The 57,174-nt window shown below is 61.2% G+C and carries 49 protein-coding genes and 1 other RNA gene (2 of these 50 cut by a window edge); 18 read left to right on the forward strand and 32 right to left on the reverse strand.

The genetic code is table 11. From position 1 onward, the window contains the following. Window positions 1-637 carry the final stretch of a sensor domain-containing diguanylate cyclase gene (locus QNH97_RS08895; protein ID WP_283556491.1) on the forward strand. 1,748 nt of this gene lie to the left of the window's left edge, so only the last 637 of its 2,385 coding nucleotides appear in the window; its start codon lies beyond the left edge, outside the window; its stop codon occupies window positions 635-637. Window positions 638-761: 124 nt separating this feature from the next. On the opposite strand, the gene dacB is transcribed toward QNH97_RS08895, so the two are convergent. Then, window positions 762-2,228 carry a D-alanyl-D-alanine carboxypeptidase/D-alanyl-D-alanine endopeptidase gene (gene dacB, locus QNH97_RS08900; protein ID WP_283556492.1) on the reverse strand — a complete coding sequence of 489 codons (1,467 nt, stop codon included), beginning with the start codon at window positions 2,226-2,228 and terminating at the stop codon, window positions 762-764. 233 nt (window positions 2,229-2,461) lie between these two features. Here dacB and QNH97_RS08905 point away from each other — a divergent pair, with 233 nt between their 5' ends. Continuing rightward, the gene (locus QNH97_RS08905; RefSeq protein WP_072407906.1) at window positions 2,462-2,806 is read left to right on the forward strand and encodes a YggL family protein; all 345 of its coding nucleotides are present in this window, start codon (window positions 2,462-2,464) and stop codon (window positions 2,804-2,806) included. 158 nt (window positions 2,807-2,964) lie between these two features. Here QNH97_RS08905 and QNH97_RS08910 read toward each other — a convergent pair whose 3' ends face one another. Then, on the reverse strand, window positions 2,965-4,155 hold the full coding sequence (locus tag QNH97_RS08910; protein WP_283556493.1) for a benzoate/H(+) symporter BenE family transporter: 1,191 nt from the start codon (window positions 4,153-4,155) through the stop codon (window positions 2,965-2,967). Window positions 4,156-4,411: 256 nt separating this feature from the next. On the opposite strand from QNH97_RS08910, the gene QNH97_RS08915 reads away from it, so the two are divergent. Further along, window positions 4,412-5,176, forward strand: coding sequence for a GntR family transcriptional regulator (locus QNH97_RS08915; protein WP_025212697.1), 765 nt, complete (start codon window positions 4,412-4,414; stop codon window positions 5,174-5,176). 129 nt (window positions 5,177-5,305) lie between these two features. On the opposite strand, the gene guaD is transcribed toward QNH97_RS08915, so the two are convergent. From guaD to xdhA, 4 genes are all read right to left on the reverse strand, one after another. Continuing rightward, complete coding sequence (guaD, locus tag QNH97_RS08920; protein WP_283556494.1) at window positions 5,306-6,610, reverse strand: guanine deaminase; 1,305 nt, start codon at window positions 6,608-6,610, stop codon at window positions 5,306-5,308. 19 nt (window positions 6,611-6,629) lie between these two features. Next, on the reverse strand, window positions 6,630-7,472 hold the full coding sequence (gene xdhC, locus QNH97_RS08925; protein WP_283556495.1) for a xanthine dehydrogenase accessory protein XdhC: 843 nt from the start codon (window positions 7,470-7,472) through the stop codon (window positions 6,630-6,632). Between the two features lie 123 nt (window positions 7,473-7,595). Further along, entirely contained in the window at window positions 7,596-9,995 is a 2,400-nt protein-coding gene (gene xdhB, locus QNH97_RS08930; RefSeq protein WP_283556496.1) for a xanthine dehydrogenase molybdopterin binding subunit, read from the reverse strand. Then, window positions 9,988-11,442: a xanthine dehydrogenase small subunit gene (gene xdhA / locus QNH97_RS08935; protein WP_283556497.1), complete on the reverse strand. Its 1,455-nt coding sequence runs from the start codon at window positions 11,440-11,442 to the stop codon at window positions 9,988-9,990. Before xdhA ends, xdhB begins: the two co-directional genes overlap by 8 nt. A gap of 371 nt (window positions 11,443-11,813) precedes the next feature. Between xdhA and QNH97_RS08940 the strand changes: the two genes are divergently transcribed. From QNH97_RS08940 to ffs, 7 genes are all read left to right on the forward strand, one after another. Further along, window positions 11,814-12,473: a GntR family transcriptional regulator gene (locus QNH97_RS08940; RefSeq protein ID WP_283556498.1), complete on the forward strand. Its 660-nt coding sequence runs from the start codon at window positions 11,814-11,816 to the stop codon at window positions 12,471-12,473. Window positions 12,474-12,475: 2 nt separating this feature from the next. Beyond that, window positions 12,476-15,964 carry a chromosome segregation protein SMC gene (gene smc / locus QNH97_RS08945; protein ID WP_283556499.1) on the forward strand — a complete coding sequence of 1,163 codons (3,489 nt, stop codon included), beginning with the start codon at window positions 12,476-12,478 and terminating at the stop codon, window positions 15,962-15,964. A 258-nt stretch (window positions 15,965-16,222) separates the two neighbouring features. Further along, on the forward strand, window positions 16,223-17,068 hold the full coding sequence (gene zipA, locus QNH97_RS08950; RefSeq protein ID WP_283556500.1) for a cell division protein ZipA: 846 nt from the start codon (window positions 16,223-16,225) through the stop codon (window positions 17,066-17,068). Between the two features lie 134 nt (window positions 17,069-17,202). Beyond that, a complete protein-coding gene (ligA, locus tag QNH97_RS08955) occupies window positions 17,203-19,560 on the forward strand; it encodes an NAD-dependent DNA ligase LigA (protein WP_283556501.1) in 2,358 nt (785 codons plus the stop codon). A 233-nt stretch (window positions 19,561-19,793) separates the two neighbouring features. Further along, on the forward strand, window positions 19,794-20,954 hold the full coding sequence (locus tag QNH97_RS08960) for a zinc-binding metallopeptidase family protein (RefSeq protein ID WP_283556502.1): 1,161 nt from the start codon (window positions 19,794-19,796) through the stop codon (window positions 20,952-20,954). 165 nt (window positions 20,955-21,119) lie between these two features. Beyond that, complete coding sequence (locus QNH97_RS08965) at window positions 21,120-21,473, forward strand: SRPBCC family protein (protein ID WP_283556503.1); 354 nt, start codon at window positions 21,120-21,122, stop codon at window positions 21,471-21,473. 364 nt (window positions 21,474-21,837) lie between these two features. Next, window positions 21,838-21,934: signal recognition particle sRNA small type (gene ffs, locus QNH97_RS08970), an RNA gene on the forward strand. A 184-nt stretch (window positions 21,935-22,118) separates the two neighbouring features. Here the strand turns inward: ffs and QNH97_RS08975 are convergent. Both QNH97_RS08975 and QNH97_RS08980 read right to left on the reverse strand, forming a co-directional pair. Continuing rightward, a complete protein-coding gene (locus QNH97_RS08975) occupies window positions 22,119-22,625 on the reverse strand; it encodes a DUF4823 domain-containing protein (protein WP_283556504.1) in 507 nt (168 codons plus the stop codon). Window positions 22,626-22,866: 241 nt separating this feature from the next. Then, the gene (locus QNH97_RS08980) at window positions 22,867-23,181 is read right to left on the reverse strand and encodes a helix-turn-helix domain-containing protein (protein WP_283556505.1); all 315 of its coding nucleotides are present in this window, start codon (window positions 23,179-23,181) and stop codon (window positions 22,867-22,869) included. A 339-nt stretch (window positions 23,182-23,520) separates the two neighbouring features. Between QNH97_RS08980 and QNH97_RS08985 the strand changes: the two genes are divergently transcribed. Continuing rightward, window positions 23,521-25,263: a putative bifunctional diguanylate cyclase/phosphodiesterase gene (locus tag QNH97_RS08985; protein ID WP_283556506.1), complete on the forward strand. Its 1,743-nt coding sequence runs from the start codon at window positions 23,521-23,523 to the stop codon at window positions 25,261-25,263. Here the strand turns inward: QNH97_RS08985 and QNH97_RS08990 are convergent. Beyond that, window positions 25,215-25,982, reverse strand: coding sequence for a substrate-binding periplasmic protein (locus QNH97_RS08990; protein ID WP_283556507.1), 768 nt, complete (start codon window positions 25,980-25,982; stop codon window positions 25,215-25,217). The genes QNH97_RS08985 and QNH97_RS08990 overlap by 49 nt on opposite strands. 143 nt (window positions 25,983-26,125) lie before the next feature. Between QNH97_RS08990 and dnaX the strand changes: the two genes are divergently transcribed. The 4 genes from dnaX (at window position 26,126) to recR (ending at window position 30,589) form a co-directional block, all read left to right on the forward strand. Beyond that, window positions 26,126-28,195, forward strand: coding sequence for a DNA polymerase III subunit gamma/tau (dnaX, locus tag QNH97_RS08995; protein ID WP_283556508.1), 2,070 nt, complete (start codon window positions 26,126-26,128; stop codon window positions 28,193-28,195). Window positions 28,196-28,259: 64 nt separating this feature from the next. Beyond that, a complete protein-coding gene (locus tag QNH97_RS09000) occupies window positions 28,260-28,598 on the forward strand; it encodes a YbaB/EbfC family nucleoid-associated protein (RefSeq protein ID WP_283556509.1) in 339 nt (112 codons plus the stop codon). A gap of 287 nt (window positions 28,599-28,885) precedes the next feature. Next, window positions 28,886-29,920, forward strand: a complete 1,035-nt coding sequence (gene curA / locus QNH97_RS09005) for an NADPH-dependent curcumin/dihydrocurcumin reductase (protein ID WP_283556510.1) — start codon at window positions 28,886-28,888, stop codon at window positions 29,918-29,920. A gap of 66 nt (window positions 29,921-29,986) precedes the next feature. Further along, entirely contained in the window at window positions 29,987-30,589 is a 603-nt protein-coding gene (gene recR / locus QNH97_RS09010; RefSeq protein WP_025212714.1) for a recombination mediator RecR, read from the forward strand. A 125-nt stretch (window positions 30,590-30,714) separates the two neighbouring features. On the opposite strand, the gene QNH97_RS09015 is transcribed toward recR, so the two are convergent. From QNH97_RS09015 to ccoN (QNH97_RS09105), 19 genes are all read right to left on the reverse strand, one after another. Next, window positions 30,715-31,263 (reverse strand): adenine phosphoribosyltransferase, encoded by a 549-nt coding sequence (locus QNH97_RS09015; protein WP_041020481.1) that lies wholly within the window; start codon window positions 31,261-31,263, stop codon window positions 30,715-30,717. A 76-nt stretch (window positions 31,264-31,339) separates the two neighbouring features. Beyond that, the gene (fnr, locus tag QNH97_RS09020; RefSeq protein WP_283556511.1) at window positions 31,340-32,074 is read right to left on the reverse strand and encodes a fumarate/nitrate reduction transcriptional regulator Fnr; all 735 of its coding nucleotides are present in this window, start codon (window positions 32,072-32,074) and stop codon (window positions 31,340-31,342) included. Between the two features lie 94 nt (window positions 32,075-32,168). Continuing rightward, window positions 32,169-33,551, reverse strand: a complete 1,383-nt coding sequence (gene hemN / locus QNH97_RS09025; protein WP_283556512.1) for an oxygen-independent coproporphyrinogen III oxidase — start codon at window positions 33,549-33,551, stop codon at window positions 32,169-32,171. A 314-nt stretch (window positions 33,552-33,865) separates the two neighbouring features. Next, a complete protein-coding gene (locus QNH97_RS09030; RefSeq protein ID WP_283556513.1) occupies window positions 33,866-34,549 on the reverse strand; it encodes a sulfite exporter TauE/SafE family protein in 684 nt (227 codons plus the stop codon). After that, entirely contained in the window at window positions 34,542-34,760 is a 219-nt protein-coding gene (gene ccoS, locus QNH97_RS09035) for a cbb3-type cytochrome oxidase assembly protein CcoS (protein ID WP_283556514.1), read from the reverse strand. The genes QNH97_RS09030 and ccoS overlap by 8 nt, the downstream gene beginning before the upstream one ends. Before the next feature lie 24 nt (window positions 34,761-34,784). Continuing rightward, window positions 34,785-37,235 (reverse strand): heavy metal translocating P-type ATPase, encoded by a 2,451-nt coding sequence (locus tag QNH97_RS09040; protein WP_283556515.1) that lies wholly within the window; start codon window positions 37,233-37,235, stop codon window positions 34,785-34,787. A gap of 185 nt (window positions 37,236-37,420) precedes the next feature. Beyond that, window positions 37,421-37,960 (reverse strand): FixH family protein, encoded by a 540-nt coding sequence (locus QNH97_RS09045; RefSeq protein ID WP_283556516.1) that lies wholly within the window; start codon window positions 37,958-37,960, stop codon window positions 37,421-37,423. 11 nt (window positions 37,961-37,971) lie between these two features. Next, the gene (ccoG, locus tag QNH97_RS09050; protein WP_283556517.1) at window positions 37,972-39,387 is read right to left on the reverse strand and encodes a cytochrome c oxidase accessory protein CcoG; all 1,416 of its coding nucleotides are present in this window, start codon (window positions 39,385-39,387) and stop codon (window positions 37,972-37,974) included. A gap of 255 nt (window positions 39,388-39,642) precedes the next feature. Continuing rightward, on the reverse strand, window positions 39,643-40,641 hold the full coding sequence (locus QNH97_RS09055) for a metallophosphoesterase family protein (protein ID WP_283556518.1): 999 nt from the start codon (window positions 40,639-40,641) through the stop codon (window positions 39,643-39,645). Between the two features lie 285 nt (window positions 40,642-40,926). Next, window positions 40,927-41,337, reverse strand: coding sequence for a type II toxin-antitoxin system VapC family toxin (locus tag QNH97_RS09060; protein ID WP_283556519.1), 411 nt, complete (start codon window positions 41,335-41,337; stop codon window positions 40,927-40,929). Next, window positions 41,337-41,591, reverse strand: a complete 255-nt coding sequence (locus tag QNH97_RS09065; protein WP_283556520.1) for a type II toxin-antitoxin system Phd/YefM family antitoxin — start codon at window positions 41,589-41,591, stop codon at window positions 41,337-41,339. The genes QNH97_RS09060 and QNH97_RS09065 overlap by 1 nt, the downstream gene beginning before the upstream one ends. A 149-nt stretch (window positions 41,592-41,740) precedes the next feature. Continuing rightward, window positions 41,741-42,724: a cytochrome-c oxidase, cbb3-type subunit III gene (gene ccoP / locus QNH97_RS09070; RefSeq protein WP_283556521.1), complete on the reverse strand. Its 984-nt coding sequence runs from the start codon at window positions 42,722-42,724 to the stop codon at window positions 41,741-41,743. After that, complete coding sequence (locus QNH97_RS09075; protein ID WP_003175465.1) at window positions 42,721-42,906, reverse strand: CcoQ/FixQ family Cbb3-type cytochrome c oxidase assembly chaperone; 186 nt, start codon at window positions 42,904-42,906, stop codon at window positions 42,721-42,723. Before QNH97_RS09075 ends, ccoP (QNH97_RS09070) begins: the two co-directional genes overlap by 4 nt. Window positions 42,907-42,911: 5 nt before the next feature. Continuing rightward, the gene (gene ccoO / locus QNH97_RS09080; protein ID WP_018925301.1) at window positions 42,912-43,520 is read right to left on the reverse strand and encodes a cytochrome-c oxidase, cbb3-type subunit II; all 609 of its coding nucleotides are present in this window, start codon (window positions 43,518-43,520) and stop codon (window positions 42,912-42,914) included. Next, complete coding sequence (gene ccoN / locus QNH97_RS09085; RefSeq protein WP_283556522.1) at window positions 43,520-44,962, reverse strand: cytochrome-c oxidase, cbb3-type subunit I; 1,443 nt, start codon at window positions 44,960-44,962, stop codon at window positions 43,520-43,522. Before ccoN (QNH97_RS09085) ends, ccoO (QNH97_RS09080) begins: the two co-directional genes overlap by 1 nt. A 482-nt stretch (window positions 44,963-45,444) precedes the next feature. After that, the gene (gene ccoP / locus QNH97_RS09090) at window positions 45,445-46,398 is read right to left on the reverse strand and encodes a cytochrome-c oxidase, cbb3-type subunit III (RefSeq protein WP_283556523.1); all 954 of its coding nucleotides are present in this window, start codon (window positions 46,396-46,398) and stop codon (window positions 45,445-45,447) included. Then, window positions 46,395-46,598, reverse strand: coding sequence for a cbb3-type cytochrome oxidase subunit 3 (locus tag QNH97_RS09095; protein WP_283556524.1), 204 nt, complete (start codon window positions 46,596-46,598; stop codon window positions 46,395-46,397). Before QNH97_RS09095 ends, ccoP (QNH97_RS09090) begins: the two co-directional genes overlap by 4 nt. 3 nt (window positions 46,599-46,601) lie before the next feature. Beyond that, window positions 46,602-47,210, reverse strand: a complete 609-nt coding sequence (gene ccoO, locus QNH97_RS09100) for a cytochrome-c oxidase, cbb3-type subunit II (protein WP_283556525.1) — start codon at window positions 47,208-47,210, stop codon at window positions 46,602-46,604. A gap of 10 nt (window positions 47,211-47,220) precedes the next feature. Further along, entirely contained in the window at window positions 47,221-48,645 is a 1,425-nt protein-coding gene (gene ccoN, locus QNH97_RS09105; protein ID WP_283556526.1) for a cytochrome-c oxidase, cbb3-type subunit I, read from the reverse strand. A 96-nt stretch (window positions 48,646-48,741) separates the two neighbouring features. On the opposite strand from ccoN (QNH97_RS09105), the gene QNH97_RS09110 reads away from it, so the two are divergent. Then, window positions 48,742-49,428: an alpha/beta family hydrolase gene (locus QNH97_RS09110; protein WP_283556527.1), complete on the forward strand. Its 687-nt coding sequence runs from the start codon at window positions 48,742-48,744 to the stop codon at window positions 49,426-49,428. A 178-nt stretch (window positions 49,429-49,606) separates the two neighbouring features. Here QNH97_RS09110 and QNH97_RS09115 read toward each other — a convergent pair whose 3' ends face one another. The 3 genes from QNH97_RS09115 to acnA form a co-directional block, all read right to left on the reverse strand. Beyond that, window positions 49,607-51,172 carry a methyl-accepting chemotaxis protein gene (locus QNH97_RS09115; protein WP_283556528.1) on the reverse strand — a complete coding sequence of 522 codons (1,566 nt, stop codon included), beginning with the start codon at window positions 51,170-51,172 and terminating at the stop codon, window positions 49,607-49,609. 113 nt (window positions 51,173-51,285) lie between these two features. Further along, window positions 51,286-52,074 carry a CPBP family intramembrane glutamic endopeptidase gene (locus tag QNH97_RS09120; RefSeq protein WP_283556529.1) on the reverse strand — a complete coding sequence of 263 codons (789 nt, stop codon included), beginning with the start codon at window positions 52,072-52,074 and terminating at the stop codon, window positions 51,286-51,288. A 124-nt stretch (window positions 52,075-52,198) separates the two neighbouring features. Next, window positions 52,199-54,940 carry an aconitate hydratase AcnA gene (gene acnA, locus QNH97_RS09125; RefSeq protein WP_283556530.1) on the reverse strand — a complete coding sequence of 914 codons (2,742 nt, stop codon included), beginning with the start codon at window positions 54,938-54,940 and terminating at the stop codon, window positions 52,199-52,201. A 172-nt stretch (window positions 54,941-55,112) separates the two neighbouring features. Here acnA and rlmM point away from each other — a divergent pair, with 172 nt between their 5' ends. Continuing rightward, a complete protein-coding gene (gene rlmM / locus QNH97_RS09130; RefSeq protein WP_283556531.1) occupies window positions 55,113-56,186 on the forward strand; it encodes a 23S rRNA (cytidine(2498)-2'-O)-methyltransferase RlmM in 1,074 nt (357 codons plus the stop codon). A gap of 185 nt (window positions 56,187-56,371) precedes the next feature. Then, window positions 56,372-56,623, forward strand: a complete 252-nt coding sequence (tusA, locus tag QNH97_RS09135) for a sulfurtransferase TusA (RefSeq protein ID WP_283556532.1) — start codon at window positions 56,372-56,374, stop codon at window positions 56,621-56,623. Here tusA and QNH97_RS09140 read toward each other — a convergent pair. Then, window positions 56,620-57,174: the 3' end of an MATE family efflux transporter gene (locus QNH97_RS09140; RefSeq protein ID WP_283556533.1), read on the reverse strand. Its footprint extends 843 nt past the window's final position; only the last 555 of its 1,398 coding nucleotides appear in the window; its start codon lies beyond the right edge, outside the window — the gene reads right to left on this strand; it ends in the stop codon at window positions 56,620-56,622. The two genes, tusA and QNH97_RS09140, sit on opposite strands and share 4 nt — an antisense overlap.

Below are 57,174 nucleotides of genomic sequence, written 5' to 3' on the forward strand. Positions count from 1 at the left end.
CGAGGAGTACCGTGTGCAACTCCCCCTGCGTGGCCTGCGGTGGGTGCGCGGCGAGGCGACGCCAGAGGAATTGCCTGGCGGCGGGGTTCTGTGGCACGGCTATATCTCGGATATCTCCGATCTCAAGCGGGTAGAGGAAGAACTGCGCGCCTTGTCAGTGACCGACGCCTTGACCGGGATCCGCAACCGGCGCTATTTCCAGGAGCGCCTGAGCACGGAAATGGCCCGGGTCGAACGCGGCTCTGGCGAGTTGGCGGTCATCATGCTCGATATCGATCACTTCAAGCGTATCAACGATCAGCACGGCCATGCGGTGGGCGACCTCGTATTGCAGGCGGTTTGCCAGCGCATCGCCCAGCGATTGAGGCGGACCGACGTGTTCTGCCGGCTGGGCGGGGAAGAGTTCGTGGTGCTGTGCCCAGACACCGACGGTACCAGCGCCTATGCCTTGGCCGTTGAATTGTGGGAAGGCCTGCGCGGTGCGCCGATCGATGACGTGGGCATCGTCACCGCCAGTTTCGGTATCGCCAGCTGGCGTGTCGGGGAGGGTGCGGATGCGTTGCTGTTGCGGGCTGACTCGGGCGTGTACGCCGCCAAGCAGGCCGGGCGGGATCGGGTCGATTCGCAGCCGGGTTAAAGGCTTCACGCTAACCCATGTGGGAGCGAGCCTGCTCGCGATAGCGGTAGTTCAGTCGATGAAGAGGCTGAATGCTACGACGCTATCGCGAGCAGGCTCGCTCCCACACTGGATTTGTCCTGGGTCAGAGCACCGAAGCCGTCTGCGGCAGTTTCGGCTGGCGGTACAGATCCAGCAGCACCTGATCCAATACCGACGAAGCGCCCCATGGCTTTGGATCGTTGAGAATCGCCACCACCGCCCAGGTGTTGCCATTGATGTCACGGCTGTAGCCGGCGATGGCGCGCACGGTGTTCAAGGTGCCGGTCTTGACGTGGGCTTCACCGGCCATGGCGGTGGTCTTGAGGCGTTTGCGCATGGTGCCATCGGTGCCGGCAATCGGCATCGAACTGATGAACTCTGCCGAATACGGGCTACGCCAGGCGGCTTGCAGCATCGCAGCCATCTCCCGGGCGCTGACGCGTTCGGCGCGGGATAGGCCGGAACCGTTCTCCATCACCAAGTGGGGCGCGGTAATGCCTTTCTTGGCCAGCCACTGGCGCACCACCCGCTGCGCAGCCTTGGCGTCGTCGCCGTCGGCCTCGTTGCGAAACCGCGCGCCGAGGCTCAGGAACAACTGCTGGGCCATGGTGTTGTTACTGTATTTGTTGATGTCGCGGATGATCTCCGCCAGGTCCGGCGAGAACGCCCGGGCCAGCACCTTGGCGCTGCTCGGGGTCGGGGCCAGGCGGTCCTTGCCCTGGATGCTGCCGCCCAGTTCCTTCCAGATCGCCCGCACCGCACCAGCGGTGTAGGTGGCGTGGTCCAGCAGCGACAGGTAGGTCTGGGAGCTGCAACCGTCACCGAGCTGGCCGCCGACGGTCACGGTCACGCTGCCGTCCGCCTGGGGCACCGGGTTGTAGCGGACGCCGCCGGTGCATTGCTTGGAATTGACTGCCTTGACCTGGTTTTCGATGCGAATGCTGGCAATCGGCGGTTCCACCGACACCAGCACCCGGCCGCCGTCATTGCGGGCGACGAAGCGCAGGGCCTTGAGGTTGACCAGCAGCGAGTCGGGCTTGACCAGGAAGGGTTTGTTTTCGTCGTTGCCGTCATCGTTGAACTCGGGCAGTTGCGGCTGGATGAAAAAACTGCGGTCCAGCACCAGATCGCCGGTAATCTGCTGCACGCCGTTGGCTCGCAGATCACGCATCAGCAGCCAGAGCTTTTCCATGTTCAGCTTGGGATCGCCGCCGCCCTTGAGGTACAGGTTGCCGTTGAGAATGCCGCCACTGAGGGTGCCGTCGGTGTAGAACTCGGTTTTCCACTGGTGATTGGGGCCGAGCATTTCCAGGGCCGCATAGGTGGTCACCAGTTTCATGGTAGAAGCCGGGTTCACCGAGACGTCGGCGTTGTACAGGGTCGGGGTACCAGGACCGTTGAGTGGGATCATCACCAGGGACAAGGCATCATTTTGCAGCTTGCTGGCCTTGAGGGCCTTCTGCACGTTGGGCGACAGGGCGGTGTTGATGGTGGCAGCGCTGGTGGTGGCAGGGAGGGCCAAGGGAAGCAGAAGGCTGGCCAGAAGCAGTGGACGCAAAGATTTGATCATGTGAAATAAAACCCTACGGGCGAGGGGTGAAAAGACGAGGGCATGAAAATGAACGCCCTCAACGGTCATGAAAGTGTCGGCATTATGCCCCAAGGTGCAACGGCGTGTGCCGTGCCTGAGCCCTTCCAGGCGCTATTTTTTACCGACGGTAGGTCGACACACCCGATCAGTCGGGCAATCGACGCGCCAAACTGGTAAAGTGCCGGCCGTTATTACTTATGAGGATTGTTTCAATGGCGACTAACCGTTCCCAGCGTCTGCGCAAAAAACTGTGCGTGGATGAATTTCAAGAGCTGGGTTTCGAACTGAACCTGGACTTCAAAGAAGATCTGGCCGATGAGGCTATTGACGCTTTCCTCGACGCTTTCCTGAAAGAAGCCATGGAAGCCAATGGCCTGGGCTATGTTGGCGGCGATGACTACGGTCTGGTTTGCCTGCAGAAGCGTGGCTCGGTGACCGAAGAGCAGCGTGCTGCCGTTGAGGCCTGGCTCAAGGCGCGTCCTGAGCTGACCAGCGTTGAAGTCAGCCCGCTGATGGACGTCTGGTACCCGGAAAAGCCGATTAATCCGGTCGCTTGATGTTCCGAAACCGGCAGCCCTTACGGGTGCCGGTTTTTTTGTGCCTGTCTGTTGGGTATTGAGTGACCTTCAGGACGCTTTCGCGAGCAGGCTCGCTCCCACAGGGGATTTGAGTTGTGCACATTCCCTCTGTGGGAGCGAGCCTGCTCGCGATGCTTTCAAGCTTTACGCCAGTTCAGAATCACCAGGGTCAACACTCCCGCCACAATCCCCCAAAATGCCGAACCGATGGAAAACAGCGTCAGCCCCGATGCCGTGACCATGAAGGTGATCAGCGCCGCTTCCCGCTCCCGGGCTTCGCTCATGGCGATGCTCAAGCCATTGATGATCGACCCGAACAGTGCCAGCGCCGCAATGGACAGCACCAGCTCCTTGGGTAGTGCCGCGAACAATGCCGCCAACGTGGCGCCGAATACCCCGGCGATCCCGTAGAAAATCCCGCACCAGACTGCTGCCGTGTAGCGCTTGTTGCGATCTTCATGGGCGTGCGGCCCGGTGCAGATGGCGGCGCTGATGGCTGCCAGGTTGATGCCATGGGAACCGAACGGGGCCAGCAGCAGCGAGGCGAGGCCGGTGCTGGTGATCAACGGCGAGGCCGGCACGTTATAACCGTCGGCCCGGAGCACGGCGATGCCGGGCATGTTTTGTGAGGTCATCGCCACCACGAACAGCGGAATGCCGATGCTGATGGTGGCCGCCAGGGAAAAGTGCGGGGTGGTCCAGACCGGCGTCGCGACTTCCAGAGCGAAGCTGCTGAAGTCCAGCAGCCCCAGCAAGCCGGACAGCGCCGTGCCGATCAGCAGCGCCGCCAGCACTGCATAGCGTGGCGACAAGCGTTTGACGATCAGGTAGGTGAAAAACATCCCCAGCACCAGGCCGGTGCGATGTTGGGCGGCGACGAAAATCTCGCTGCCGATCTTGAACAGGATCCCGGCCAGCAACGCCGCCGCCAGCGAGGCCGGAATGCGCTTGACCAGACGCTCGAAACTGCCGGTCAGGCCGCAGATCGTCACCAGCACCGCGCAGGTGATGTAGGCGCCGATGGCTTCGCCGTAACTGACCCCGCCCAGGCTGGTGATCAGCAACGCCGCGCCGGGTGTCGACCAGGCGATGGTGATCGGCGTGCGATAACGCAACGACAGGCCAATGGAACACACCGCCATGCCGATGGAAATCGCCCAGATCCACGACGAAATCTGTCCGGCGCTCAACCCCGCTGCCTGCCCGGCCTGGAACATCAGCACCAGGGAACTGGTGTAGCCGGTCATCATGGCAATGAAACCGGCGACGATGGCCGAGGGCGACGTGTCGGCGAGTGGGCGAAGTGGCGTGGTCGTGACTTCGGTCATGGCAGGTGATGATCCTTGTTATAAATTGGTAGAGCCTGGAGCAGCCATGGGGCCTGGCCATGGGTTTGGGTTTTAAGCCTAAACTCAACCCAGCTGCCGATTGCAATACAGCCATGCCCGCAAACAGCCGTACAGTCGTGTTGCCATCAGAGGTTGTGTACAATCGCCGTGTTGTTTACGCGATACTTGCCAGCGACCCGCTGTGCCGTATTACAGTCACGGTCAATTCGCCGCAGTTCTCCCGACCCGAGTGCCCATGAACGAACAGTTGCAGCCCCTCAAGAAACAACCGCGAGCAGGCAAAGCCGGCCGCAGCGGAACCCAGGACGATATTGTCTATGCGCATATCTTCGAGGCTATCCTCGAACAGCGCCTGGCGCCCGGCACCAAGTTGAGCGAAGAGGCACTGGGGGAGATTTTCGGGGTCAGCCGCACGATCATTCGCCGGGCATTGTCACGCCTGGCCCATGAAGGGGTGGTGTTGCTGCGGCCCAACCGCGGCGCCGTGGTGGCCAGCCCAAGTGTCGAAGAGGCGCGCCAGGTGTTCCTGGCTCGGCGCCTGGTGGAGCGGGCGATCACGGAGCTGGCGGTGCAGCACGCCACGGCCGAACAACTGGCTGAACTGCGGCAAATGGTCAGCGACGAGCGCGACAGTTTTTCTCGCGGTGACCGCGGCGCCGGTATCCGCTTGTCGGGCGAGTTCCACCTCAAGCTGGCCGAAGCGGCAAAAAACGCCCCGCTGATCAGCTTCCAGCGCAGCCTTGTATCCCAGACCTCGCTGATCATCGCCCAATATGAAAGCGGCAACCGTTCCCACTGCTCCTATGATGAACATACCCAGTTGATCGACGCCATCGAGGCGCGCGATGCCAAGCTGGCGGTGGACCTGATGATGCACCACATGGACCACATCGACAGCAAGCTCAACCTCGATGAAGAAAGCGCGTCGGATGATTTGCATGCGGTGTTTTCGCATCTGTTGCAGAGCAAGAAACCTGGGCGCTCGACGGCCAAGCTCTGATCGAGTGCAGTCAGCGGCACCGAGTCGGCTTCATCGCGAGCAAGCTCGCTCCCACATTGGATTTGGGGTGTTCACATACCCTGTGGGAGCGAGCTTGCTCGCGATAGCAATCCAACAGCCAATAAAAGTCTACCGCTGATGCACCAACCGACCCGCCGCATAAGTCTGCGCCACCGTCCGGTCATCCCCCAGCGTCATCAACACAAACAACCGCTCGGCAATGTCCCTGGCCTGCTTGAGGCGATAGCCCAGCAGCGGCGTGGCGTTGTAGTCCAGCACCAGAAAGTCTGCATCCGTGCCCGGTTGCAAAGTCCCGATCCGCTCTTCCAGGCGCAATGCCCGGGCGCCGCCGAGGGTGGCCAGGTACAGCGATTTGAACGGGCTCAGTCGCGCACCCTGTAGCTGCATCACCTTGTAGGCTTCGTTCAGGGTTTGCAGGAGCGAAAAGCTGGTGCCGCCGCCCACATCCGTGCCCAAGCCTACGTTCACTTTGTGTTTTTCGGCCATCGGCAGGTTGAACAGGCCGCTGCCGAGGAAAAAGTTCGAGGTCGGGCAGAACGCGATGGCTGAACCCGTCTCGGCCAGGCGTGCGCACTCGTCGTCGCACAAATGCACGCCGTGGGCGAACACCGAACGCTCGCCGAGCAGTTGATAATGGTCATAGACGTCCAGATAGCCTTTGCGCTCGGGAAACAGCGCCTTGACCCACTGCACTTCCTGCAGGTTTTCACTGATGTGGGTTTGCATGTACAAGTCGGGATATTCCCCCAGCAACTGACCGGCAAGGGCCAATTGCTCCGGGGTGCTGGTGGGGGCGAAGCGTGGGGTTACGGCGTAATGCAGGCGGCCCTTGCCGTGCCAGCGCTCGATCAGTGCCTTGCTCTCGGTGTAGCTGGATTCGGCGGTGTCGACCAGATAGTCCGGGGCATTGCGGTCCATCATCACTTTGCCGGCGATCATCCGCAGGTCGAGCTGCTGGGCCACTTCGAAAAACGAATTCACCGATTGCGGGTGCACACTGCCAAACACCAGCGCCGTGGTGGTGCCGTTGCGCAGCAGTTCCTTGACGAAAATATCGGCCACGGCGTCGGCGTGGGCCTTGTCGGCGAACTGGCTTTCGCAGGGGAAGGTGTAGGTGTTGAGCCAGTCCAGCAATTGCTCGCCATAGGCGCCCACCATGCCGGTCTGCGGCAGGTGGATGTGCGTGTCGATGAAGCCGGGGGTGATCAGTGCATCCGGGTAATGGCAGATTTCGATATCCGCCGCCAGGGTTGGCAGCAGATCGTGGGCGTGGCCGATGTCGCTGATCTGGCCGTTTTCCACCACCAGCAGACCGTCTTCGAAATATTCATAGGATGCCTCGATGCCGACCTCGGCGGGGTCGGCGAGGCTATGGAGCAGGGCGGCGCGGTAGGCTTTGCGTGTCAGGGGCATGGGTATTCTCAACGATTGTTCAACGGTTCGCCTGGCTGCGGCGCGAGACCGGCAGGAGCTTGGCAATCGGTTCGGCGCGGGCGGTGTGCTGGCCGAAATCCGCGTTATAGGTGGCGATGATTTCGCCGGCGATGGAGATGGCGATTTCCACAGGCAACTTGCCTTTGACTTCGCCGATGCCCATCGGGCAGCGCATGCGTTGCAAAGTGCTGCTGTCGATGCCGCGATCCCGCAGGCGATGTTCGAACTTGACCCGTTTGGTCTTCGAGCCGATCAGGCCGAAGTAAGCGAAGTCGTTACGCTTGAGGATCGCGGCGCTCAATTCCAGGTCGAGCTGGTGGTTGTGGGTCATGACGATGCAATAGCTGCCGGCGGGCAACTCGTCGACTTCATCCAGTGGGTCTTCGGTCACGATCTTGCGTACGCCGTGGGGCAGGTGCTCGGGGAACTCTGCTTCTCGCGAATCGATCCAGCGCACCTTGCAGGGCAGGCTCGCCAGCAACGGTACCAACGCGCGACCGACATGGCCGGCACCGAACACGGCGATTTGCGCCTGCACCTGCCCCATGGGTTCGAACAGCAGCACGGTCACGCCGCCGCAGCACTGGCCCAGGCTGGCGCCAAGGCTGAAGCGCTCCAGATGCGTGCCTTGCTGGCCGCTGGCGAGCATGTGCCGGGCGATCTCCATGGCCTTGTATTCCAGGTGCCCGCCACCGATGGTGTCGAAAATCTGGCTGGCGCTGATGACCATCTTCGAACCGGCGTTGCGCGGGGTGGAGCCGAGTTCTTCGATGATCGTTACCAGCACGCAGGGTTCGCCGCGGGTTTGCAGCTCGGCGAGGGCGCTGATCCAGTTGTACATATTCACCTCGACATCTGTGTTGTCTGTTCCGGCCTCATCGCGAGCAAGCTCGCTCCCACATAGGATCGGTGTTCACAAATCCCCTGTGGGAGCGAGCTTGCTCGCGATTGGCCGCGCCGCGGTCTAGAGCGAAGCCACTTCGACTTCAGCTTCCTCAGCCTTGACCGCCTTCAACCCCCGCATCTGCTCACACCCCCACAACACCCGCTCCGGTGTCGCCGGCGCATCGATTTTCGGTTGGTGCTGGTAATCCCCCAGGCTCGCCACGGCGTCCTTGATGGCGCACCACGCGGCGATGCCGAGCATGAACGGTGGCTCGCCCACCGCTTTGGAATGGAACACCGTGTCTTCAGGGTTCTTGCGGTTCTCCACCAGTTTGACCCGCAGGTCTAGCGGCATGTCGGCCACGGCCGGGATCTTGTAGCTGGCCGGGCCATTGGTCATCAGCTTGCCTTTGTCGTTCCACACCAGCTCTTCCATGGTCAGCCAACCCATGCCCTGGATGAAGCCGCCCTCGACCTGACCCATGTCGATGGCCGGGTTCAGCGAAGCGCCGACGTCGTGGAGGATGTCGGTGCGCAGCATCTTGTACTCGCCCGTGAGGGTGTCGACGATCACTTCGGCACAGGCCGCGCCAAAGGCGTAGTAGTAGAAGGGACGGCCACGGGCCTGGCTGCGGTCGTAATAGATTTTCGGGGTTTTGTAGAAACCGGTGCTCGACAACGAGACCTGGGCGAAATACGCCTGCTGCACCAGTGCCTCGAACGACAGGATGTGATCGCGCACCCGCACATGGCCGTTGTGGAATTCCACGTCTTCTTCGCTGACCTTGAACTGCCGCGCGGCGAACTCCACCAGGCGCTGCTTGATGGTCTCGGCAGCATTCTGCGCCGCCTTACCGTTCAGGTCGGCACCGCTGGAGGCTGCGGTGGGTGACGTGTTCGGCACCTTGTCGGTGTTGGTCGCGGTGATCTGCACCCGGTCCATTTCCACTTGGAATACCTCGGCCACCACTTGGGCGACCTTGGTGTTCAGGCCCTGGCCCATTTCGGTGCCGCCATGGTTCAGGTGGATGCTGCCGTCGGTGTAGATGTGGATCAAGGCTCCTGCCTGGTTGAGGAAACTGGCAGTGAATGAAATACCGAACTTCACCGGCGTCAGCGCCAGGCCTTTTTTCAGGATCGGGCTATTGGCGTTGTAGCGACGGATCGCTTCGCGGCGTTCGGCGTATTGGCTGCTTTGCTCAAGTTCGGCGGTCATTTCCTCGAGCATGTTGTGCTCGACGGTCTGGTAGTAGTGGGTGACGTTGCGTTCGGTCTTACCGTAGTAGTTGGCCTTGCGCACCGCCAGCGGATCGAGCCCCAGGTGCCGGGCGATGGCATCCATCACCTCTTCGATGGCGACCATGCCTTGCGGCCCGCCGAAGCCACGGTAGGCGGTGTTCGAGGCGGTGTTGGTCTTGCAGCGGTGGCCGTTGATGGTCGCATCGCCCAGGTAATAGGCGTTGTCGGCATGGAACATCGCCCGGTCGACAATCGAGGCCGACAGGTCCGGCGAGCAACCGCAGTTGCCCGCCAGGTCCAGGGCGATGCCGTGCAAGCGTCCGCTGCTGTCAAAGCCCACGTCGTATTCGATATAGAAGGGGTGGCGCTTGCCGGTCATCAGCATGTCTTCGACCCGGGGCAGGCGCATCTTGGTTGGCTGGCCGGTGAGGTGCGCGATCACGGCGCACAGGCACGCCGGGCTGGCGGCCTGGGTTTCCTTGCCGCCGAATCCGCCGCCCATGCGGCGCATGTCCACCACGACCTTGTTCATCGACACACCCAGCACTTCGGCCACCAGTTTCTGCACTTCGGTGGGGTTCTGGGTGGAGCAGTAGACGATCATGCCGCCGTCCTCGGTGGGCATCACCGAGGAGATCTGGGTTTCCAGGTAAAAGTGTTCCTGGCCGCCGATGTGCAGCGAACCCTGGATGCGATGCTCGGCGCTCGCCAGGGCCGTGGCCGAGTCACCGCGCTGGTGGGTGTGGCTGTCGAGCACGAAATGGCGCTTGCGCAAGGCCTCGACAACATCCAGTACCGGCTCCAGGTCTTCGTATTCGACGATGGCTGCCATCGCAGCCTGGCGGGCGGTGTCCAGGTCCCTGGCGGCGACGGCCAGCACCGGTTGGCCGACGAACTGCACGTCATCGATGGCTAGCAGCGGATCGCCGGGCAGCAGCGGACCGATGTCTTTTAGGCCCGGGATGTCGGCATGGGTGATGGCGATGCGCACGCCTTCGAAGGCGTAGCAGGGCGCAGTGTCGATGCGGATGATCCGGGCGTGGGCGCGGTCCGAGAGTCGGGCGTAAACGTGCAACTGGTTGGGGAATTCCAAACGGTCATCGATGTACTGGGCTTCGCCGGACACGTGCTTGGCGGCGCTGTCATGCTTGACGCTGCGGCCCACGCCGGTGGTCAGGTCGCGGGCGAACAGCTCGGCCAGTTCGGCTTGAGTCTTCTCTACGGCGTGATGGTTAGACATAAGCGGTCACCCGAGTCTCGATGTGCGGCGTTTGCAGTTCGATGAAGTACTTGCGCAACAGGTTGCGAGCGCTGAGCAGGCGGTATTCCTTGCTGGCGCGGAAGTCCGACAGCGGTGTGAAGTCCTCGGCCAGGGCCGCGCAGGCACGTTCGAGGCTGCTGTCGTTCCACGGCGCACCGATCAGGACGGCTTCGCAATGTTTGGCGCGTTTGGGCGTCGCGGCCATGCCGCCGAAGGCGATCCGGGCATCGCGGACCACGCCGTTGTCGATCCGCAGGTTGAACGCGGCGCACACGGCGGAAATGTCATCGTCCAGGCGCTTGGACACCTTGTAGGCGCGGAACGCCTGCTCGGCACTGGCCCGGGGCACGATGATCTTCTCAATGAACTCGCTTTCCTGGCGGGCGGTGACGCGGTAATCGATGAAATAGTCTTCCAGCGCCAGGGTGCGGCGGGTCTGGCCCTTGCACAGCACGATCTGCGCGCCGAGGGCAATCAGCAGCGGCGGCGAGTCGCCAATCGGCGAGGCGTTGCCGATGTTGCCGCCCAAGGTGCCCTGGTTGCGGATCTGCAGCGAGGCAAAACGCTGCAACAGTTCGCCGAAGTCCGGGTACTCAGCCTTCAAGGCTTCGTAGCAATCGGAGAGGGCGGTGGCGGCGCCGATTTCCAGGCGATCATCGAAGCGTTCGATGCGCTTGAGTTCCGCCACGTTGCCCACGTAGATCATCACCGGCAGGGTGCGGTGAAACTGGGTGACTTCCAAGGCCAGGTCGGTGCCGCCGGCCAACAGGCGCGCCTGGGGATAAGCATCGTACAGGTCGGCCAGGTCGGCCACGGTCAGTGGCACCAGGCAGCGCTTGTCACCGCTGTTGAGCTCGCCGGTTTCCGTGGGGGCGATGGCTTTGAGGCGAGCGATGGTATCGGCCTCGCGGGCGTCGAACTGGTCCGACTGCTTACCGCAGCAGGCCTGCTCGGCGGCGGCCAGGATCGGTCGGTAGCCGGTGCAGCGGCAGAGGTTGCCGGCCAGGGCTTCGTGGGCCTTGTGCGCGTCGGGTTGCTCGCTGTTCTTTTGCAAGGCAAACAATGACATGACGAAGCCGGGTGTACAGAAGCCGCATTGCGAACCGTGGCAATCGACCATTGCCTGCTGGACGCTGTGCAACTGGCCCTGGTGCTTGAGGTCTTCGACGCTGATCAGTTGTTTTCCGTGCAGGGCCGAGACGAACGTCAGGCACGAATTGAGACTGCGATAGCGCATGCGTTCACGGCCGCTTTCGTCCGTATGCAGTTCGCCCACCACCACGGTGCATGCGCCACAGTCGCCGCTGGCGCAGCCTTCTTTGGTACCGGATTTACCGACATGCTCGCGTAAATAGTTGAGCACGGTCAGGTTCGGGTCCAGGGCGTGCTCGCTACGGAGTTCCTGGTTGAGTAAAAACTGGATCACGGAAGGCCTCGCAGACTCATTATTGTTGTATCGACTTGGGCCGAATTTATCAGTTCTGACTTTTCGGTCAATGATTTTCTGACTTAAAGGTCAGGAAAATTCGTTTTGTCGATCAACTGCCCGTGTTGGGTCAGTATGGACCCATTGGGGGAGCGAGCTTGTTCGCGATGGCACCGGGTCAGTTGATGCATTCATCGGCTGGCGCACCGCCATCGCGAGCAAGCTCGCTCCCACAGGTTTAGTTCAGGGTGAAAAGCTAAAGTTTTTTTTGCTTATATCGTGCCAAAAACCCGGTGCAGGCCCTGCGCCATGACGTATTGAGTGCGCTACACTGCGCCGCTTGTGCAGATCGAAGAGTTTGAAGGACAACCATGACGTTCAAGGCCCCGGACAGCCTCGCCGAGCAAATCGCCCATTACCTCGCCGAGCGCATCATTCGCGGCGAAATGAAGCCGGGAGAGCGCATCCAGGAGCAAAAGGTCACCCTGGCGCTCAATGTCAGCCGCGGCTCGGTGCGCGAGGCCCTGTTGATTCTGGAACGGCGCCACCTGATCGCCATCCTGCCGCGCCGTGGCGCCCACGTCACCGAACTCACTGAGCATAATGTGCGCAGCCTGTGTGCGCTGATGAGTGAGCTCTACATCCTGCTGGGCAATGCCGTGGCCCATGGCTGGCAGGATCAGGCCGACATGGCGCCGTTCGTGGCCATCCAGCAGCGTCTCAAGGACGCCTTTGCGCGCCAGGACATCCGCACCTTCGTCGACGAAAGTTTCAGCGTGATGCGCGCCGCGTACCCGTTCGCCAACAACCCTTACTTGCAGGAAACCGTCGAGAACCTGCAACCGGCCATGAGTCGTGCCTATTTCCTCGCCCTGGAACAGCGCAAGGCCGAGATGGGCGAGTTCCTCGACCTGTTCCAGCGCCTGCTCGCCGCTGTGCTGGCCCGTGATTTACCGCAGATTCGCATCGTGCTGACGGCCTACGCCCAGCGCAGTTGCGATCTGGTGGTTTCCGCCCTGACGAAGGCCTGAACGTGCGGCTCAAGTGCATCAAACTGGCGGGGTTCAAATCCTTCGTCGACCCGACCACGGTGAACTTCCCCAGTAACATGGCGGCGGTGGTCGGGCCCAATGGCTGCGGCAAGTCGAACATCATCGACGCCGTGCGCTGGGTGATGGGCGAGAGCTCGGCCAAGAACCTGCGCGGCGAGTCGATGACCGACGTCATCTTCAATGGCTCCACCAGCCGCAAACCGGTGAGCCAGGCCAGCATCGAGCTGGTGTTCGACAACTCCGACGGCACCCTGGTGGGCGAGTATGCGGCCTATGCGGAGATTTCCATTCGCCGCAAAGTGACCCGCGACAGCCAGAACAGTTACTTCCTCAATGGCACCAAGTGTCGGCGTCGCGACATCACCGACATTTTCCTCGGCACCGGCCTGGGCCCGCGCAGCTACTCGATCATCGAGCAGGGCATGATCTCCAAGTTGATCGAGGCCAAGCCCGAGGACCTGCGTAACTTCATCGAAGAGGCCGCGGGGATTTCCAAATACAAGGAGCGGCGCCGCGAAACCGAAAACCGTATTCGACGTACACACGAAAACCTTGCGCGCCTGACCGACCTGCGCGAAGAACTCGAACGTCAGCTTGAACGCTTGCACCGGCAGGCCGAGGCCGCCAAGAAGTATCAGGAATACAAGGGCGAGGAGCGTCAGCTCAAGGCCCAGTTGTCGGCCCTGCGCTGGCAGGCGTTGAACGAGCAGGTCGGCCAGCGCGAGGCGATCATCGGCAACCAGGAAGTCAGTTTCGAGGCCTTGGTGGCCGAACAGCGCAACGCCGATGCGGCCATCGAGCGCCTGCGGGACGGGCACCACGATCTGTCCGAACGCTTCAACCTGGTGCAAGGGCGCTTCTATTCGGTAGGCGGCGACATCGCCCGGGTCGAGCAGAGCATCCAGCACGGCCAGCAACGGCTGCGTCAGTTGCAGGATGATTTGAAGGAAGCCGAGCGAGCGCGCCTGGAAACCGAATCCCACCTGGGTCACGACCGCACGTTGCTGCTGACCCTTGGCGAAGAGCTGGACAGGCTCACGCCGGAGCAGGAAATCACCAGCGCCGCCGCCGAAGAAGCCGCTGCCGCCCTGGAAGAGGCCGAGCTGACCATGCACGGCTGGCAAGAGCAGTGGGACAGTTTCAACCTGACCTCGGCCGAGCCGCGGCGTCAGGCTGAGGTCCAGCAATCGCGCATCCAGCAGCTGGAAACCAGCATGGAGCGCCTGGCCGAGCGTCAACGCCGCCTGGCCGAAGAACGCGCCTTGCTCGCGGCGGACCCGGAAGACGCGGCGATTCTGGACCTGAGCGAGCAACTGGCCGCCAGCGAAGCCACCCTCGAAGACTTGCAGGCCAGCGAAGACGCCCAGGTCGAACGGCTTGAGCAACTGCGCCAGGCCTTGCAATTGGCGTTGCAGAACCAGCAACAGGCCCAGGGCGAGTTGCAGCGACTCAATGGCCGCCTGGCCTCGCTGGAGGCCTTGCAGCAAGCCGCGCTGGACCCGGGCACCGGCACCGCCGAATGGCTGCGCGATCAGCACCTGGCCGAGCGCCCGCGACTGGCGGAGGGCTTGAAGGTTGATGCTGGTTGGGAACTGGCAGTGGAAACCGTACTCGGCGCGGACCTGCAAGCAGTGCTGGTGGATGACTTCGGCGGCTTCGACCTGTCGGGCTTCACCCAAGGCGATCTGCGCCTGCTCAGCCCGGCCGGCGACGGGGTACGTGTACCCGGCAGTTTGCTGGACAAAGTCGAGGCCCTGGTTGATCTGTCGCCGTGGTTGGGGCAGGTCAAGCCGGTGGCAAGCCTTGAACAGGCTTTGGCCTTGCGTGGGCAATTGGCCGCTGGCGAAAGCCTGATCAGCCAGGACGGTTACTGGGTCGGCCGGCATTTCCTGCGGGTGCGCCGGGCCAGCGAAGCCGAGAGCGGCATGCTCGCCCGAGGCCAGGAAATCCAGCGCCTGAGTGCCGAGCGCGAAGAACGCGAGGCCAGCGTCGAGGCCCTGGAAACCGAATTGCAAAACCTGCGGGCACAACAGCGTCAACAGGAGAACGGTCGCGAGCACCTGCGTCGGCTGTTGCAGGACGAAGCGCGTCAGCAAGGCGAGCTCAAGGCGCAGTTATCGGCCGGCAAAGCCAAGCTCGAACAATTGGCCCTGCGCCGCACCCGCCTGGAAGAAGAGATCGCCGAGTTGGGCGAGCAGCGGGCCCTGGAGCACGAACAGATCGGTGAGGCGCGCCTGCAATTGCAGGAAGCCCTCGATGCCATGGCGCTGGACACTGAACAGCGCGAACTGTTGCTGGCCCAGCGCGACAGCCTGCGTGAACGCCTGGACCGAGTGCGCCAGGAAGCTCGCCAGCACAAGGATCATGCCCATCAGCTGGCGGTGCGCCTGGGTTCGCTCAAGGCTCAATACGATTCCACGCGCCAGGCCTTGGAACGGCTGGAAATGCAGTCCGAACGCCTGACCGAAAAACGCGAGCAGTTGAGCCTCAATCTGGAAGAGGGCGAAGCGCCACTGGAAGAGCTGCGCCTCAAACTCGAAGAGTTACTCGACAAGCGCATGAGCGTCGACGAAGAGCTCAAGACCGCGCAAATTGCTCTGGAAGACGCCGACCGTGAATTGCGCGACGCCGAGAAACGCCGCAGCCAGGCCGAGCAGCAATCCCAGCTGATTCGCGGCCAGATGGAACAGCAGCGCATGGAGTGGCAAGCCCTGACGGTGCGGCGTAAAGCCTTGCAGGACCAATTGCTGGAGGACGGCTACGACCTCAACGGTGTGCTTGCCACGTTGGTGGGCGGGGCGAACGAGAAGGACGCCGAGGAAGAACTGGAACGTATTGCCCAGCGCATCCAGCGGCTGGGGGCGATCAACCTGGCGGCCATCGACGAGTACCAGCAGCAGTCCGAGCGCAAGCGCTATCTGGATGCCCAGAACGACGATCTGGTGGAAGCGCTGGAGACCCTGGAAAACGTCATCCGCAAGATCGACAAGGAAACCCGCAACCGCTTCAAGGATACCTTTGATCAGATCAACGGCGGGTTGCAGGCCCTTTTTCCAAAAGTTTTCGGTGGCGGCAGTGCTTACTTGGAACTGACGGGCGAAGATTTACTCGATACAGGGGTGACAATCATGGCGCGTCCTCCTGGCAAGAAGAACAGCACCATCCATTTGCTCTCCGGTGGCGAAAAGGCGTTGACCGCGTTGGCCCTGGTTTTCGCCATTTTCAAGTTGAACCCGGCGCCGTTCTGCATGCTCGATGAAGTCGACGCGCCGTTGGACGACGCTAACGTAGGTCGTTACGCACGGCTGGTGAAGGAAATGTCCGAAACGGTGCAGTTCATTTACATCACCCACAACAAGATCGCCATGGAAATGGCCGATCAACTGATGGGCGTGACCATGCATGAGCCAGGTTGCTCGCGTCTGGTGGCGGTGGATGTGGAGGAGGCCATGGCCATGGTGGATGCCTGAAACACAGGCCGTAGGGCATCTACCTGGAGCGCTGTAGGTATTTTTTACCCTTGGGCCTGTTGTCCAATCCACAGATTGGGCACAAGGCTATGCGACAGACGGTGTAAAGTTATCTTTGGTCGTGCTAGTTTAATGTCAATTTTTCGTATGCGTGGGCAAAACGCCATTCAGAACATAGAGTTGGCGCCACGTTTTAAAGCGGTTTGCAAATAGCTAAGCCCCTTATTTTTCAGCATTTTTATAGAGGCACGGGATTACATGGAAATCGGTCTGCGCGAGTGGCTGATCGTCATCGGCATCATTGTCATTGCCGGTATTCTTTTCGACGGCTGGCGCCGCATGCGCGGCGGCAAGGGGAAACTGAAGTTTCGTCTTGATCGCAGCCTGTCGAACCTGCCGGACGACGACGGCAATGCCGAACTGCTGGGCCCGCCCCGGGTGCTGGACACCCATAAGGAACCGCAGCTGGACGAGCACGACCTGCCATCGATGAGCGCGCCTGCGCGCGAGCCGCGGGAATCGAATGCCAAGCGCGGCAAGCGCAACAGCGAGCCGTCCCAGGGTGACCTGAACCTCAACCTTGACCTGGATGGCGGCCCGAGCTTCAGCAGCCGTGACGACGATTTCCCGGACGAGAACAAAACCTCGAGCGCCGACAAAGACCAGGCCCAGGCCGAAGAAGTGCTGGTGATCAGCGTGATCTGCCGCGACCCGGCCGGCTTCAAGGGCCCGGCGTTGCTGCAGAACATCCTGGAAAGTGGTCTGCGCTTTGGCGAGATGGACATTTTTCACCGTCACGAAAGCATGGCCGGCAATGGCGAGGTGCTGTTCTCCATGGCCAACGCCGTCAAGCCAGGCGTGTTCGACCTGGACGACATCGATCACTTCAGCACCCCGGCCGTCAGCTTCTTCCTCGGCCTGCCGGGTCCACGTCATCCCAAGCAGGCCTTTGACGTGATGGTGGCCGCGGCGCGCAAGCTGTCCCAGGAGCTCAACGGCGAACTGAAGGATGACCAGCGCAGCGTATTGACCGCCCAGACCATCGAGCACTACCGCCAGCGCATCGTCGAATTCGAGCGTCGGGCGCTGACCCAGAAGCGCTGAAGTCAGCAGAGCCTTTGTGGCTGAAGGCTTTTGTGGCGAGGGAGCTTGCTCCCGCTGGGGTGCGAAGCACCCCCCCATGTATCAAGAAAAATCGAGCAGCCTAGGCTGCTCTTTTGCTTTATGAGAGAACACCCATGAACGCCGTCGAAACCCGCATCCAACAGCTGCGCACCGAGTTGGATCAGCACAACTACCGCTACCACGTCCTCGACGAGCCGAGCATCCCGGACGCCGAGTACGACCGTCTGTTCCACGAGCTCAAGGCCCTGGAAGAACAGCACCCGGATTTGGTGACCAGCGATTCCCCGACCCAGCGGGTCGGCAGCGTGGCACTGTCGGCGTTCAGCCAGGTGCGTCACGAGATCCCGATGCTCAGCCTGGGCAACGCTTTCGACGAAAATACCATGCGCGAGTTCGACCGGCGGGTGACGGAAGGTCTCGACCTGCCCATGGGCGACTTGTTGGGCGGTGGCGCGGCGGTGGAGTACAGCTGCGAGCCGAAGCTCGATGGTCTGGCGGTCAGCCTGTTGTATCAGGATGGCATGCTGGTGCGCGGCGCCACGCGCGGTGACGGCACCACCGGTGAAGACATCAGCGTCAATGTGCGTACTGTGCGCAATATTCCCCTTAAGTTGCAGGGCAGCGGTTGGCCGCCGGTGCTGGAAGTGCGTGGCGAGGTGTACATGTCCAAGGCCGGCTTCGAGCGCCTCAACGCCACGCAACTGGAGGCGGGCGGCAAGACCTTCGCCAACCCGCGTAACGCGGCGGCCGGCAGCTTGCGCCAGCTGGATTCGCGGATCACTGCCAACCGTCCCCTGGAGTTCTGCTGCTACGGCATCGGCCAGGTGACTACGGACATTGCCGATACGCACATCGGCAATCTGAAGCAGCTCAAGGCCTGGGGCATGCCCATCAGCCGTGAGCTGAAACTCGCCCACGGCATCGACGAATGCCTGGACTACTACCGCGACATCGGCGAGCGGCGCAATGCGTTGCCCTATGAAATCGACGGTGTGGTGTTCAAGGTCAACAGCATCGCCTCCCAGCGCGAACTGGGCTTCCGCGCCCGCGAGCCGCGCTGGGCCATCGCCCATAAATTCCCGGCCACTGAAGAACTCACCGAGTTGCTCGACGTCGAGTTCCAGGTCGGCCGTACCGGTGCTGTCACGCCTGTTGCACGGCTCAAGCCGGTGAAAGTTGCCGGCGTGACCGTGGCCAACGCCACACTGCACAATATGGACGAAGTGGCGCGCTTGGGCCTGATGATCGGCGACACGGTGATTATCCGTCGCGCCGGTGACGTGATTCCGCAAGTGGTACAAGTGATCACCGAGCGTCGCCCGGTCGATGCCCGTCCCGTGGAAGTCCCCCGACAATGTCCGGTCTGTGGCTCCCATGTCGAGCGCACGCAGTTGATCAAGCGCAGCAAGGGCCGCGAGACCATCAGCGAAGGCGCGGTGTACCGCTGCGTCGGTCGCCTGGCCTGTGGCGCGCAGCTCAAGCAGGCGATTATTCATTTTGTGTCGCGTCGGGCCATGGATATCGAGGGGCTGGGCGAGAAGAGCGTCGAGCAACTGGTGGACGAGGGGTTGGTGGGCTCGCCAGCCGATTTGTATGCCCTGACCTTCGAGCAAGTGGTCGACTTGGAAGGTTTCGCCGAGCTGTCGAGCAAGAACCTGCTGGCGGCCATCGTCGACAGCAAAAAACCAAGCCTGGCGCGTTTCATCTACGCCCTCGGTATTCCGGACGTGGGCGAGGAAACCGCCAAGGTCCTGGCCCGCTCCCTCGGTTCGCTGGAGCGGGTGCAGGCGGCCTTACCCCAAGTGCTCACGTACCTGCCGGATGTCGGCCTGGAAGTGGCCTACGAGATTCACAGCTTCTTTGAAGACCCGCACAACCGCCAGGTGATCAAGGACCTGCTGCGCCACGGCCTCGATATCCAGGACCAGGGCGAGTTGGGCGCCGAATTTTCTGCCAGCACGACGCTGGGCGGTTTTCTCGACAAGCTGCACATTCCGTCGGTCGGACCGGGCGGGGCACAGAAACTGGCAGACAAGTTCGGCACCCTCGAAGCGGTGATGAGCGCCGACTGGCTGGACATGCGCCAGGCGTTACCGGAAAAACAAGCCAACGCCGTGCGCGAGTTCTTCGCCATCGCCGCCAATCGCCAACAGGCCGAGGCCGCGGAGCAACAACTGCGCGACTTCGGTATGCATTGGCAAAGCGAGAAAAAAGTCGTCGAAGGCCTGCCCGAAGCAGGACACTCCTGGGTGTTGACTGGCTCGCTGGAGTTGATGAGCCGCGATGTCGCCAAGGACAAATTGGAGAGCCTGGGGGCCAAGGTGGCCGGTTCGGTGTCGGCGAAAACCCATTGCGTCGTGGCCGGACCGGGGGCCGGTTCGAAGCTGACGAAGGCCAATGAGCTGGGGCTCAAGGTGCTCGACGAAGAGGCGTTCGTGGTGTTTTTGAGTAAGCATGGCATCACGGTTTAACCATGAGCGCTCGCTCTTGTGGCGAGGGAGCTTGCTCCCGCTCGGCGGCGCAGCCGTCGTAAAGCCGGCTGACGCGGTCCGTCTGGGGAGGTTGCGTCGTTCCGATTGGCGCGGCTGCGCCACCCAGCGGGAGCAAGCTCCCTCGCCACGGTTTATCCGGTGCTATGACGCAAAGCGTGGGAACGATCATGTACAAGGGGGAATCTAGTGCTTCAGGCTCCAGGGAGATCGCCATGTACCGTTTCTTCGAACAACTGACCTCACGCATCGCCGCGCCTTTCATGGGCGACCGCTCACGCAACAGTAAAATCTGGTCGTGCCGCTGCGGCCAGTCCTTGTTTTTTCGCAACAGCCAATGCCTGGCTTGCCTGGCGGTGTTGGGCTATCAGCCTGAGCAAAGTCGCCTGTCGTCCTTGCAACCCGGCGAGCAATCCGACACCTGGACACTGGACGTCGACCCGCAAGCCGGACTGTTCCGCCGCTGCGCCAATCTCGACACACCGGCAGCGTGCAACTGGCTGTTACCGGCCAACGGCTACGATACCCTGTGCATCGCCTGCAGCCTGAATCGCACCATTCCTGATCTATCGATCCCGGAAAACCCCGAACGCTGGCGCAAAGTAGAAACTGCCAAGCGCCGGCTAGTGGCGCAACTGATCACCCTCGGCTTGCCGGTCATCCCGAAAACCGTCGACGAAAATATCGGCTTGGCGTTCGATTTCATCGGCGTCGATCCCGCTGGCACGCCACCGACCACGGGTCACGCCAGCGGACTGGTCACCCTCGACATCAAAGAGGCTGACGATGCTCATCGCGAATACGTGCGCCAGCAGATGCGCGAGCCGTATCGCACCTTGCTCGGGCATTTTCGTCACGAGGTTGGGCACTATTATTGGGATCGGTTGATCGCCAACAGCCAGTGGCTCGGTGCCTTTCGCGAACTGTTTGGCGACGAGCGCGCCAGTTACGCCGAAGCCCTGGAGCGCCACTATCAGCAAGGCGCGCCGCTGGACTGGCAAACCCGCTACGTCAGTGCCTACGCCACCATGCACCCTTGGGAAGACTGGGCCGAAACCTGGGCCCACTACCTGCACATGATGGACGCGGTGGACACGGCGCTGGGCTTTGGCATGAGTGCCCGGGAAATGGATTTTGATTACCAGCCGTTCCCGCCTGAGACCTTGTACGACCCTGAACACACCGGCGGCGCGGCCTTCCTCTCGTTCGTCAACGCTTGGATCGAACTGGCCGGCATGCTCAACGAACTGTCCCGCAGCATGGGCCAGCCGGATTTCTACCCGTTCGTCGTACCGGCCGCCGTCATCACCAAGCTGCATTTCATTCACCTGGTGATCCAGGAAGAGGGTGGCCGGGCGGATGAGGTGCTGTTGTAGGCTCCCCTAGCAAGTTTTTGCTCGCCAGATACAGAGTCGACTCTAGATAAGAGGCTGGGCGAAGTTAAAGTAATGCCATTTGTTTTTGATAGTGGTTTTGTATTCTGACTTTCCTTTACCCTAAGGCCGTCATGGATGATGGCTATATTTATTATGGAAAATTTTATGAAACACGATCAGATGGATAAAACGACGACCATTCCCAATGTGCCCCGGAGGCTTTCCCAGGCAGGACAAAGTACTTACACAATTATATTGGCCTGGCAAATCTCGGATAACGTCCGCCCCGACCAGATTGCCGCTCATACGTTTAGAGTGACTGCCGTGTCTACTGGGCAGGGGCAGTTTGTCCCCGCCACCACTGTCCGGCCGGACCATCGTGGTTGGTACCGCCATGAAATAGGCGTCAGTGGTGGCTCCAAGCCGGTGTACTTCAATGTTCAAGTTCGGGCTCAGGCGCTTAATGGTGAGTACGGACCGTTTTGTCCAGTGTTGGTTTGTAATACTTCGTCGAATTAAGGTATATGCGTCTAGTTGCCAAGAATTCAGCATTTGGAGTGATTTGACGTAGAAAGTTTAAAAGGCGTCTGGTCCAGTCTCTATATTGAATGTGCCGACGCCTTCGCGAGCAAGCTCGCTCCCACATGGGTTCTGGGGTGTTCACTGCTTCGGTGTTCGCAACAGATCCGAGTGCGAGCGGGCTTGCTCGCGAAAGCGGTGTGTCAGAGGGCATCCATGTCGAATCTGTCGACGTCATCGCCAGCATGCTCGGCAAGTGCTTGAACATCTTCAGTTTTTTAATCCGGCGCGAACGGTTGTAACTTCTCGTCAGATAGGTACAATGGCGCGGCTCGCCGTCAGGCGGGCGTCGTTATGGTGACCCCATCGGTCCCCCCGCAACGATTACCCGTGAACCTGGTCAGATCCGGAAGGAAGCAGCCACAGCGGGAACATTGTGTGCCGGGGTGTGGCTGGTGGGGTTGCCTCCATAACGCCCAGGCCTTCGTTCGCAAGGCTTGTCCAAATTTCAGATTTTCTTTTTTTGCTGATCGATATCGATTGTTGCTTTCTGCTGTCCGGCTTTTGACCGGGCAGTGCAATCGAAGTCCAGGAGAATCAGCCTGGTCCGAGAGGGCCAGGCTCAGAGCGCTTGCGGTTGTCTGATCAGTATTGAGCCTTCACATACTCACCAATTGGCTCTTGCAGCAGATCCTGCGGATGATCCCCGCCAAAGGTCGCCCATTTACTTTTACCCGTCAGGATCGCAGACCCCAGCGGTTCCGCGCCCGTCGGGCCATAGATGGCGAGCTTCACTTCAATCTTGTCGGGGATGCCTGACCATTCTGTGGCGCGCTCTTCCCAATGCAGGATTTCCGGGATGACGTAGTAGCCCGAGGGGCTGTTTTGTCTCAGGCAGCTCAGTTCGCGGCACGCGCCCATTACCGTCACACGGTTGGTGTAATGCGAGAACGCCGTTTTAACGGCGGCGGCTGTCATGTCGCCGGACGCAGGGTACACCGTCGTTTCGTAGCGGCCGTCGATCGGCGTGGCGATGGCGATGGGCATTTGCCGATCAAGTTTTACCTGGCTGGGAAGGACATCCTGTTGCGCATATTTAGCGGTGCAGCCGGTGACGAGTATCGAAACAAGAATGATCGAGAGTTTATGCACGGTGTGCCCTTGGGATTCTATGGATGTCGGCGAGTCGCAGGCATCGTGGGATGCAAGATGGGCTCTGATAGTCGGGGCTCGGGGCTGGCGATGTCAACGTGACATTATCTATTGGTTCGCCCCATAGCAGCGAAGGGCTGTGGGAGTCTGCGTACAACTAGCCAGTTGGCTAGGCAAACGCCAAAGAGAAGCAAGGCCTGTCTTGCCTCGACAGGCCTTGCTTCTCTTTTTCATGACTTCATCAAGGCTTGGACAAGGCCTGGTCAACCGCTGCGATCAGCTTTCCCAGATCCTTCGGGGTGGCTCTGTGTATGACACCGAACAGATAAGCTCGCTGTTCGTCTTCATCGCCCATGTCGGCAAAAAAGGCTTTCAGCTGCACATCCAGTACGTCGGCAAGCAGGAACAGGGCTTCGACGCTGGGGGTGTAGGTGCCGGTTTCGAAACGGCTGATGGTTTTGGGGTCAAAACCGGTTTTTTCGCCAAGTTCAGCCTGAGTAAGCCCCGCTATTTTGCGATAGCGTCTGATGGCTGCACCCAAACTTGAAATTTGCATCGCTCAATTCCCATTTAGAATCAAGAACTTAACGATAGATTTTTGCATTAGGCAACCGCATTATTCATCACCTTGACTTGCAAAATGTGATGTGTTTCGTAGAATCGGCCTTTAGCACGGGTATTTAGTGATCTGCTTCAGAAGCCTGGATGTGCGAAAAGAGTGGGCCTTGCGTTTCTTGCCGTCACACAAGGCAGGGGCCTACCCCTCTCAAGTAGCGCTTTCAGGGCCCGCGCTCCAGCTTATCTCAAGGTGTTTGAGCCTAGTTGATTTTCGCCTGTTCCAGAGGCGGTCCAACCGCGCGCGACAAATGAGCCTGACTCATGGATGACTGCTTCGATGGATAAGAAGTACCGCAGAGCCGTTGACGCCGCCGCGATTTTTTCCGAAACCGATCTGAGTGGGCGCATCACTTACGTCAACGACCAATTCTGTAACCTTTTTGGCTACGAACGCGACGAGCTGCTGGGTGCGAACCATCGCCTGCTTAATTCCGGCCAGCACCCCGACGAGTTTTTCAGCGCCATGTGGTACACCATTTCCCAGGGGCAGGTCTGGAAAGGGGAAGTTTGTAACCGGGCCAAAGACGGCACGCTTCACTGGGTCGACACCACCCTGGTTCCGGTCATTGACGACGAGACCGGACAAGTCGAGCGCTATCTGGCGATTCGCTTCGACGTCAGCGAAAAGCGTCGGCTGCTGCACTCCTTGCAATGGCGGGTCGGGCACGATGTGCTGACCGGGTTACCCAACCGCACCTATCTGTCCGAGCTGCTGGACCAGGCCCTGGCGTTTTCCCGTGCGGAAAATCTACCTCTGGCGGTGTGCATGCTCGACCTTGATGGCTTCAAGGCCGTGAACGATGGTCATGGCCATGCCAGTGGCGATCGGTTGTTGGTGGAGGTTGCCAGGCGATTGCGAAGTATCGTACGTGGCGAAGACGTGGTGGCTCGGCTGGCTGGGGACGAGTTCGTGCTGGTGTTGCGCCATGTGCGTGGAATGGATGAGTTGAACGCCGCGCTGAACCGCGTATTGGTCGCCGTTTCAATGCCGTACGCCATTAACGGAAAGGGCATCAAGGTCTTTGCCAGCATTGGCGTCACGCTGTTCCCGTGGGACAACGAAAACGCCGAGACTTTGTTGCGCCACGCCGACCAGGCGATGTACGTGGCCAAGCAAAGTGGCCGTAATCGTTTCCATCTGTTCGATGTGTCCCGGGACCAGGAGGTCCGGGCCACTTACCAGACCGTCGAGCGGGTCCGCCAGGCGATGGCGACTAGTGAGCTACGGCTGCACTTCCAGCCCAAGGTCAACATGCGCAACGGCGCTGTGGTTGGGCTGGAGGCATTGTTGCGCTGGAAGCATCCGCAGCGTGGCCTGATCCCGCCTCGGGAGTTCCTGCCGCTGGTAGAGGAAACCGACCTGATCGTCGAGATCGGCGAGTGGGTGATGGAGCAGGTACTGACCCAGCTGCAACGGTGGCAGCAGGCAGGGCAGGGCTGGCCAGTAAGCATCAACATCTCGGCGCGGCATTTCCAGCGCGCGGATTTCGTCGAGCGTCTGCGAGACGTATTGGAGCGGCACCCGACCGTGTCGCCGCGCCTGCTGGATCTGCAGATTGTCGAATCCGTCGCCGTGGAAAACCTTGCGCACGTCAGCGCCTGCCTCCAGTCATGTCAGGCCCTGGGCGTGGGATTTTCACTGGGCGGCTTCGGCACCGGCTATTGCTCGCTCAATGACCTCAAGCATTTGCGTACGCAGACCATCAAGATCGACAAGGCCTTTGTCCGCGATATTCTCGATGACCGGGACGACCTGGCGCTGACCGAGGCAGTGATCGGCCTGGCCCGGGCGTTTGGTCGCCAAGTCGTCGCCGAGGGGCTGGACAGTCTGGAACATGGGCAACTGCTGCTGCGCCTGGGCTGCGAGGTGGCTCAGGGCTATTTCATCGCCCGGCCCATGCCGGCCGAACAAGTCCCCGGCTGGGTGGCGGGGTTCATTCCGCCGCCGCAATGGCAACAGCTGCCGGCCATTCAGGGAGAACCGACAGCGGCCTCTGATGTTTCATTGAGGCCGGTGTAGAGGCGGATGATCGCGTCGATTTCCCCTGACATTTTCATTTTCCGCAAAGTGAGCAAGATGCGTTGTGCTGGAATTTCCGGGGCATCGCGCACGTAGCAGCCCAACTGCTGTTCCTGGAGAACAGCTACTTCGTGCAATTGCCGGTCAGCGGTGTGCCGTTGATTGAACCAGTCCAGCACCCACTGGTTGCTGACCGCATAGCGATAGCGGCCGGCCAACAGTTTGGCCAGCACTTGTTCCTGGCTGCGCGCATCGTCGCGCCGCAGGTGCCTGCTATCGAACAACGGTTGCAGGGTCGGGTAGGTATAGCTGAGCACGGTGCCAATGGGCTGGTGCGGCAGCGTCGCTGGCGTCACCGCTGCGGGTGCGCTTGCCGTGCTGACGAGGATGTCGCGTTGGAAAAACAGTGGGACACTCCAGAGATAGTCGCCATCCTTGTCGGCCACCCAATCGGGGGTGACATAACAACGTATGTCGAATTCGCCGTGTTTCATGGCGCCGTCCAGGCGGGCGCGGGACAGGACGTGAAATTCAGCCGGCATGCCCATTTGTGTTGCCAGGCTGGTCATGATGTCGGGAATGATGCCCTGGGTCGGACGGCCTCGTTCGATCTGCACCATAGGCATGGCCCAGCCGTCGGTAATGGCGAATCGCAACGGTACTTCTTCGGCAAGACAACCTGTACCCACCAACAGCAAAGCCCCCATGGCTGAGCGCATAAACTCTCCTGACTGCGTAAAACCGTGTCGACAACCGAGTCTCTGACATCAGCTTAGTCAGATTAGACGAGCACACTGGATGCAATTTCGCCCCTGCTCCGCTAGCATTAGCCGCTTATGTTCCTTCGTTGCGACGGTTTTCGATGAGTTATCAGGTTCTTGCACGTAAATGGCGTCCGCGCTCGTTCCGCGAAATGGTCGGCCAGACCCATGTGCTCAAGGCCCTGATCAACGCCTTGGACAGCCAGCGGCTGCACCATGCCTATCTGTTCACCGGAACCCGCGGAGTGGGCAAGACCACCATCGCACGGATCATAGCCAAGTGCCTGAACTGCGAAACCGGCATTACCTCCACGCCTTGCGGGGAGTGTTCGGTCTGCCGGGAAATCGACGAGGGCCGGTTCGTCGACCTGATCGAGATCGACGCCGCCAGCCGCACCAAGGTCGAAGACACCCGCGAGCTGCTCGACAACGTGCAGTACGCGCCGAGCCGTGGGCGCTTCAAGGTCTACCTGATCGACGAAGTGCACATGCTCTCCAGCCATTCTTTCAATGCGCTGCTCAAGACCCTTGAAGAACCGCCGCCCTACGTCAAGTTCATCCTGGCCACCACTGATCCGCAGAAACTTCCTGCGACGATTTTGTCGCGCTGCTTGCAGTTCTCCCTGAAGAACATGACGCCGGAACGGGTCGTCGAGCATCTGACCCATGTGCTGGGCGTCGAAAACGTACCGTTCGAAGACGATGCGTTGTGGCTGCTGGGCCGCGCGGCTGATGGTTCGATGCGAGACGCCATGAGCCTGACCGACCAGGCCATTGCCTTCGGTGAAGGCAAGGTCATGGCTGCCGATGTGCGGGCCATGCTGGGCACCCTCGATCACGGCCAGGTCTACGATGTGCTGCATGCGCTGATCGAAGGTGATGCGAAGGCGTTGCTCGAAGCGGTACGTCACCTGGCCGAGCAGGGCCCGGACTGGAGTGGCGTGCTCTCGGAAATCCTCAACGTGTTGCACCGTGTCGCCATCGCCCAGGCCTTGCCTGATGGCGTCGACAACGGCCAAGGCGACCGTGATCGCGTGTTGGCCCTGGCCCAGGCGCTTCCCGCCGAGGACGTGCAGTTCTATTACCAGATGGGCCTGATCGGTCGTCGTGACCTGCCCCTGGCACCGGACCCGCGCGGCGGCTTCGAAATGGTGCTGCTGCGAATGCTGGCCTTCCGGCCGGCCGACACGGCGGACGCCCCGAGGCAACCGCTAAAGCCAGTGGGGATCAGCCAGGCCACAGCTGATTCCGCCAAGCCAGTGGCTGCCGCGCCTGTTGTTGCGCCGGCAGTGGCTCCGGCTCCGGCAGCAGTGGCGCCTGTGGCCGAAGCGGCCCCGATGGCTGTCATTGTGCCCGTTGAACCCGAGCCTGAACCGGTTGTCGAGCCCGAGCCGGTCGCCGAAGAGGTCGTTGATCTGCCCTGGAACGACCCGGTCGAACCTGAGGTCATCCAGCAGCCTGCCGTGGAGCCGGTGCTGGAAACCACCGCCGAGCAACCCGAACTGCCGCCGATGCCTTTGCCGACGCCCGACAGCGTGGTGCCCGATGCGCCGGAGTGGGTTGCGGCGCCGGTGCCTGAGCCTACGGTGGCCGACGTCGATGTCGCCACGCCGGGCGCAGACCTGGACGACGAGCCTCCGCTGGATGAGGATTACATCGAGCCGGACATGGATTCGGCCTACAGTTATCTGGACGATCTGGCCAGCGAGCACGCCGCCGAGCCAGCACCGGAGCCTGAGCCGGAACCCGCGGCGATGCCTGCCACTGGCCTGGCCCTGCAATGGCTGGAGCTGTTCCCGAAGCTGCCGATCACCGGCATGACCGGTAGCATCGCCGCCAACTGCACGTTGATTTCCGTAGAGGGTGACCACTGGCTGTTGCACCTGGACCCGGCTCACAGCGCGCTGTTCAACGCGACCCAGCAGCGTCGCCTCAACGATGCGCTGAACCAGTACCACGAGCGTACCCTGACGCTGAGCATCGAGCTGATCAAGCCTGAGCAGGAAACCCCGGCCCAGGCCGCGTCCCGGCGCCGGGCCAACCGTCAGCGTGAAGCCGAGGAGTCGATCCACGGCGATCCGTTCATCCAGCAGATGATGCAACAGTTCGGCGCTGTGGTCCGTCACGATACTATCGAACCTGTCGAGGCCCCGGTTATCCAGGGCTCATAACTGAAAGCGTCGGGCCGAACGGGTCGGGCGCGGTGTTTATCCAAGTACTTTCGAGGTGATTCCCATGATGAAAGGTGGCATGGCCGGCCTGATGAAGCAGGCGCAGCAGATGCAGGAAAAAATGGCCAAGATGCAGGAAGAACTGGCCAACGCCGAAGTCACCGGCAAATCCGGTGGCGACATGGTGACGGTGGTCATGACCGGTCGCCACGACGTCAAGCGCGTCAGCATCGATCCGAGCGTGGTCGAAGGCTTGAGCGAAGACGACAAGGAAATGCTTGAAGCCCTGTTCGCCGCCGCCGTCAACGACGCCGTCCGCAGGATCGAAGCCAACAGCCAGGACAAAATGTCCGGCATGACCGCCGGCATGCAACTGCCGCCGGGCATGAAACTGCCGTTCTGATTCGCCATCCCGGTCGGGATGGGCTACACACAATGCCAGGCATCGCGCCTGGCATTTTTATTTCTGGCCCAAATACAGCGTTGGATGTTCGGCCGCTATCGCGAGCAAGCTCATTCCCACACTGGATGGAAGCGTTCTCAATTGTGAGGTTCGTCGCAGGTCCTATGTGGGAGTGAGCTTGCTCGCGATGCGGTCACTGCGGTCCAACCGAACAAACATCGAACGCCGCCCCCTCGGCAATGGTCTGCTCCCTATAGGTCCTCTCAACGATCAAGGAGAACGCTTCCATGTCACAAGCATCGACCTCCAACCAGCGCATCGTCCTCGCCTCCCGCCCAAAGGGCGCACCGACCCCGGACAATTTTCGTCTTGAACAGGTGACGCTGCCGGACTTGGTGGAGGGGCAGATCCTGCTCAAGACGCTGTTCCTATCCCTGGACCCCTACATGCGCGGGCGAATGAGTGATGCACCGTCCTACGCCGCGCCGGTAGAAATCGATGCGGTGATGACCGGCGGTGCTGTCAGCCGCGTCGAGCGCTCAATGCACCCGAAATTCCACGAGGGGGATCTGGTGGTGGGTGCCACTGGCTGGCAAAGCCACAGCATCAGCGACGGACGCAACGTGCTTCCCGTCCCGTCGGGGCTGCCCAGCCCATCGATGGCCCTGGGTGTGCTGGGCATGCCGGGCATGACCGCTTACATGGGGCTGATGGACATCGGCCAGCCCAAGGCCGGGGAAACCCTGGTGGTCGCGGCGGCCTCGGGCGCCGTGGGCTCGGTGGTGGGCCAGGTGGCGAAGATCAAGGGCTTGCGGGTGGTTGGCGTGGCCGGCGGCAGGGAGAAATGCCAATACGTGGTCGAAGAGCTGGGGTTCGACGCTTGCGTCGATCACAAAGCTGAAAACTTTGCCGAGGAACTGGCTCGGGCCTGCGACAAGGGCATCGATATCTACTACGAAAATGTCGGTGGCAAAGTCTTCGACGCGGTGGTGCCGTTGCTCAACGCCAAGGCGCGTATCCCGCTCTGTGGCCTGATCGCGTCCTACAACGCCCATGAAGCGCCGAGCGGTCCGGATCGCTTGCCGCAACTGCAACGTACCTTGTTGAACAAGCGCGTGCGGATCCAGGGTTTTATCGTGTTTGACGACTACGGTGACCGCCAGCCGGAGTTCATCAGCGCCATGGCGCCTTGGGTGCGCGATGGCAAGGTCAAGTTCCGTGAGGACGTCGTCGATGGGCTGGAGAATGCGCCGCAGGCCTTTATCGGTCTGCTGGAAGGGCGCAACTTCGGCAAGTTGGTGGTGCGGGTGGCGCAGGATTGAATATTTGACGCTAATCGGAGGCGCGGGTATAAACCGCGTCTCGTTGTTATGTCGGACATTTCCTCCATGAGCTTCAGCCCTTTGATTCGCCAACTGATCGATGCCCTGCGAACTTTGCCAGGTGTAGGTCAGAAAACTGCCCAGCGCATGGCGTTGCAATTGCTTGAGCGTGATCGCAGCGGCGGTTCGCGCCTGGCCCAGGCCCTGAGCCAGGCCATGGAGGGGGTCGGGCATTGCCGTTTATGCCGGACCCTCACGGAAGACGACCTTTGCCCACAGTGCGCCGACCCGCGTCGGGACGACAGCCTGCTGTGCGTCGTGGAAGGGCCGATGGATGTGTACGCGGTGGAGCAGACCGGTTTCCGGGGCCGTTATTTCGTGCTCAAGGGCCATTTGTCGCCGCTCGACGGCTTGGGCCCGGAAGCCATCGGCATTCCCCAGTTGGTCGCTCGGATCGAGGAGGCGGGCACGTTCACGGAAGTCATCCTCGCCACCAATCCGACGGTCGAAGGCGAAGCCACCGCCCACTACATCGCCCAGTTGCTGAACAACAAAGGCCTGATCGCCTCCCGCATCGCCCACGGCGTTCCGTTGGGTGGCGAGCTGGAATTGGTGGACGGTGGGACGCTGGCGCATTCGTTTGCCGGGCGCAAGCCGATCGCGTTGTAGCTGCTACACAGTACCAGTGGGAGCGAGCTTGCTCGCGATAGCGGTGGATCAGTCAATATCCATGCGACTGGTAAATCGCTATCGCGAGCAAGCTCGCTCCCACAGGTTCAGTGGTTTTCTGGCAACTATCTTTCGCTGAGCGAAAACTGCGTCAAACAGAACGTCGGAATCCCCATGTCTTCCAACCGCTGGGAACCGAGCAGTTCCGGCAAATCAATAATCGCCGCGGCTTCGTGGACCTTCGCGCCCATGCGGCGGATCAGGTTGGCGGCGGCGATCAGCGTGCCGCCGGTGGCGATCAGGTCATCGAACATCACCACTGAATCCCCCTCGCACAGACTGTCGGCATGCACTTCCAGGAAGGCTTCGCCGTATTCGGTCTGGTAACCCTCGGCCAGCACATCCGCTGGCAGCTTGCCTTGCTTGCGGAACAACACCAGCGGCTTGTTCAACTGGTAGGCCAGGATCGAACCGATCAGGAAACCGCGCGCATCCATCGCGCCGATATGAGTGAACTCGGCCTCGACATAACGGTGGGCGAAGCTGTCCATCACCAGCCGCAAGGCGGTGGGGGATTGGAATAACGGAGTAATGTCGCGAAAGATCACGCCGGGCTTGGGGAAATCGATCACGGGGCGGATCAGGGATTTGATGTCGAAGGAGTCGAAGACCATCGTGGAGGTGTCCTGGCAGGGCTGCAAACGCGGCAGTATAGCGCGGCGTGAAGAATCCCTCAGCCGCGCCTGCCCATCAGCTTTCGAGCGAGCCGCCAGCCAGGGCGCAAAGCTGGATCGGGTCGAGAATGTGAATTTCCTTGCCTTCGGCGGCGATCAACTCATTCTGCTGGAAACGGGTGAACACCCGGGACACGGTTTCCACCGCCAGACCGAGGTAATTGCCGATTTCGTTGCGCGACATGCTCAGGCGGAACTGGTTGGCCGAGAACCCTCGTGCACGGAAGCGTGCCGAGAGGTTGACCAGGAACGTGGCGATGCGCTCGTCGGCGGTTTTTTTCGAGAGCAGCAGCATCATTTGCTGATCGTCGCGAATCTCCCGGCTCATGACGCGCATCAGCTGACGACGCAGTTGCGGCAGTTGCACGGACAGTTCGTCCAGGCGATCAAAGGGAATCTCGCACACCGAGGTGGTTTCCAGCGCCTGGGCAGAGACCGGATGGCTCTCGGTGTCCATGCCGGACAAACCCACCAGCTCGCTGGGCAGGTGGAAGCCGGTGAGCTGCTCTTCGCCGCCATCGCTCAGGTTAAAGGTTTTCAAGGCGCCCGAGCGCACGGCATAGACGGAATCGAAAGTGTCGCCCTGTCGAAACAGGAACTCACCTTTTTTCAACGGGCGGCCCCGTTTAACGATGTCGTCCAACGCTTCCATGTCCTCCAGATTCAGTGAAAGTGGCAGGCAGAGGGGTGCCAGGCTGCAATCCTTGCAGTGGGCCTGGCTGTGAGCGCGCAGTTTGACTGGCTCGGACATTTCTTCAATCCTTGTGGGAAAACACGCATAAGCTGTAAGGGTACCCCAGTGCAGGCACTCCGACCAGCGCGCTTTCCTCGCCAAATTGTCGCGCTCAGATGACTCGGGAGAAGCGTTGTCGATTTTGCTGCTCCAAGTAGGCATCGAACACCATGCACACTGATCGCACCAGCAAGCGCCCAGCGGGCAGTACCCGGATGTGTGTGTTGTCGACCTCGATCAGCCCATCCTCGGCCATCGCCTGCAATTGCGGCCACAACGGCGCGAAGTAACCGTAGAAATCGATATTGAAGCGTTGCTCGATCTCGGCGAAGACCAGGTTGAAATGGCAGATCAGCTGCTGGATTACCGCACGCCGCAACCGGTCGTCGGTATTACATATCAGCCCGCGACTGGTCGCCAATTGCCCGTCGGCGAGGGTGTTCTGGTATTGGTTCAGGTCGCTGTTGTTCTGGCAGTACAAATCGCCGATCTGGCTGATGGCGGAGACGCCGAGGCCGATCAAGTCGCAATGACCGTGGGTGGTGTAGCCCTGGAAGTTGCGCTGCAGCGTGGCTTCTTCCTGGGCGATCGCCAATTCATCGTCGGGCAGGGCGAAGTGGTCCATGCCGACGTAGCGATAACCGGCGGTGGTCAGTTGCTCGATGGTGCCTTGTAGCATTGCCAGTTTCTGCTCCGGGTTCGGCAGGTCCTGGCTGTTGATGCGCCGCTGGGGCATGAACCGTTCCGGCAGATGCGCATAATTGAACACCGAGAGCCGATCCGGTTGCAGCTCGATGACCTCCTGAACAGTGCGGGCGAAGTTTTCCGGCGTCTGCTTGGGCAGGCCATAGATCAGGTCTATGTTGATCGAGCGGAACTGCAAGGTCCGGGCGGCTTCGATCACGGCGCGGGTTTCTTCCAGGCTTTGCAGGCGATTGACGGCCCGTTGCACGGCCGGGTCCAGGTCTTGCACGCCGATGCTGACCCGGTTGAAACCCAGTTCCCGCAGCAGGCCCATGGTCGACCAGTCGGCTTCGCGAGGGTCGATTTCGATGCTGTAGTCGCCTGAGTCGTCGTCCAGCAGGTTCAGGTGCTTGCGCAGTGTGGCCATCAGATGGCGCAACTCGTCGTGGCTGAGGAAGGTCGGAGTGCCACCGCCCAAGTGCAGTTGTTCCACGCGTTGAGCCGGGTCCAGGTGACAACCGATCAGCTGGATTTCCTGTTCCAGGCGTTGCAGGTAGGCGTGGGCGCGGCCGCGGTCCTTGGTGATGACCTTGTTGCAGGCGCAGTAGTAGCAAATGTTCGCGCAGAACGGCACGTGCACATACAGCGACAGCGGTCGCAGGGCTTTGCGGCTGTCGCGCAGGGCGTGAAGTAGATCGAAGGTGCCCACCTGGCTGCCGAACTGCGCTGCGGTCGGGTACGAGGTGTAGCGTGGACCCGCCAGGTCGTAACGGCGGATCAGGTCTGTGTCCCAACGAATGGCGTCGAGCATGCGGGCGTTCCCCGGATAGGCTGGCATGCTCGAAAGTCTACGAGGGCGGGGGAACGGGCGTGTTGATTTGTGTCAACGGGGCGTCGGGAGCCGTTGAGGTCAGCCCAGGCAACTCAGGACCCGTGGCGAGGGAGCTTGCTCCCGCTCGGCTGCGCAGCAGTCGCACTAGTCAGCTAATGCGCCCTATCTGAAGATTGTTGGGGCCCGCTTCGCAGGCCATCGGGAGCAAGCTCCCTCGCCACAGGGGTGCGCCCGACTTTTGAATTCACTCTCCCCACTGGCTGCGAGCCTGCTCGCCAATCGAGGCGACTCGGTCAGTGCCCCATGAGCCAATGCTGATGTGGCCCCGGCAGCGTCCAGAGACCAAAGACAATCACCAGCAACCCACCGGCCATGCGCACGCTGCGTTTGCGCAGCAAGGCGGTGACGCGTTCGGCGGCCAGACCGGTGGCGAGCAGCACCGGCCAGGTGCCGAGGCCAAAAGCGAGCATCAGCAGCGCGCTATCCACTGCGTTGCCTTGGCTGGCGGACCACAACAGGGTGCTGTAGACCAGCCCGCACGGCAACCAGCCCCACAGCGCGCCGAGCAGCAAGGCCCGGGGCAGGCTCGACACCGGCAGCAAGCGGTTGGCGAAGGGCTGGATGTGCCGCCACAAGCCACGCCCGACGCTTTCGATACGGGTCAGGCCGCTCCACCAACCCGCCAGGTACAGGCCCATGGCAATCAGCAGCAAACCGGCCAGCACCCGCATGATCATTGCTGCCGGGCTGTTGGCCACGGCCCAGCCGGCCAAGCCGATCAGCAATCCGGCGGTGGCGTAGCTCAGAATCCGCCCCAGGTTGTACGCCAGCAGCAGTCGGAAGCGTCGGCTGCGTTGTTCCTTGGGAATCGCCAGGGTCAAGGCGCCCATCAGGCCGCCGCACATGCCCAGGCAATGACCGCCACCGAGCAGACCAAGGATGACCGCCGAGACCAGCAATGGCGCCAGATCAAGCATGGGGCGGGGCCTTGTCGTCCGGTTCGCGGGGCTGGCCGCTGGCTTCGTCCACCGCTGCCTTGTGGTTCGGGTCCTGATCGTCGAACAGGATGCTGTGGGCCGGTCCGTCGAGGTCGTCGTACTGCCCGCTGTCCACGGCCCAGAAAAAAATGTACACGGCGATGGCCACGATCAGCAGCGCGGCCGGAATCATCACGTAAAGAGCTGGCATGTCAGGACTCCATGCCCGCGCGGCTCAGGCCGGCAGCGGGCGGGTATCGGGCGTGGCGTCGACAACCTGCGTCTTGGGCTGACGGGTCAGCCTCAGCGCATTCAACACCACGGTCAACGAACTGATGGACATGCCGACCGCGGCCCACACCGGCGTAATCCAGCCGAGGGCGGCGAACGGCAACATGAGGCCATTGTACAGCCCTGCCCACACCAGGTTCTCGATGATTACCCGGCGGGTGCGCCGGGCCAGGTCGAAGGCATGGATCAGGGCGTCGAGGCGGTTGGACAGCAGCACCGCATCGGCACTGGTCTTGGCCAGGTCCGTGGCCGAGCCCATGGCGACACTGATGTCCGCCGCCGCCAGCACCGGCACGTCGTTCACCCCATCGCCGAGCATCAGCACCTTGCGGCCTTGTTGATGCAACTGTTGCAACACGGCCAGTTTGTGGTCCGGGCGCAGGCCGCCCCGGGCCTCATCAATCCCCAGTTCGGCGGCGACGCTGGCCACCATCGGCGAACTGTCGCCGGACAGCAGCAACGTCCGCCAGCCCCGTGCCTTGCAGGCCGCCAGCAGCGCCGGGGCATCGGCGCGTAGACGGTCGTCGAGGACGAACCAGGCCAGCGGCCCGTTATCATTGCCCAGCAACAGCCATTGACCGGGCTCGTCCGGCATTGCCGGTACCGCTGCGCCGCTCAGTTCACAGACGAAACCGGGCTGGCCGATGCGCAGGCGCTGTGCGTCCACTAAACCTTCGAGTCCCAATCCTGGGCTGCTTTGCACCTGTTCGGCGGCCAATGGCGCCCGTCCGAAGGCGCGGGCTATAGGGTGTTCGGAGCGATTTTCCAGGGCCGCGGCCAGTCCCAGGCATTGATCGCTGTCCAGGGCCGCCAACGGTCGAATGGCGCGCAATGCCAAACGACCTTCGGTGAGGGTGCCGGTCTTGTCGAAAATCACCGTGTCGATCTGGTTCAGGCCCTCCAGCACATGGCCGCGAGTCAGCAGCAGGCCAAGCTTGTGCAGGGTGCCGGTGGCGGCGGTGAGGGCGGTCGGCGTGGCCAGCGACAGGGCGCAAGGACAAGTGGCGACCAGCATTGCCAGGACGATCCAGAAGGCGCGGGAGGCATCCAGTTGCCACCACAACAGCCCGATGGCAGCCGCCGCGACCAGGGAGAACAACAGGAACCACTGGGCGGCGCGATCGGCGATTTCCGCCAGTCGTGGTTTCTCGGCCTGGGCCCGCTCCAGCAGCCGCACGATGGCCGACAATCGAGTGTCCTGCCCAAGGGCCAACACCTCGACCGTCAACGCCCCTTCGACGTTCAGCGTACCCGCCGTGACCGCATCGCCCACCTGGCGCGGTTGCGGCAGGTATTCACCGGTCAACAGCGATTCGTCGATGCTGGACTGGCCCTCGAGGATCCGGCCATCGGCCGGCAGGACCGCGCCTGGGTGCACCAGCACCCGATCGCCGGTGCGCAATTCGCGAAGCAGGATGCGCTCGCTCTGGCCGTTATCTTCCAGGCGCAGGCACGAGGCCGGCAACAGATTGACCAGTTGTGCAGTGGCGGCAGCGGTGCGCTCCCGAGCCCGGCGTTCCAAGTAGCGACCGGCCAGCAGGAACAGGGCGAACATGCCCACTGCATCGAAATACAGCTCGCCGACGCCGGTGATCGACGTCCAGATCCCGGCGACGTAAGCGCCGCCAATGGCCAGGGACACCGAAACATCCATGGTCAGGTGCCGGGTGCGCAGGTCGCGCATTGCACCTTTGAAGAACGGCGCGCAGCTATAGAAGACGATGGGGGTGGTGAGAAACAGCGCGACCCAGCGCAGGATGGTGTGCATCTCCGGGCTCAGGTCAATATTGAATTCCGGCCAGGTGGCCATGGTCGCCATCATCGCCTGGAACCACAGCAGCCCGGCCACGCCCAATTGGCGCAGGGCCAGGCGGTTTTGTGCGGCCAGTTGTTCGCAAGCCTGGTCGGCCTGGTACGGGTGGGCGACGTAGCCGATCTGGCGCAGCTCGGCGAGCAGTTTGCTCAGCGGCAATTGCGCGTCGGCCCACTGCACATGCAGGCGATGATTGGATAGGTTCAACCGTGCCTCGGCCACGGCCGGCAGGCTGCGCAACTGTTTTTCGATCAACCAGCCGCAGGCGGCGCAACTGATGCCTTCCATCAGCAGGGTGGCTTCGGCCAGTTCACCTTCATGGTGCACGAACGACTGCTGCACGTCAGGGCGATCGTACAGCGCCAGTTCATCGGTCAGTTGAACGGGCAGGGTTTCGGGGTTGGCCGACGCTTCGCTGCGATGCAGGTAATAACTCTCCAGGCCTCCAGCCACGATGGCCTCGGCCACCGCTTGACAACCCGGACAGCAGAGCTCGCGAGTTTCACCGAGGACAACGGCGGTGAAGCGACTGCCGGGGGGGACGGGCAGGGCGCAGTGGTAGCAGGGCTGTGGAGTGGTCATGGTTGTCGCACGAAAGCCTTTGTGACTAAGGAGCTTGCTGGTTTGTGAACGCTGTTCGTGGCGAGGGAGCTTGCTCCCGCTCGGCTGCGAAGCAGTCGCCTAGCCAATTTTGTTTGAATAAACAAAAAAGGCGGGGCCGCTTGGCGGCCCCGCGGGAGCAAGCTCCTTCGCCACAGGAAAGCCGTCTACTTCTTCAGGTCTTCAGCGCCTTGCAGCGGTTCATCGCCGAGCAGGATGTCCTGGTCGTGGTTGATCTGTTCTTCTTCGAACAGGCGCCAGGTCTTGTCGTTTTCCACGCCCAGCAATTCGACAAAGCGTCGGCCTTCGATCTTGTCCGTCAACTGGCCGACGTACCGCCCCGGCTCACTGTCATTACGGGTCAGGACGATCTTGCGGTCCTTTTCCGGCTGGGTCGGCGAGATCAGGCTCAGTTCCAGGGTCTGGGGGCGGCTGTTGCCGTTCAGGCGCAGGTTCACTTCACCGGTGACGTCATCCAACTGAACGTTGGCATGCAGTTGCAGGGTCTGGCCCAGCAGTTCGCGCTCCAGCGAGCGATTGATACCCTTGCCGGCTTCGTAATAGTTATCGTTGACCAGGTTGTCCGGATTTTTCACCGCAATGGTCACCATCGTCAGGCTCAGTGTCACCGAACAGGTCAGGATCGCAATGATGATCCACGGCCAGAGGTGCTTGTACCAAGGGCTGGTGGCGGTTGCTGCAGGCATGTTCATTTCTCTCAACGAGTTTGTGGGCCGATGAACCGGCTCTTGGCTTCGACATGTACGCTTTCGTCATCGGCATCCTTGAGGATGAAGGTCACCTCGTTGGTGCTCGATGGCAATTGCTCCGGTGCGCTGGACAGTTCCACCGGCTGGCTGAAGATCTCGCCGGCCGCGACCTTGATTTCCCGTCGGCCTTGCAGCTTGAGATCGGGCAGGCCGGTGGCTTCCAGGACGTACGTATGGTCGCGCTGGTCCTTGTTCATGATCTTGAGGCTGTAGACGTTCTCGATCCGGCCTTCGGCGTTTTCGCGGTACAGCACGCGGTCCTTGCTGACGTCGAAACCCACCAGCGAACGCATGAAGAACGCCGTCACCAGCAAACTGATCATTGCCAGCAAGACCAAGGCATAGCCGATCAGGCGCGGGCGCAGTTTATGGGTTTTCTGCCCCGACAGGTTGTGCTCGGTGGTGTAGCTGATCAGGCCGCGGGGATAATCCATCTTGTCCATGATGTTGTCGCAGGCGTCGATGCAGGCTGCGCAACCAATGCATTCGATCTGCAGGCCGTCGCGAATGTCGATGCCGGTAGGGCAAACCTGCACGCACATGGTGCAGTCGATGCAGTCCCCCAGGCCCAGGGCCTTGTAGTCGACGCCCTTTTTGCGCGGGCCACGGCTTTCGCCGCGGCGCGGGTCGTAGGACACGATCAGGGTGTCCTTGTCGAACATGACGCTCTGGAAGCGGGCGTAAGGGCACATGTAGATGCACACCTGCTCACGCAGCCAGCCGGCGTTGCCGTAGGTGGCGAGGGTGAAGAAACCCACCCAGAAATACGACCAGCCATCGGCCTGGCCGGTAAAGAACTCGAACATCAGTTCACGGATGGGCGTGAAGTAACCGACGAAAGTCATGCCGGTGACGAAACCGATCAGCAACCACAGGCTGTGCTTGGCGAACTTGCGCAGGAGCTTGTTGACGCTCATGGACGCCTTGTCGAGCTTGATGCGTTGGTTGCGGTCGCCTTCGGTGACTTTTTCGCACCACATGAAGATCCAGGTCCACACACTCTGCGGACAGGTATAACCGCACCACACTCGTCCGGCATAGACCGTGATGAAAAACAGGCCGAAGGCGGCAATGATCAACAGCCCGGACAGCAGGATGAAATCCTGGGGCCAGAAGGTCGCACCGAAAATAAAGAATTTACGCTCCGGCAGGTTCCACCAGACGGCCTGATGGCCGCCCCAGTTCAACCAGACGGTACCGAAATACAGCAGGAACAATAACCCACCGCCCACCATCCGCAGGTTGCGGAACAGGCCGGTGAAGGCGCGGGTGTAGATTTTTTCCCGAGAGGCATACAGGTCGACGCTTGTGTTCGCGTCCTTGGCAGGCGGGGTAACGTCATGTACCGGAATCTGGTTGCTCATCAAAATGCATCCCACGGCAGTGGAAAAGTGCCAAGGCCAGTACGTGCCGACCACGGTCAGAAGGGCGTTGCAATGGCGCAATGATACGCCTGTCGGTCTAGCTCAAGGGTGCGACCTTTGGTCGCGTTGGGCGCTGGGGGTGAATGGTGTAATGGATGTAACAAGGCATGATCCAGATCAATTGACTTGTCGAGTATAGCCGTCTAGCCGAAGCAGATGACGCCGATGAGAACTCCATCGGCGTCGCCTTGAGTCTTATCGAACGTCGATGGTGTGGCTGGCGACAGGGTTGCGCCAGTCGTTGTCGGCAATGACATTGACGGTCAGTTGTTTTCTGTCGTCGGCGATCTTTATGTACAACCAGGTCTTGCGCGCGGCCGAGCCACTCATGAACAGTGGCACGTCGCCGTAGATATAGTTGGACGGGTAATAGCCGTGCTTCTTGTCCGCGCTGTAGGAAAACACGGCGGTGACGCCGTAATCATCAATCAACTTTTTGAAACGATGGATTTCCGTCTCCCTGACGGGCCAGTGAAACGCCTGGTGCAAGTTCAACAGAATGATTTTTCCCTGTGCGCGTGCTAATTGCAGATCACGTTCCAGCCAGTCGAGGGACGGGGTAATTTCATAGGCAGTGGTGTTGAAAACGGCATGGGTGGAAAAATTTGCCGAATAGGCCGGCTGGTTGTGTAACTGAACCACGTGTACATCGCCAAAATCCTTGGAGTAGGCGAGGCTTCCGTACCAGGTTTTCGTCAGGCCAGAGGCTCTGGCCGAAAGGTCCATGTTTGGGACTTTCCCCCAATATCGCGCTTTGAGGTCATCGATACTTCCCGCGGCGCAACTGGCGCAACTTCCGACATTGAAGTCGTAGTCATGGTTACCCAGACCGTAGTCGTAAAGATTATTCAGTTTGTTCTGCAGGACTGTCTTGATATAGCCGCGCTCACTGGAATGGCCTGATCGGGTCAGGTTGCCGTTGATCATGACCGGGACGGCAGCAGTTCCACCCGACTGCGCCCGGAACGCGGCAATGCTGGCGTACTGGGCCTCGATCAGCCATCGGGACCGGGACTCTGTGTCGCTGGCTGGCTCTGCCTCGCCGTTTTCGGATCTTTCACTGGAGGGGTACTTCGGGCTTGCAGCGAATACGATGTGGCCGGGGGGTGTATCAGCAGCAAATGAATGGGTGACCGGTACGCAGCAGCAAAGTAGTAAGTCTGATAAAAGCCTCAGATGGATTAAGTTCTTCATCGAAATCCTTTTCCATGAATAGTGAGTGGTTTGAGTTCTTGTGTTACTGGGCGGGACTTTATCGAGGCGCACGTGCGGGCGCCAGAAGGTGCCGCGGTTATATTGATAATGTTTATTTCGATAAAGGCGTGGGGAAGAGCAAAGCCTCCTCGCCATCAGTGAAACAGTCGACTCCGTGAAACGGCTCTTCGCCATGGTCCATTCAAAAGCGCTGTTGAAAAACAGATCGTGCCAACGGCTCACGCTGAATCAAGCTTAAAATCGGGTGGTTTGTGTGGGGGGGTACTAGCTTGACCACGGATCAAGCAATGCCACGCCGCTGCTTTGGAAATCAGTCACATTGCGGGTGACTACGGTCAGTCCGTGGACCAACGCAGTGGCAGCAATCAGTGCATCGCATTCATTGCTGCGATCCGGAACGTGCAGGCGAGCGCAGCGCAGCGCGACGGCGCGGTCGACTGCCAGGATTCTTCCGGCGAAGGCGGGCATCACATGGTTATCCAGCCATGCGCGCAGGCGGCTGCCTTGCTCCGGGTCTTTGCGTTCGAAGCGCAACACTCCCGTTTCCAGTTCCAATACGGTAATCGCCGAGACGTAAAGGCTGGGGGCGGGCACGCTACGCGCCCAGGCCTGTACGTTTTTATTGGCTTGAGGCTTGCGCAGTTCCGAAATGACGTTGGTGTCGAGTAGGTACATCAGGACAGGTCCACCGGTCGAGGAGTGATGACGGCGCGCTCGGTATCGAAATCAATATCCGGCGTGTCGGGCATGACCAGCAACTCGACAATGCTGGTGCCGACGCCGGTCAGTTTCTGGTAATCCTCAATGCTTAGCAGCACATGGGCCGGCTTGCCACGGTCGGTGATGATGACCGGCCCTTGGTGGGTAGCTTTTTTGGCACCACTTGTGTCGTGGTTGAATTCGCGGCTGGAAATAGTGGTGATGGACATGGCGGTGTCCTCAAGAGAACTGAATGTAGGCACGTTACTACCGGCGTTGATTGCGGGCAAGATAAAACCGGCTCGGCATGTTGCGGCGGCAACAAAAAAGGCCCCGTCAACTTGGGTTGACGGGGCCTTTGGTACATCAGGCGCAGGCTTTACTGGGCGTCAGTCGCAGGAGCTTTTTCGCCGTGAGACAGGCTGTAGACGTAGGCGGCCAGCAAGTGGACCTTGTCGTTGCCTTGCAAATCGGCCTGGGCAGGCATCTGGCCCTGGCGACCGTAGCGGATGGTCTGCTGCATCTGAGCGAAGCTCGAACCGTAGATGAAACCGGCCGGGTGCGTCAGGTCAGGTGCGCCCATGGCAGGCGTGCCTTTGCCAGCAGGGCCGTGACAGGCCACGCAGTTGGCGGCAAAGAGTTTCTGGCCATTGGCTGGATCGGCCTTGGCGCCTTCCGGCAGTTTGCGGCTGTGCAGGCTGGTCACCAAGTAGGCAGCCACGTCGGCGACGCCTTGCTCGCCGACCACGGCAGCCCAGCCCGGCATCACGGCGTGACGGCCGCCCATGATGGTGGTCTTGATGGTTTCTGGCTCACCGCCCCAGCGCCAGTCGGCGTCGGTCAGGTTAGGGAAACCATAGGCGCCCTTGGCGTCGGAACCGTGGCAAACCGAGCAGTTGGAGGCGAACAGACGGCCACCCATCTTCAGGGCTTGCGGGTCCTTGGCGACTTCTTCAATCGGCATGGAGGCGAACTTGGCGAAGATCGGGCCGAACTTGGCGTCCGAACGCGCCATTTCCTTCTCCCACTCATGGACGCCCGTCCAGCCGGTCTGGCCGTTGGCGAAGGCGGTCTGCTTTTCGTTGTCCAGGTAGTTGTAACCTGGCAGCAGGCCTTTCCAGTTGCCCAGGCCAGGGTAGAGCACCAGGTAACCGAGGGCGAACACAATGGTGCCCACGAACAGCATGAACCACCATTTAGGCAGCGGGTTGTCGTACTCTTCGATGCCATCGAACGAGTGACCAACAGTCTCGTCCGTTTGTTCGGCGCGCTGGCCCTTGCGGGTCGACAGCAGCAGCCAGGTCAGGGCGAAGATCGTACCCAGACTGAGGACTGTGACGTACAGACTCCAGAACGTAGTCATTCTTTGTTACTCCTAGAAGCTTGCTCGACGTGCTTGATGGCTTCGGGATCATCCGCGAACGGCAGCAAGGTCGCGTCTTCAAACTCCGACTTGCGCTTGGGGCTGAACACCCACAGGGCCAGACCGATAAAGGCCACCATCACGACAACGGTGCCCAGGCCACGAATCATCCCGATATCCATCCAGATCACCGTTTGCTTTTGATGATGGTGCCCAGGCCTTGCAGATAGGCCACCAGCGCGTCCATTTCAGTCTTGCCCTTCACTGCATCCTTGGCACCGGCGATGTCTTCGTCGGTGTAAGGCACGCCCAGGGTACGCAAGACTTCCATTTTCTTGGCGGTGTCTTTGCCGTCGAGCTTGTTTTCTACGAGGAACGGGTAGGCCGGCATTTTCGACTCAGGCACGACGTTGCGCGGGTTGTACAAGTGCGCGCGTTGCCAGTCGTCGGAGTAGCGGCCGCCAACGCGGGCCAAGTCCGGGCCGGTACGTTTGGAACCCCAGAGGAACGGGTGGTCCCAGACGCTTTCACCGGCAACCGAGTAGTGGCCGTAGCGTTCGGTCTCGGCGCGGAACGGACGGATCATCTGCGAGTGGCAGCCGACACAACCGTTGGCGATGTAGATGTCGCGGCCTTCCAGTTCAAGGGCGGTGCGCGGCTTCATGCCTTCGACCGGCTTGTTGGTCACGTCCTGGAAAAACAGCGGAACGATCTGGGTCAGGCCGCCGATGCTGACGGCGATGACCATGAAGAAGGCCAGCAGGCCGATATTCTTCTCTACTGCTTCGTGCTTCATCAGTGAGCTCCAACTACGGCGATCTTGGCGGCGGCTTCAGCTTCAGCCGGGTCAGAGGCACGAACGGTGCGATACACGTTGTAGGCCATGAACAGCATGCCGCTGGCGAAGAACGCGCCGCCCAAGGCACGCACGATGAAGCCAGGGTGGCTGGCTTGCAGCGCTTCGACGAACGAGTAGGTCAGGGTGCCGTCGTCGTTGATTGCACGCCACATCAGGCCCTGGGTGATGCCGTTGACCCACATCGAGGCGATGTAGAGCACGGTACCGATGGTCGCGAGCCAGAAGTGCGCGTTGATCAGGCTGGTGCTGTGCATCTGCGCACGACCGAACAGTTTCGGGATCATGTGGTAGATGGCGCCGATGGAAATCATCGCGACCCAGCCGAGGGCACCGGCGTGTACGTGGCCGATGGTCCAGTCGGTGTAGTGGCTCAAGGAGTTGACGGTCTTGATGGCCATCATCGGGCCTTCGAAGGTCGACATGCCGTAGAACGCCAGGGAGACGACCAGGAAGCGCAGGATCGGGTCGGTGCGCAGCTTATGCCAGGCGCCCGAGAGGGTCATCATGCCGTTGATCATGCCGCCCCAGCTTGGCGCCAGCAGGATGATCGACATCGCCATGCCCAGGGACTGAGCCCAATCCGGCAGTGCGGTGTAGTGCAAGTGGTGCGGGCCGGCCCAGATGTACAGGGTGATCAGCGCCCAGAAGTGCACGATGGACAGGCGATAGGAATAGATCGGACGCTCGGCCTGTTTCGGCACGAAGTAGTACATCATCCCCAGGAAGCCGGTGGTCAGGAAGAAACCCACCGCGTTGTGGCCGTACCACCACTGGATCATCGCGTCGGTCGCACCCGAGTAGGCCGAGTACGACTTGAAGAAGCTGACCGGCAGGGAGGCGTGGTTGACGATGTGCAGCATGGCGGTCACGACGATGAAGGCACCGTAGAACCAGTTACCGACATAGATGTGCTTGGTCTTGCGCTTGACGATGGTACCGAAGAACACCAGGCCGTAGGTCACCCAGACGATGGCCAGCAGGATAGCCAGGGGCCATTCCAGCTCTGCGTATTCCTTGGTGGTGGTGTAACCCAGCGGCAAGGTAACGATGGCGCCGACGATCACCGCTTGCCAACCCCAGAAGGTGAAGGCCGCGAGGCTGTCGGAAATCAGTCGCGTTTGGCAGGTTCGCTGCACGACGTAATAGGAAGTGGCAAACAAAGCACAACCACCGAAGGCGAAGATCACCAGGTTGGTGTGCAGCGGGCGCAGGCGTCCAAACGTCGTCCATGGCAGATCGAAGTTCAACTCCGGCCAGACCAGTTGCGAGGCGATAAAGACACCGAGCCCCATGCCAAGGATCCCCCAGACCACCGTCATGATGGCGAACTGGCGGACTACCTTATAGTTATAAGCAGTCGGACTGATTGCTGTGCTCATTCTAAGGTTCCACGGTTTGGGTGTTTTATTAGGATAAAAATCGGTCGCAAGTATGGAGAAAGCGGGGGGTCATTGCAACGCGCCATGACCTGGGTCAATGCTTTCCAAAGCCGATTCTGCGGCCTTTCCATGTTCCGTGTAGGGACAAAATTGGCCCTCGGCAAAATGTCGCAACGAAGGAAAGAGGCGAGGGGGTCGGGTCGGTTGTAACGGGGTGTGTTGGAACACGACGTTCGGGAGATGCAAGGCAATGGTCGCAACAGCCGGTATCTACCTGCCTTTGCGGCCTTTTTTGCCGAACGGATTGTCGAACACATCGGGTCGGGTCGACCTGAAACCGGCAGTCGCCAGTGCACGCAGGGTCAGCTTAGACCTGATTCCAGAGAACCGAAAGGCACGGGTGCGGAGGGTGCGACAATGCGTCGCGCAGGGGCATGGAACCGCCGCACCCGGATGGATGCGGCTGTTCGTATGGTCAGGATTTATTCGCTTTTGCTTTGAGCTTGCAGGGGTTCGGTGCCCGCATTGTGGGACAGGCTGTAGACGTAGGCGGCCAGCAGTTGCACCTTGTCATTGCCAAGCAGTTCATTCTGCGCCGGCATATGGCCCTGGCGACCATGGCGAATGGTCTGCTGCAGTTGGGCCAGGCTGGTGCCATAGATGAAGCCGGCTGGTTGCGTCAGGTTTGGCGCGCCCATGGCTTCGGTACCCTGGCCGTTGGCGCCGTGGCAGGCGACGCAGGTGGTGTTGTAGGCCAGCTGGCCGGCTTGCAGGTCGGCACCGCTGTCTGCCGGTAGAGGCAGGCCCGCCAGATCGTGGCGTACATACGCGGCTACGTTCTTGACTCCTGCGTCCCCCAGTACTTCGCCCCACGCTGGCATCGCCGCCATGCGACCGCCCAGGATGGTGGTCTTGATGGTGTCGGCGGCACCGCCCCAACGCCAGTTGCTGTCGGCCAGGTTCGGGAAACCGAAGGCACCCTTGGCGTCCGAGCCGTGGCAGACCGAGCAGTTGGAGGCAAACAAGCGGCCGCCCATTTTCAGTGCCTGCGGGTCCTTGGCGACCTCTTCCACTGGCATGGCGGCGAATTTGGCGAAGATCGGTCCGAACCGGGCGTCGGCCTTGGCCATTTCCTTTTCCCATTCATGGGCGCCAGTCCAGCCATTCTCGTAGCCCGGCAGGATACCTTTCCAGTTACCCAGGCCCGGATACAGGACCAGATAGCCGACTGAAAACACCAGGGTGCCGGCGAACAACAGGAACCACCACTGCGGCAGCGGGTTGTCGTATTCCTCGATGCCGTCGAAGCTGTGGCCCATGGTCTGGTCGACGCTGCCCTTGGTCTCGCCCTTACGGGTAGCAATCAGCAGCCAGGTCAGGCCAATCAGGCTGCCGATGGTCAGTACGCAGATCCACGTACTCCAGAAGGTGGTCATGGCCGGGTACTCCTTGGTGCAGGGTCTTGGGGGGTGGCGATGTCGACGGGTGGCTCATCGGCGAACGGCAGCAGGCGCGCTTCGGCGAACTCTGAACGGCGCTTGCTGCTGAATACCCACAGGGTCAGGCCGATGAAAGCGATAAACACCACGACGGTGCCCAGGCCGCGAATCATTCCAGTACTCATTTCAAGAACCATGGCTCACCTCTTGCTCTTGATGGCAGTGCCGAGCACTTGCAGGTAGGCCACCAGTGCGTCCATTTCGGTCTTGCCTTTGAGCGAGGCCACGCTGGCGGTGATGTCATCGTCGGTGTACGGCACACCCAACGTGCGCATGGTGCGCAGCTTGGTTTCGGTGTGGCTGCTGTCTACCGCCTGGGTTACCAGCCATGGATAGGCCGGCATTTTCGACTCGGGCACGACGTTGCGTGGGTTGTACAAGTGGGCCCGATGCCAGTCATCGGAGTAGCGTGCGCCAACCCGGGCCAAGTCCGGCCCGGTACGCTTGGAACCCCACAGGAACGGGTGGTCCCAGACACTTTCACCGGCCACCGAGTAGTGGCCGTAGCGCTCGGTCTCGGCACGGAACGGACGGATCATCTGCGAGTGGCAGCCAACGCAACCTTCGCGGATGTAGATGTCACGGCCTTCCAGTTGCAGCGCGGTATAAGGCTTCATGCCATCCACCGGTTTATTGGTCACGTCCTGGAAGAACAGCGGCACGATCTGGGTCAGGCCGCCAATGCTCACGGCCAGGACCATCAGCAGCATCAGCAGGCCGACGTTTTTTTCGATTGTTTCGTGTTTCATGGTGGACTCCTCAGGCCATCTGCGCGGCAGCGGCGGCTTCGGCAGGCTGGTAGGCCCGCACTGTGCGCCAGGTGTTGTAGGCCATCAGCAGCATGCCGAGGAGGAAGATCGCCCCGCCTGCCAGCCGTACGACGAAGCCTGGGTGGCTGGCCACCAGTGTTTCGACGAAGGAGTAGGTCAGCGTGCCGTCCTCGTTCACCGCGCGCCACATCAGGCCCTGGGCAATGCCGTTGACCCACATGGAGGCGATGTACAGCACGGTGCCGATGGTCGCGAGCCAGAAGTGCGCGTTGATCAGGCCGATGCTGTGCATCTGTGCCCGGCCGAAGACTTTCGGGATCATGTGATACAGCGCACCGATGGAGATCATCGCCACCCAGCCAAGGGCGCCGGCGTGTACGTGGCCGATGGTCCAGTCGGTGTAGTGAGAGAGGGCGTTGACGGTCTTGATCGCCATCATCGGACCTTCAAAGGTCGACATGCCGTAGAACGCCAGGGACACCACCAGGAAACGCAGGATCGGGTCGCTGCGCAATTTATGCCAGGCGCCCGAAAGGGTCATCATGCCGTTGATCATGCCGCCCCAGCTTGGCGCCAGGAGGATCAGCGACATCACCATGCCCAGCGACTGCGCCCAGTCCGGCAGCGCGGTGTAGTGCAAGTGGTGCGGGCCGGCCCAGATGTACAGGGTGATCAGCGCCCAGAAGTGCACGATGGACAAGCGATAGGAATACACCGGGCGTTCGGCCTGCTTCGGCACGAAGTAGTACATCATCCCGAGGAAGCCTGCGGTGAGGAAGAAGCCCACGGCGTTGTGGCCATACCACCATTGCACCATCGCGTCGGTCGCACCGCCATAGGCCGAATAGGACTTGGTGAAACTCACTGGCAACTCGGCGTTATTGATCAGGTGCAGGATCGCCACGGTGATAATGAACGCGCCGAAGAACCAGTTACCGACATAGATATGCTTGGTCTTGCGCTTGGCCAGCGTACCGAAGAATACGATGGCATAGGTGACCCAGACGATGGTGATGAGAATGTCGATCGGCCATTCCAGCTCGGCGTACTCCTTGGAACTGGTGTAGCCCAGCGGCAGACTGATGGCCGCCAACAGGATCACCAATTGCCAGCCCCAGAAGCAGAACGCCGCCAGTTTCGGGGCGAACAATTGAGTCTGGCAGGTGCGTTGCACCGAATAGAACGAACTGGCGAACAATGCGCAGCCGCCAAAGGCGAAGATCACCGCGTTGGTGTGCAGTGGGCGCAGGCGGCCGAAGCTGGTCCATGGCAAATCGAAGTTGAGTTGTGGCCAGACCAATTGGGCGGCGAGAAAAACCCCGAGCCCCATGCCGACGATGCCCCACACCACCGTCATAATGGCGAATTGGCGGACCACCTTGTAGTTGTAGGCGGTACTGATAGAAGTGTTCATGGTTCCCCATCCACGGTTCAGCCGAAGTGAGCGCCTGCGCAAGGCAGTGCGGCGTCCTTCGCCTGGAGTTATAGGCAGACTAAAAGCGAGGTCAGCATGGACAAACAGCACAAGGCCAGTATTGATAGAGATCAATGGGCGCGATGTGTGGCCGAACACGGCTGGCTCTGGACCGCCGGGCAATCGGCCGTTGGCACCGAGCCACCGACCCTGATCCTGGCCCACGGCGCGGGTGCGCCGATGGACAGCGGCTTCATGGCGGAAATGGCCGCGCGCCTTGCCGCGCATGGCATCAACGTGTTGCGCTTCGAGTTTCCCTACATGGCTCAACGACGTTTGGATGGGGGCAAGCGCCCACCCAACCCGGCGCCGAAGCTGCTGGAGTGCTGGCGTGAGGTGTACGCCACGGTGCGGCCTTATGTCGCTGGGCGGCTGGCCATTGGCGGCAAGTCCATGGGCGGGCGCATGGCGAGCCTGGTAGCCGATGAATTGGGCGTCGACGCGCTGGTGTGCCTGGGGTATCCCTTCTATGCAGTGGGCAAACCGGAGAAACCGCGGGTCGAGCACCTGGCGGGATTGAAGACCCCCACCTTGATCGTCCAGGGCGAGCGCGATGCGCTGGGTAACCGGGAGGCGGTGCAGGGTTATGACTTGTCACCGGGCATCGAGGTGATGTGGCTGGTAGCGGGGGATCACAACCTGAAGCCGCTGAAGGCTTCGGGGTTTAGTCATGAGCAGCATTTGGAGGCTGCGGCGGGCAAGGTGGCTGCGTTTCTTCAGTAGGTTCTTTGCTGGTTGTCATGGCCTCATCGCGAGCAGGCTCGCTCCCACAATTGGAAATGTATTTGAATGAACATCCTTGATCCCCTGTGGGAGCGAGCTTGCTCGCGATAGCGGTCTCTCAAGCAATAAAAAACCCGGAAGCTTTCGCTGTCCGGGTTTTTTATGAGGCAGGCGTCTGTCAGCGGTTGAACCGCTCCACCAACGAATACTGCGTATTCGCCGTACGGGTCAGTTCTTCGCTCAGCAGCGCCGAGCTGTGGGCCTGGCCCGAGGTCTGGTCAGCCAGCGCCGAGATGTTGCTGATGTTGCGGCTGATCTCCTCGGCCACCGAGCTTTGTTCCTCGGTGGCGGCGGCGATCTGGGTGGTCATGTCGGTGATGTGGGCCACCGCTTCGCTGATGCCCACCAGGGCCTGGTCCGCTTCCATGACCCGCGCCACGCCCTCTTCGGCCTGGCGGTGGCCGGCGTCCATGGTCTGCACGGCGTTGGTCGCGGTTTGCTGGAGCTTGGCGATCAAGGCATGAATCTGCCCGGTGGATTCGCTGGTACGTTGCGCCAATTGCCGCACTTCATCGGCCACCACCGCAAAACCGCGACCCATTTCCCCGGCTCGGGCCGCTTCGATGGCGGCGTTGAGGGCCAGCAGGTTGGTCTGGTCGGCAATACCCTTGATCACGTCCACCACGCCACCGATCTCGTCGCTGTCCTTGGCCAGTTGGGTCACGGTCTGGCCGGTTTCGCCGACGACCACCGACAGGCGCTCGATGGCTTCGCGGGTTTCCCCGGCGATGTCGCGGCCGCGGCTGGTCAAGCGATTGGCTTCCTGGGTAGCGTCGGCCGTGCGCTGCACGTGGCTGGCGACTTCCTGGGTGGTCGCGGCCATCTGGTTGACCGCTGTGGCGACTTGCTCGGTTTCGACGCGCTGGCGTTCCAGGCCGCTGGAGCTGTCGTGGGCCAGGGTGTTGGACTGTCGGGCCTGCTCGTTAAGATGCTCGGCGGTGTCCTGCAGGCGGGTCAGGCAGGTTTTCAGGCGCGCTTCCTGGCTGAGGATCGACATCTCCAGGCGCGCCTGGGCGCCGCGGCTGTCGGTATACATCCGGGCGATCAGCGGATCGGAGGTGGTTTGCTCGGCCAGGCGCAACAGGCGCTTGATCCCGCGTTGCTGCCACTGCAGGCCCAACAGCCCCAAAGGCACCGACAGTGCGGCGGCCAAGGCAAAGCCCCAGGACGAATTGAGGAACGCGCCGACGACGAAGCTCAGTTGGCTGACCAGGATAAACGGCAACCAGTCCTGCAGTATCGGTAACCATTTATCGCTGCCGGGAATCGCGGATTTGCCTTGGTTGATACGTTGATATAGGGCTTCAGCACGGGCGATCTGCTCGGCGGAAGGCTTGACTCGCACCGATTCGTAGCCGATCACCTGATTACCTTCGAACACGGGCGTGACGTAGGCGTTGACCCAGTAATGGTCACCGTTCTTGCTGCGGTTCTTGACGATGCCCATCCATGGCAAGCCTTGTTTCAGCGTGCCCCACATGTGCGCGAACACGGCAGCCGGAACATCGGGGTGACGGACGAGATTGTGTGGCGAACGGATCAGTTCATCTTTCGAGTACCCGCTGATTTCAACGAACGCATCGTTGCAGTAGGTGATCACGCCCTTGGCGTCGGTGGTGGAAATCAAACGTTGCTGGGCCGGGAAGGTCCTTTCGCGTTGTGTGACGGGTTGGTTGTTACGCATGTTGTGGTACATCCGAAAGGCTTGAAAGGCTTGAAAGGCTTGAAAGGCTTGAAAGGCTTGAAAAAGTTGTCGGCGCCGTCACGTTTTTATTGAGGTTATTTTCCCTGTCGCTATCACGCCAGCATCGGATAGGTAAATAGGGCGAAATGAAGCAGGTTCAGACCGAAGTGGGTGGCAATCGCTGCGCCCAGGCCGCCAAAACGATAAGCGAGGCCGTAACCGATCCCCGCCAGACCCGACAGCAGCACCCATTCCCAGCCCGCACCGACGTGCACCAGGCCAAACAGCACCGAGGCCAGCAGTAACGCCAGGTTGTCGCCTTGGCTCAGATGTTTGAAGCGCCGACTCAGGCCTCCCTGAATGTAGCCACGAAACAGTGCTTCCTCCACCAGGGTGACCAGTAAAAGATTATTAAGCACCCACAACCAGGCATGATCCGGCCACTTCGGCGCCCACTGGATCATGCCCAGCAGCACCGCCCCGCCGAGGGCCAGCACCGCGCTCAGCACCAGGCCCATGGCCGTGGCGTAGACCGACCAACGAAACGAGCGCCGGCCGACGATCCAGGGGCAGGCCAGCAGCAGCCAGAAGCCGATCAGTGCCTTGTCCTGGTTCAGGTACATGGCAAACGGCACTGCATCATCGGTCAAGCGTTGCGCCGGGATCGCCCGCCCGTTAAAGAAGCCCGGCATCCAGTGCAGGGCCAGGGCCAGGGCCATCACCAGGAACAGGACATGGCCGAGAAACCGACCCACCGGCATCTGTTGTTGACGAACCGCATACCCGGCGAACAGCAGCAGTGCGATCGAAATGACCGCGGTCCAGGCCAACTGACCGAAGATCAGGGCCAGGCCATAGCCGATGGAGAGGAGGGCCAGGTAGGGCCAGGGCAGGGCAGGCATATCACATCCTTTTGAGGCGGGTGAACGGTTGAGGCGGGCAGGCAGGCTGAGCCGGCGGGATTATAGGCAGGCTGATACAAAAACACCGCCCTTAAGCGGCGGTGTTTTCGTAGGACGGGTCTTTTTAAGCTGCAATCAATTGCCGTAGGACGTAGTGAAGGATCCCTCCGGCCTTGAAGTACTCCACTTCATTCAAGGTATCGATCCGGCACAACACTTCAATCCGCTCCTGGCGGCCGTCCTCCCGGGTGATCACCAGCGGCAGGTTCATGCGGGGTGTCAGTTCGACGTCGTCCAGTCCGAGGATGTCCAGGGTTTCCTTGCCCGTGAGGTTCAGGCTCTTGCGGTTCTGGTCGAGCTTGAACTGCAACGGCAGCACGCCCATCCCCACCAAGTTGGAGCGATGGATACGTTCGAAGCTTTCGGCGATCACCGCCTTGACCCCCAGCAGATTCGTGCCCTTGGCCGCCCAGTCCCGGCTGGAGCCGGTGCCGTATTCCTGGCCGGCAATCACCACCAGCGGCGTACCCGCGGCCTGATACAGCATGGCGGCGTCGTAGATGGGCATTCTTTCGCCACTGGGAATGTAGATCGTATTGCCGCCTTCTTCGCCGCCGAGCATTTCGTTGCGGATACGGATATTGGCGAAGGTGCCACGCATCATCACCTGATGGTTTCCGCGCCTTGAGCCGTAGGAGTTGAAGTCCCGGGGCTCCACGCCTTGTTCGCGCAGGTAGTGGCCGGCCGGGCTGTCGGTCTTGATGTTGCCGGCGGGGGAAATGTGGTCGGTGGTCACCGAGTCCCCCAGCAGGGCCAGGACGCGGGCGCCCTTGACGTTTTTGACGGCCGGTGGCGGACCCGCGATGTCATCGAAGAATGGCGGATGCTGGATGTAAGTCGAGTCGGATTGCCATATGTAAGTCGCCGCCTGCGGCACTTCAATGGCTTGCCATTGCTCGTCACCGGCAAACACCGCGGCGTACTCTTTGTGGAACATGCTGGTGTTCACCTGGGCCACGGCTTCGGCCACTTCCTGGCTGCTGGGCCAGATGTCTCGCAGGTACACCGGGTTGCCGTCCCGGTCGTTGCCCAGTGGCTCGCTGCTGATGTCGATGCGCACCGTGCCGGCCAGGGCATAGGCGACCACCAGGGGCGGCGAAGCCAGCCAGTTGGTCTTCACCAGCGGATGCACCCGGCCTTCGAAGTTGCGGTTGCCCGACAATACCGAGGCCACGGTCAGGTCGGCTTTCTGGATGGCTTTTTCGATGGGGTCCGGCAACGGCCCGGAGTTGCCGATGCAGGTGGTGCAGCCATAGCCCACCAAGTCGAAACCGAGTTTGTCCAAATATTCGGTCAGGCCGGCGGCCTTGTAGTAATCGGTGACCACCTTGGAGCCCGGCGCCAGGGAACTCTTGACCCACGGTTTGCGGGTCAGGCCTTTTTCCACGGCTTTTTTGGCCAGCAGCCCGGCGGCCATCATCACGCTGGGGTTGGAGGTGTTGGTGCACGAGGTGATGGCGGCGATCACCACCGCGCCGTTTTTCAGGCGATGGGTGTGGCCTTCGAATTCGTATTCGGTTTCGCCCACCTGATCGGCATTGCCCACCGCGACGCCACCGCCACCTTCGCTTTCCAGGCGACCTTCTTCTTTGCTGGTGGGTTTGACCTGCAGCCCCAGGAAGTCACTGAAGGCCTGGCCAACGTTGGGCAGCGAGACCCGGTCCTGCGGGCGTTTCGGCCCGGCAAGGCTGGCTTCGACACTGCCCATGTCCAGCTCCAGGGTGTCGGTGAACACCGGTTCCTGGCCGGGCAGGCGCCACAGGCCCTGGGCCTTGCAATAGGCTTCCACCAGTTTCACGGTTTCCGCCGGTCGCCCCGACAGGCGCAAGTAGTCCAGGGTCACGTCGTCCACCGGGAAGAAGCCGCAGGTGGCGCCGTATTCCGGAGCCATGTTGGCGATGGTGGCGCGGTCGGCCAGGGGGAGGTCGGCAAGGCCGTCGCCGTAAAATTCGACGAATTTGCCCACCACGCCTTTCTTGCGCAGCATCTGCGTGACCGTCAGCACCAGGTCGGTGGCGGTGATGCCTTCGCGCAGCTTGCCGACAAGCTTGAAGCCGATGACCTCGGGAATCAGCATCGATACTGGCTGGCCAAGCATCGCCGCCTCTGCCTCGATCCCGCCGACGCCCCAGCCCAGCACGCCGAGGCCGTTGATCATGGTGGTGTGGGAGTCGGTGCCCACCAACGTGTCGGGGAATGCGTAGGTGCGGCCGTCCTCTTCGCGGGTCCACACGGTGCGACCCAGGTATTCGAGGTTGACCTGATGGCAGATACCGGTGCCCGGCGGTACCACGCTGAAGTTGTCGAAGGCGCTCTGGCCCCAGCGCAGGAAGGCGTAGCGTTCGCCGTTGCGCTGCATTTCGATGTCCACGTTCTGCTCGAACGCCTGGCTGCTGGCGAATTTGTCGACCATCACCGAATGGTCGATGACCAGGTCCACCGGCGACAGCGGATTGATCCGCTGGGGATCGCCGCCGGCCTTTTCCACGGCGGCGCGCATGGCGGCCAGGTCGACCACGGCGGGAACGCCAGTGAAATCCTGCATCAACACCCGTGCCGGGCGGTATTGGATCTCGCGGTCGGAACGACGCTCCTTCAACCAACCGGCCAGGGCCCTGAGGTCGGTGCTGGTAACGGTTTTTTCATCTTCCCAGCGCAACAGGTTTTCCAGCAGTACTTTCAGGGACATGGGCAGCTTGTCCAGGTCGCCCAGGCTTCGGGCGGCGTCCGGCAGGCTGAAATAGTGGTAGGTCTTGGCGTCGACTTGCAGCGTTTTAAGGGTTTTCAGGCTATCGAGGGACGGCATTGAAATGACTCCTTTGGGTCCGCACGGCTACGGACTGACGGGACGGACAGAGCCTTTAACCTAGCCCTGTTTTAAGTGTAAGACTAATCACTGGACTCTATGGGCAGGTTCGGGGTTCCGAACTCCGCTATCATGCGGCGGTTTTCGTGACAGGCTTTGCTACGGAGTTTCAATGAACACGCTTTTTATGCACTGCCGGCCGGGCTTCGAAGGCGAGGTCTGTTCCGAGATCGCCGAGCACGCCGCGCGACTCAACGTGGCCGGCTACGCCAAGGCCAAATCGGCCAGTGCCTGCGCTGAATTTGTCTGCACCGAAGATGACGGCGCCGAACGGCTGATGCGTGGCCAGCGTTTCGCCGAGCTGATTTTTCCGCGCCAGTGGGCGCGCGGCACCTTCATTGATTTGCCGGAAACCGACCGCATCAGCGTCATCCTGGCCCACATGGCCGATTTCCCGACCTGCGGCAGCCTGTGGCTGGAAGTCGTGGACACCAACGACGGCAAGGAGCTGTCGAACTTCTGCAAAAAGTTCGAGGGGCCGCTGCGCAAGGCGCTGGCCGCTGCCGGCAAGCTGGTGGACGATCCGCGCAAGCCGCGCCTGCTGCTGACGTTCAAGAGTGGCCGCGAAGTGTTCCTGGGCTTGGCGGACGCTGATAATTCGGCAATGTGGCCGATGGGTATTCCCCGCCTGAAATTCCCCCGGGAGGCGCCGAGTCGCTCCACCCTCAAGCTTGAGGAAGCCTGGCACCATTTCATCCCTCGGGACCAATGGGACGAGCGCCTGCACGGTGACATGACGGGCGTGGACCTCGGCGCGGCACCGGGTGGCTGGACCTGGCAACTGGTCAATCGTGGGATGCTGGTGACCGCGATCGACAATGGTCCGATGGCGGAAAGCCTGATGGACACCGGCCTGGTGCAGCACCTGATGGCGGACGGTTTTACCTTCAAGCCGAAACAGCCGGTGGACTGGATGGTCTGCGACATCGTCGAGAAACCGGCGCGTAACGCGGCGATGCTGGAAGAATGGATCGGCGAGGGCCATTGCCGCGAAGCGGTGGTCAACCTCAAACTGCCGATGAAACAGCGCTATGCCGAGGTCAAGCGTCTGCTCGAACGCATCGCCGACGGTTTCAAGGCCCGGGGCATCAAGGTCGAGATCGGTTGCAAGCAGCTGTACCACGACCGTGAGGAAGTAACCTGCCATTTGCGGCGGTTGGACACGAAAAAGCCGAAGTCCCGTTGATGCCTTGAAGGGTTTTTGTGGCGAGGGAGCTTGCTCCCGCTGGGTTGCGAAGCAACCCCCAGTCCAAAGAGCGACGACTGCTGCGCAGCCGAGCGGGAGCAAGCTCCCTCGCCACAGGGATTGATGCAGAACTGTTAAGGGCGCCGGCATTGCGCGACAATGCCGGCCAGTTTCAGGAGTAGAACATGAGTGAAATGAACGATGCGCCGGTCGACGGCACGCTGGATGCCACGGGCCTCAATTGCCCGGAGCCGGTGATGATGCTGCACCAGCATATCCGCGACCTGGCCCCCGGCGGACTGCTGAAGGTGATCGCCACCGACCCTTCGACCCGCCGCGACATCCCCAAGTTTTGCGTGTTTCTGGACCACGAGCTGGTGGCCCAGCATGAGGAGGCTGGCACTTACCTCTACTGGATCCGCAAGAAGCTCGCTTAATCCGATGAGCGACTGATGCGGATCTGCTTGCGCGCGCTGCGGGCCAGGCGAATCGACAGCATCAGCGCCGCGCAGCTCAAGCCCACGATCAAGCCTTGCCACAACCCGCTCGGGCCGCTGGGCGCGCCGAGCCAATCGGTCAGGCCCAGGGCGTAACCCACTGGCAGGCCGATGCCCCAATACGCGAACAGCGTCAGGATCATCGTCACCCGGGTGTCCTGGTAGCCGCGCAACGCGCCCGCCGCCGTGACCTGGATCGCGTCGGAAAACTGAAACAGCGCCGCGTAGACGATCAGCATCGACGCTACCTCAATCACCACCGGATCGGCGGTATAGATCGCCGCGATGGGCCCGCGCAGTGCGAACATCAGGCTCGCCGACAGGCAGGCATAGGCCAACGCCGTGCCCATCCCCACACCCGCGGCGAAGCGCGCTTCACGGGGCTGAGCGCGCCCCAGGGCCTGGCCGACCCGCACGGTCACGGCCATGCCCAGGGAGTAGGGGATCATGAACACCAGGGAACTGAAGTTCAGCGCGATCTGGTGCCCGGC

It is taken from the genome of Pseudomonas sp. G2-4 (assembly GCF_030064125.1).
GTDB lineage: Bacteria > Pseudomonadota > Gammaproteobacteria > Pseudomonadales > Pseudomonadaceae > Aquipseudomonas.

What these genes read in the sequence shown, in the direction of transcription:
- guaD (WP_283556494.1), bottom strand. Translation starts at nt 6,610, where the DNA reads ATGCCCCTGACACGCAAAGCCTACCGCGCCGCCCTGCTCCATAGCCTC.
- QNH97_RS08980 (WP_283556505.1), bottom strand. Translation starts at nt 23,181, where the DNA reads ATGCAAATTTCAAGTTTGGGTGCAGCCATCAGACGCTATCGCAAAATA.
- ligA (WP_283556501.1), top strand. Translation starts at nt 17,203, where the DNA reads ATGAACGCCGTCGAAACCCGCATCCAACAGCTGCGCACCGAGTTGGAT.
- QNH97_RS09060 (WP_283556519.1), bottom strand. Translation starts at nt 41,337, where the DNA reads ATGTACCTACTCGACACCAACGTCATTTCGGAACTGCGCAAGCCTCAA.
- xdhC (WP_283556495.1), bottom strand. Translation starts at nt 7,472, where the DNA reads ATGTACAACTGGATCAGCGCCCTCGCCGAGCTGCAAACCCGCGGCGAA.
- QNH97_RS08915 (WP_025212697.1), top strand. Translation starts at nt 4,412, where the DNA reads ATGAACGAACAGTTGCAGCCCCTCAAGAAACAACCGCGAGCAGGCAAA.
- QNH97_RS09115 (WP_283556528.1), bottom strand. Translation starts at nt 51,172, where the DNA reads ATGCGTAACAACCAACCCGTCACACAACGCGAAAGGACCTTCCCGGCC.
- QNH97_RS08905 (WP_072407906.1), top strand. Translation starts at nt 2,462, where the DNA reads ATGGCGACTAACCGTTCCCAGCGTCTGCGCAAAAAACTGTGCGTGGAT.
- QNH97_RS08940 (WP_283556498.1), top strand. Translation starts at nt 11,814, where the DNA reads ATGACGTTCAAGGCCCCGGACAGCCTCGCCGAGCAAATCGCCCATTAC.
- QNH97_RS09120 (WP_283556529.1), bottom strand. Translation starts at nt 52,074, where the DNA reads ATGCCTGCCCTGCCCTGGCCCTACCTGGCCCTCCTCTCCATCGGCTAT.
- fnr (WP_283556511.1), bottom strand. Translation starts at nt 32,074, where the DNA reads ATGTCCGAGCCAGTCAAACTGCGCGCTCACAGCCAGGCCCACTGCAAG.
- ccoO (WP_283556525.1), bottom strand. Translation starts at nt 47,210, where the DNA reads ATGAAACACGAAACAATCGAAAAAAACGTCGGCCTGCTGATGCTGCTG.
- tusA (WP_283556532.1), top strand. Translation starts at nt 56,372, where the DNA reads ATGAGTGAAATGAACGATGCGCCGGTCGACGGCACGCTGGATGCCACG.
- ccoO (WP_018925301.1), bottom strand. Translation starts at nt 43,520, where the DNA reads ATGAAGCACGAAGCAGTAGAGAAGAATATCGGCCTGCTGGCCTTCTTC.
- QNH97_RS09045 (WP_283556516.1), bottom strand. Translation starts at nt 37,960, where the DNA reads ATGCCTGCAGCAACCGCCACCAGCCCTTGGTACAAGCACCTCTGGCCG.
- QNH97_RS09065 (WP_283556520.1), bottom strand. Translation starts at nt 41,591, where the DNA reads ATGTCCATCACCACTATTTCCAGCCGCGAATTCAACCACGACACAAGT.
- QNH97_RS08990 (WP_283556507.1), bottom strand. Translation starts at nt 25,982, where the DNA reads ATGCGCTCAGCCATGGGGGCTTTGCTGTTGGTGGGTACAGGTTGTCTT.
- QNH97_RS08960 (WP_283556502.1), top strand. Translation starts at nt 19,794, where the DNA reads ATGTACCGTTTCTTCGAACAACTGACCTCACGCATCGCCGCGCCTTTC.
- QNH97_RS09040 (WP_283556515.1), bottom strand. Translation starts at nt 37,235, where the DNA reads ATGACCACTCCACAGCCCTGCTACCACTGCGCCCTGCCCGTCCCCCCC.
- zipA (WP_283556500.1), top strand. Translation starts at nt 16,223, where the DNA reads ATGGAAATCGGTCTGCGCGAGTGGCTGATCGTCATCGGCATCATTGTC.
- QNH97_RS09110 (WP_283556527.1), top strand. Translation starts at nt 48,742, where the DNA reads ATGGACAAACAGCACAAGGCCAGTATTGATAGAGATCAATGGGCGCGA.
- curA (WP_283556510.1), top strand. Translation starts at nt 28,886, where the DNA reads ATGTCACAAGCATCGACCTCCAACCAGCGCATCGTCCTCGCCTCCCGC.
- xdhB (WP_283556496.1), bottom strand. Translation starts at nt 9,995, where the DNA reads ATGTCTAACCATCACGCCGTAGAGAAGACTCAAGCCGAACTGGCCGAG.
- QNH97_RS09095 (WP_283556524.1), bottom strand. Translation starts at nt 46,598, where the DNA reads ATGGTTCTTGAAATGAGTACTGGAATGATTCGCGGCCTGGGCACCGTC.
- hemN (WP_283556512.1), bottom strand. Translation starts at nt 33,551, where the DNA reads ATGCTCGACGCCATTCGTTGGGACACAGACCTGATCCGCCGTTACGAC.
- dacB (WP_283556492.1), bottom strand. Translation starts at nt 2,228, where the DNA reads ATGATCAAATCTTTGCGTCCACTGCTTCTGGCCAGCCTTCTGCTTCCC.
- QNH97_RS08910 (WP_283556493.1), bottom strand. Translation starts at nt 4,155, where the DNA reads ATGACCGAAGTCACGACCACGCCACTTCGCCCACTCGCCGACACGTCG.
- dnaX (WP_283556508.1), top strand. Translation starts at nt 26,126, where the DNA reads ATGAGTTATCAGGTTCTTGCACGTAAATGGCGTCCGCGCTCGTTCCGC.
- rlmM (WP_283556531.1), top strand. Translation starts at nt 55,113, where the DNA reads ATGAACACGCTTTTTATGCACTGCCGGCCGGGCTTCGAAGGCGAGGTC.
- QNH97_RS09000 (WP_283556509.1), top strand. Translation starts at nt 28,260, where the DNA reads ATGATGAAAGGTGGCATGGCCGGCCTGATGAAGCAGGCGCAGCAGATG.
- ccoP (WP_283556523.1), bottom strand. Translation starts at nt 46,398, where the DNA reads ATGACCACCTTCTGGAGTACGTGGATCTGCGTACTGACCATCGGCAGC.
- acnA (WP_283556530.1), bottom strand. Translation starts at nt 54,940, where the DNA reads ATGCCGTCCCTCGATAGCCTGAAAACCCTTAAAACGCTGCAAGTCGAC.
- QNH97_RS09055 (WP_283556518.1), bottom strand. Translation starts at nt 40,641, where the DNA reads ATGAAGAACTTAATCCATCTGAGGCTTTTATCAGACTTACTACTTTGC.
- ccoN (WP_283556526.1), bottom strand. Translation starts at nt 48,645, where the DNA reads ATGAACACTTCTATCAGTACCGCCTACAACTACAAGGTGGTCCGCCAA.
- QNH97_RS08965 (WP_283556503.1), top strand. Translation starts at nt 21,120, where the DNA reads ATGAAACACGATCAGATGGATAAAACGACGACCATTCCCAATGTGCCC.
- ccoP (WP_283556521.1), bottom strand. Translation starts at nt 42,724, where the DNA reads ATGACTACGTTCTGGAGTCTGTACGTCACAGTCCTCAGTCTGGGTACG.
- ccoS (WP_283556514.1), bottom strand. Translation starts at nt 34,760, where the DNA reads ATGCCAGCTCTTTACGTGATGATTCCGGCCGCGCTGCTGATCGTGGCC.
- QNH97_RS09030 (WP_283556513.1), bottom strand. Translation starts at nt 34,549, where the DNA reads ATGCTTGATCTGGCGCCATTGCTGGTCTCGGCGGTCATCCTTGGTCTG.
- QNH97_RS09015 (WP_041020481.1), bottom strand. Translation starts at nt 31,263, where the DNA reads ATGGTCTTCGACTCCTTCGACATCAAATCCCTGATCCGCCCCGTGATC.
- ccoG (WP_283556517.1), bottom strand. Translation starts at nt 39,387, where the DNA reads ATGAGCAACCAGATTCCGGTACATGACGTTACCCCGCCTGCCAAGGAC.
- QNH97_RS08985 (WP_283556506.1), top strand. Translation starts at nt 23,521, where the DNA reads ATGGATAAGAAGTACCGCAGAGCCGTTGACGCCGCCGCGATTTTTTCC.
- QNH97_RS09075 (WP_003175465.1), bottom strand. Translation starts at nt 42,906, where the DNA reads ATGGATATCGGGATGATTCGTGGCCTGGGCACCGTTGTCGTGATGGTG.
- ccoN (WP_283556522.1), bottom strand. Translation starts at nt 44,962, where the DNA reads ATGAGCACAGCAATCAGTCCGACTGCTTATAACTATAAGGTAGTCCGC.
- recR (WP_025212714.1), top strand. Translation starts at nt 29,987, where the DNA reads ATGAGCTTCAGCCCTTTGATTCGCCAACTGATCGATGCCCTGCGAACT.